The following is a 47,405-nucleotide window of genomic DNA, read 5'->3' as shown; positions in this document are numbered from 1 at the left end:
TCACAATCTAATGGTGATGCTGGAATGCGACATCACAGGTAAGCACGCTATCATCAATCACAAAGAAATCCGCCGCTGTGAAAAACGCGATACCCGGGCCCGGCAGGAATGTAAGCAACAGAACAGGCCGTACTCCCCGCTGCTCTTTAGCAATCCACGCAGACGCTCTCAGCTGACACTGAAATTTATACGTTGGCTGCGACATCACCTCAGAGTCGGCAGCTTCATCAGCCAAGCCCTGCAGTCGCTCAGGCAAATCTACGCTGCATTTTGAGCCGGATTACTTGGACACCGTTCATGGAGAGCTTGACGATGAGAGGGTTTTGCTTAGATTGGGGATATGTCACGGTTTCCCTTAGGGCGGCAGATGCTGGATGTGTTTTTTCCGCGTAGTTGTGTGCATTGTGGCGATGCGGTGGAGGATTCGGACTATCAGTTTCTTTGCCGGGATTGTAGCCGGGAGCTCTTTCTCTCTAAGCCGCCGACTTGCACGACTTGTGGCTACCCTTTCTTTGGCATGCTGGCGGGGCCACGGACTTGTCCGCATTGTGTGGAGTTGAACCCGCTGTTTGAACAGGGGAAGACTTTGTTTTTGGCGAAGGGGCCGGCGCGCTCACTGATTCATGAACTTAAATATAAGTCTGGTTTTTATGTGCTGCAGGATGTGCAGACGATGATCGCGTCCGCGCCTTACTATCGGGACTACTTTAAGGGGGCGATCTTGGTCCCAGTGCCCTTGCACGCTACGAAAGAACGGGAGCGGGGCTTTAATCAGAGTCGTGTGATTGCGGAGGCTTTGTGGCAGGCGACGGAGGCGCTTGAGGTGCAAAATATGTTGCTCCGAAGGCTCTATACTCAGACGCAAACGCGCCTGAGTCGGAGTGACCGTCACCAAAATGTAAAAAATGCCTTTGCTTTGGTAACCGATGCGGTTGTAATTCCGAATCAAACATATATTCTGATCGATGACGTGTTCACTACGGGGTCGACGCTTAATGCTTGTGCCGCCGTCCTTCGCGGGGCAGGTGTTGATTCAATCAAAGTCGCGACTCTCGGACACGGATAGTCTATTTACTAACTCTTAATTCTTAATTTTTAACTCCTACTTCTCTTATGGCACTCTTTGGAAAACCTCAGTACTCGACCGTCACCGTTAAGAAAAAGGACATCCCTAAGGATCTTTGGACGAAATGCCCGAAGACGGGCGAGATCATTTACAACCGTGTATTGAAGGAAAATTTGATGGTGGTGCCAAGCAGTGGCTACCACTTCCCACTTAAAGCACGTGATCGTATCGCTTCTATGCTGGATGAGGGGACTTTCGAAGAGATGGACATGGGGGTGCATTCGCTGGATCCTTTGGAATTTAACGCGACTTCTTCGTATCCTGAAAAGTTGAAACAGAATCAGGATAAGACCAAGGAGACGGATACGGTCATTTCTGGCATGGGCACAATGGGGGGCATGCCGGTGAGTATCGCGGTGATGGATTTCCGCTTTATGGCGGCTAGCTTGGGTTCGGCAGCGGGTGAGAAAATCACGCGTGCGATTGAGCGTGGCGTGGAAAAGAAGTGTCCTGTCATTATCGTTTCCGCTTCGGGGGGCGCTCGTATGCAGGAGGGGATTTTAAGTTTAATGCAATTGGCAAAGACCAGTGCTGCGCTTGCGAAGTTAAGTGAGGCGGGACTTCCTTATTTCTCAATTTTGACGAATCCGACGATGGCGGGTGTGATGGCTAGTTACGCATCGTTGGGGGATGTGATTATCGCGGAACCCGAAGCGTTGATCGGCTTTGCGGGTCCGCGTGTGATCAAGGAAACCACGCAGCAGGATTTGCCGGCTGGCTTTCAAACATCTGAGTTTTTACTTGAGCATGGTTTGGTCGATTTGATCATTCCTCGTGGTGAAATGCGCGACCGTATGATTAATTTAATTAAGGCGCTCTACGGCTCTAAGAAGTCGGCGTAGGGTTTGTCGGGGCGTGATTAGTCACGCCCGCCGAGCAACAGCAGCTTTTAGACGCGGGCGTGACAAGTCGCGCTCCTACGTTTTATGTCTCAATACACCAACACCCTCGACTATCTCTATGCGCTGAAGAATCGTGGTTCTAAGTATGGAATTGATCGGATGCGGCTTTTGGTGGAGGCGCTGGGCCACCCGGAGCGGCAATTCCCGGTGATTCATGTTGCGGGGACCAATGGTAAGGGCTCGGTGTGTGCGATGCTGGAGGCGCTTTATCGGGATAATGGTTATCGCACGGGTTTTTTTAGTTCGCCGCACTTGGTGCATTTGGGCGAGCGGGCGCAGGTGAATCGGCAGATTCTTTCGGAGGCTGAAATTGTGCGCTATACGGAGCAGTTAAAGCCGATCGCTGCGGAACTGGGGCGGGATGACCCGGAGCTACATCCGACTTTTTTTGAATTTGTGGCGGCGATGGCTTTTCAGCGTTTTGCGACGGAAGCTGTGGACATTGGGATCATTGAGACGGGCCTCGGTGGTCGTTTGGACGCTACAAATGTGGTGGATCCTGCACTGTCGATTATCACAACGATCAGCTTGGACCATACAGAAATGTTGGGCGATACGCTGGCGGCGATTGCGGGTGAAAAGGCGGGCATTATTAAGGCCGGCAAGCCGGTGTTGATGGGCAAATTACCTGCGGAGGCGGAAGCTGTCGTTCGTCAGGTGGCTGAAGAGCGTGGTTGTCCGTTTTATGCATTGACGGATCGTTTCCCGGAGGGATCTACCCTGCCCTTTACCAATCTTGCGGGCAGTTTTCAGCGTTGGAATGCGGCCTTGGCGGTCTATGCGACGGAGATCCTGGCGGAACAGTTTCCGCTACAATCGACGCAGGCGCTCTCGCATGTAGATTGGGCGGGGCGCTGGCAGGTGCTCGAGGTGGATGGGCGGCAATTGATCCTAGATGCCTCACATAACCCTGAAGGCGTGGCTGCGCTGGAGGAAAACTTGGCTAAGTTGGTCAAGGCTGAGGGGCGCGAACCGATTATGATCGCTGGGACATTGGGCGAAGATCGTGCCCGCAGTTTAATGTCAGTGGTCGGCCGTTATGCGGATGAATTGTATTTGGTGGCAGCTCAACAAGAACGGGCGACGCCTACTGCTTTTTTAAAGAGCTGTCTTGAGCGCGATGCGGTGGAAACGGACCTTACGGCCCTTTTCCCTACTCCGGGGCGTTGTGCCATTGGAGAGCCGGGCGACACAGTGGTGTTGACGGGCTCGTTGTATTTGATCGGAGAAGTGCTGGAGCGTATCCAGGGCCGGGCGAAACTAGCTGGGAGCGGGCTGCAGGATAAGGTTTAGTGTGGGGGATGTCTTTGTACGGCTCGTTCTTTTCTGGCTTGTCGTGACTGCGTAGGATCTGTGCCTGTAAATCGGCGGGCGTGACAAGTCGCGCCCCTAGCTTAACCAATACTAGAAAGTCGCGTCGTAGAGTGTTTCTACTGGGGCTCCGTCAATATCTATGGTTTGGACTTTGAGCAGTTTCATGCCGGGGAGTGGCTCGTGTAGCAGGCTGTTGAGGTGCTTTAGGTCGGTGGCGTTTTGTTCGCTGGTTTGGCCTTTTTCTGTCCAAGTGATCTGGTAGGCGACCTCATCTGGATTGAGGCGGCGAGGTTTGAATGCGACTTGCTTGGCTTTGCTCTTCTTGGGCTTGGCGGCCTTTTTCTTGATACTTGAGGGCAAGGTGACGCTGGGGGCTTCGAAGGGGTAGTTTTCGCCTAGCAGTTCGTTGATGCGGCTCTCTGTGATGTGCACACGCGCAAGCTCAGCTTCCCGTTGTATCAGGAGGCTGTTGATGGCGATGAGCTCTTCGGGAGAGGCCGACATGCAGGCGAACGCTTACGCGTCGTCGGTCTTTGACTCGTCTTCCTTGGCGCTGGCTGCGTCGTCGGATTTGTCGGATGTGTCAGACTTAGCTGCGTCGTCTGCAGGCTTTGGAGCTTCCTCTTCCTTTTTCACGACAGGCGCTGGCTTGGGAGCCGCCTTTTTCTTTACGGGCGAAGCGGATGCAGTAAAGGTGGCGACGGGCATGGGTGGCTCTGGGAATGGGAAGACGCCGTCTTCGCCGACGATTTCGCAGACTTGAGTTTCGAGTTCGGCGATGCGTTGGTAGGCGGCCTCGCGTTCTTCCAGCAGTGTATCAATCTGGATGCGGGCTTCGAGTGCCTGGCGGATCGTTTCAGCGTCGCCGCGGAGAATGATCTCTGTCATCGTCAAGGGGATGAGCTTTTGTGGTTTTTTAGCCATAATTTGATTGGTTGAAATTAGTCGTTAAAGAAATTGGCGATTTTATTAAAGAGGGCTCCTTTACGTGGGCGCTCTGCTTTGGAAGTTGTTTGTTCGGGCTTAAGCTCAGGTTGTGGGGCGTCTGTTTGTGTTTGTTCGCGTTGTTGCTTGCGGATGCGCTGGGCAAAGTTTTCTTCGGCGGCAAAAACTACTTTGCGGTCCGAGTCGTTGAAAAGGCTGCGCAGTAGGTGTTCACTTAGGCTGGGGTTACTGGCGAGTTGACGGCGAACTTGCGGGCTGGGGTCCTTGCTGAGTGTATTTTTGAGTGCTTCGTTGAGTTGAGCCGAACGAGCCACGAAGGCCCGCACACTGGGTGCGGGGTGTATGGCGAGTTGTTGTGCGACTTTTTCGCTGAAACGATCGTAGTTGATTTCTTGATAGGCGAGGTGCTCGGCTACGGCCAGTGACTCTCGATGGTTGATGAGCAGATCGTAGTGATCGCTGGCCAAGTCATCGCGATAAGCAACCAGCAGGGCAATGTCGTCGTCGGGGTGTTGGCAGAGCTCGCTGAGGGTGGCATCGCTGGTCGCGCGGTTTTTCGCCAGAGTGCGTATCGCGTTGAGATCGTTGGAGGCAGCGATATGGAGTGCGATCGCCTCATGGATGGCGTGGTTGCCAGCTAAGCGACGGCGCACGCGCGGCGAAGTGTCTTGTGCAAGCAGGCGTTGAATGCTGGCTGGTAGGTCCGCTTGTTCTGCGAGAAAGATGCGATCCCGGGTATCTTCTGATTCGGCGAGATAGAGCATTTCGGGGCCGGATAGTTCGCTGCCTTTGAGCGCGGTGCGAGATACGAATGCGTGGGGCGAGGTGCGTAAGGCTGCGCTAACGGGTGCTGGTAGCGCTTTATTACGTCGTAGCAGGAGCAATTGTTGGTGTTGTTTATTTTGATCGGCCCAGAGCTGGAGTAGTTCTTCGTCGGATGAGAAGTTGAGGATGGTGGCAGCGCTGACTAGGCTGTCGTCGCTATTGGCAAGGTGCACGGCCACATCGGTATCGAGGTTTTTACGTTCACTCAGAGCGATGCGTACAGCGCTGGAAGCGTCGTCCGCCAGTAAGAATTGCAAAGGATTGGGCAGAGCCGAGTTTTGCGCGAGTGTGGCGCGGACGAACTCGTTTTCGTCGGTGACCAGCGTTTGAAATTCCTTAGGCGTGAGGTTGGGGTTCGCGGCGAGGGCGTGGCGGACGGCGACTTGTGGGTGTTGGGTCAGGCGTTGCAGTGATTGCTGCGGACACCGCGGATTGCCGGCCAAGCCAATCGCGATGTCGACCTTCTCTGGATCCAAGCTGCTGGCGATCTGCTCAGCCAGATCGGAGGGAATCAGTGGATAGTGCGCGAGAAAGCTGAGGTAGCGGTCTTGATCGTGATAGAGATCGTAGAGGTCGCGCAAGATACGCGTGAGCAAGGGCGGCTTGCGATGCGCCCGCACGGTCGCCTCGACGCCAAGCTCATCAATTTGCGCCACCAAATCCTCGCAGGTTTCTATTTCTTGCACCATTCGACCTCCTCAGGGGTGATAAAGACCTCACGCGGCGTGGAGCCATTTTGTGGGCCGACATGCATGCGGTCTTCCAGCTCTTCCATTAGGAGCGCGGCGCGGTTGTAGCCGATACGCAGGCGACGTTGTAGGAAGCTGGTGCTGGCCTTTTGGCTTTCGGCCACGGTGAGCATGGCTTTCTTTAGGAGCGCTTCGTCGTCTTCGCCCTCGATACTTTCGATGCCCATTTGGGTGCCGCCTTGATCAACCGGGGCGACCGTGCTGAGGTCGACGCGGAATTCCGGCAGGCGTTGACCCGAAATGTGCTCCACCACTTGAATGATTTCATGATCTTCCACCATCGGGCTTTGGATACGAATCAGCCGCGCAATGCCCGGCGGATTGAAGAGGAAGTCACCACGACCTAAGAGGCTTTCGGCGCCCTTGCAGTCCAGAATGGTGCGCGAGTCCACATTGGAGGAGACTTGGAAAGCGATACGTGTGGGGAAATTGGCTTTAATAATACCCGTAATGACGTTCACACTTGGGCGCTGGGTGGCCACGATGGTATGGATGCCGACGGCGCGTGAGAGCTGAGCGATCCGAGCCAGTGCGCCTTCGGCATCACCCTTGGAAGTCATCATCAGGTCGGCCAACTCGTCGATAATCACGACGGTAAAGGGCATCTTCTTAAAGCCTTCGGCTGCGGCTTTTTCATTATAACCGGCAATATTACGCACCTGCTTTTCGGCCAGCACTTCGTAGCGGCGTTCCATTTCGGCCACCACCCACTTGAGCACTTGCACGGCGGGCTTGGCATCGGCCACGACGGAGTGGATCAGGTGCGGCACTTGGCGGAAGAGGCCAAATTCCACCCGCTTAGGGTCGATCAAGACCAGTTCCAGCTCATCCGGTTTGAATTTATAGAGCATACTGAGGATCAGCGTGCTCATACAGACCGATTTACCACTACCTGTGGCACCTGCGATTAACAAGTGGGGAGCTTTGGCTAGGTCGGTAATGATTGGCTTGCCTTGGATATCGAGGCCCATGACCAGCGGAATCTCGTAGTCACAATCACGCCAGGCCTTGGACTGTAGCAGGGTGCGCAGGGCAATCGGCACAGAATTGCTATTACCAATTTCGATACCAACAAAAGGTTCGCCCGGGATCGGGGCTTGCATGCGGATATTGGTGGTGGCTAGAGCCAGTGCGATATTCTTTTGTAGGGCGACGATCGACTCAACCCGCACGCCCATACCAGGTTGCACGCGGAATTGAGTAATGCGCGGGCCAATTAGGGCGTCATAGACGTGAGCATCGACAGCGAAGCTATCAATCGCATCTTGTAGCGCATTTTTCTGAGCTTCCAGCGCTTCCGGTGTGACCAAAGTGACCGAGCTAATATTCGGCTTGTCCAAGAGTTCAATGGTCGGCACCTGGTATTCGGAAAGATCAACCGGTTGTACGATCGGTTCCGGCTCAGGTGCGGCTTCGGCGGCTAAGGCGTCCTCGGCAGCCACTTTAGCCGCTTCTTCGGCGATTTCACGCGAGCGTGGATCTTCGCCAGCCAGTTGGGCACGGGTGTTTGCGAGCATGCGCTGAAAGCGAGCTTCGCTATCGCTTAGGTAGGTTTTAAAATATGCGCTGCGTTCTTCGCGGTCTTTGAGTAGTGCGTCGAGCTCCGTGCGCCATGTGGCCAGTTCAGCCGCTTCGGCCGCCATGACCGCTTGTTCCTTTTCCGCTTCGCTGACGATGGTGTCAGGCAAGGCATCGTCCTCATCTTCTTCGAAGGTTTGGTCAGCTCCGTCTTCGTCAATTTCGTCAGAATCTACCAGATCTTCAGCGAGGACTTCGTCGTCTTCCAGCACATGGTTGTCGTCAACCTCATACTCCACCCACTCGTATTCGATTTCTTCTTCTTCTTCGTCAGCGCCCGCAACGCTCTCCTTCATCGCTTCGATGGTATCCACCAAGCGACTAATCCCCGCCTTCATCAGGCGGAGGGAGCTTTTTTTTCTGGAGAAAGGGAGAGCCATGTAAGTGGAGCAAAAGGCCCTGCGAATAGTGCGTCACAGGGAAACGCGCTACGCTGAAATAACTCTGCAAGGGTTCAAGGCTGAATTTTCTGGAGCATGCGAAATCTTTCTGACAGAAATCGGCCGCTTTGCTTATAATCGGGGGCCCACTCCGCCAAGTTTTCGACGACTGACAAGCCAGCCTGCTGCTAAGCCTAACAGCAAGGTTGCGTGGGCAGGTTCTGGCACCACTGAAAATTGTAACTCTGGCCCAGTGACCGCTGGTATATCATTGTTAGGATCACCGTCGTTATTCAGTGCTTCTGCGATCTGGATGTTTTCACTCGATGCGAATTTCAGGTTGGAATCTCCGGGTGAACTGGTCGTCAGGATCAAGGTAATGGTAGAATCACCCGAATTCGTATACGTGCTCAAATTGCTAAATTCAAAGGAGTAAATCGTTCCGACATTAGACGTGGGGCCGCTAGATTGCGTGGTAAATGATCCAAGAAAGCTTGTATCGCTTGAATCAGTTGAAGTGTAACTGCTGTCATTACCTGGAGCGTTGTTGAAAGTCAGCAGCTCATCTGACCAGTCCCTTCCCAATTCCCCTTCACTCGCAGTGAAATTTGCGTTCAGCGCGTATACATTCACAGAGTGACTGCTCGGGCTCGAGGGATCATAGACTGGATCTGATATTTTTAGGTTCAAAGTCGCACCAGTGTCCGCTGCAAGAGTGAATTCCGATAGGTCAAATTTGATCCATATCTTACGACTGACACTACCATTGTTTCGCTCACGTTTCACCAGCAGCTGCTCATCATTAAAAACCGTATTTGGATCCGCGGCCAAAACATACGCATCTTCGATTGCAGTTGCCAAAGCAACGCCCGCATTTAATGAAGAAACGATAGCCAGTGAAGGAAATAGTATTATCGCTGTTAATCTCATTGTGTGGTTTTTTACTACTTTCACCCATAAGATATACAAGCCCATTCATCTTGCTGCGTTGATTCGCACTGAATTAACTTAAATTTGGCAGTGGTCCGGCTCTTAGGCTCGGCGGGCGTCACAAGTGAAGCCCCTACATTTTCTACCTATGAAATCTAACTCTTCTTCCTATTTGCGCTTTACCTTAGACAAAATTAAAGTCAGAGTTTAATAATGTCTAAAATAATACGAAGGACATTAACAGATGAACTGTTGTTGAGTGCTTCTGAGTATCCCGTAGTCACGGTGATTGGGCCTCGGCAATCGGGGAAGACAACTCTAGTGCGCTCGGAATTTCCTGAGCATGTTTATGTAAACTTAGAGAACCCCGAGTGGCGGGAACTTGCGCAAAGGGATCCAAAAGCTTTTTTAGCCCGTTTTCCCGCTCCAGTTATATTCGATGAAATACAACGTGTAACAATGTAGAATTAGAGCGAGATCCTTTAGTGGGAGGATTATTTGAGAATTTAGTGGTGCTTGAAGCGCTGAAATCCAGGACCCACAGGGGGCATGATCCGAGTCTATATTTCTTCCGAGACCATAATGGACGTGAGGTTGATTTACTCTATCCCGATGGAAATCAGGTAATCCCGATTGAGATCAAATCAGCTCAAACTTTTGATGCTAGTTTCGCAAAGGGTGTTCATTATTTTCAGAAATTATCTAACTCGGATCACAGGGGCTGGATCATTTATGCCGGCGACAGTGAATTCGTAACTGATCAGTATGAAGTGAGTAATTTTAAGTCGGCGTTTGATGTGTGATGGCGAAGAATGGGCCGACTACAGTTCGAGCGGGCAAGTCTGAACATAGATAAATCATAAGGCCGCAGTTGTTGACGATTAGGTTTTATTGCGGAAGATGTCGGCGCATTCTACCTATGAAAACTAACTCTTCTCAAGCGCTCCCCAAGACCTTTTGGTGGCATAACCTCACGCAGTTTGGTGGGGCGATGAATGATAATATTTTCAAGCTGCTGATGGTCTATGCCCTGATTGCTTGGAAGGGGGAGGCTTCCTCGGCGGGTATCCTGGCCTCGGTGGGACTGGTGTTTGCCCTGCCCTTTTTGCTGATCGTGCCGATTGCGGGCAACTTTGCGGATAAATTTAGTAAGCGTAAGCTGATCGTGATTCTGAAGCTGGTGGAACTGGTGGTGATGGGCTTTGGGATTGGTGCGCTTTCGCTTCAAAGTCCCGCGATGTTGTATGTCACGATGTTCTTGATGTCGGCGCAGAGTGCTTTCTTCGGGCCTTGTAAATATGGCATCTTGCCGGAGCAGGTGGATTCTGAGCAGCTCTCGAAAGCGAATGGTTCGTTGCAGTTGTTTACCTTTCTCGCGATTATTTGTGGCACCGTGCTGGCGCCGGAGTTGAGCTTGCTCAGCAAGGGCAATTTCAGTTTGGCGGCATGTGTGTGTCTCGTGATCGCCGGGCTGGGCTTGTTGGCGTCTTGGCAGATTGCGCCCACGCCGGCGCATCCGATTCGTCGGTTGAGCCTAAATGGCTTTGGCTCGGTCTTTCGCACAAGTTTGGAAATTCGTAAGGACGGCTTTCTGACACTGGCGGTCTTGGCCTTGGCGGTCTTCTCTTTGGCGGCTGCATTTATTCAGCTGAATGTGCTGGATTACGGGGAGCAGCACTTGGGGCTGACGCCTGAGGCGGCGACGCGCTTGTTTCTGCTGACCGCGATCGGGATCGGTGTGGGCTCGACCACGGCGGGCTGGTTGAGTGGGCGCGGGATCGAGTTTGGCATCGTGCCGGTGGGCGCGCTGCTGATGAGTTTAAGTCTCGGCACCTTGGGTTTGATGGCAGAGGGTAATGTTTGGCTCTCGGCCATCAGTATGGCAGTGCTCGGCTTTGCGGCTGGGCTGTTCATCGTGCCGCTGCAGGCCTTCATTCAATACCGCAGCCCCGAGGATCGTGTCGGGGCGATTCAAGCGACGAATTCCTTTATGAGCTGGTTGGGCATCCTGTTGGCGAGTGGCTTGATCTATTTGAACGGGGCCGTGTTGGGCGGCAGCGCGCAGAATGGCTTTTTGTTGTTGGCTTGTTTGATTCTCGGCTTGGCGATTTTCAGTTTATGGGTGCTGCCGGACTTTTTTATTAAGTTCATTGTGATGCTGATTACGCATGCCTGTTATCGCTTTCAGGTGCGTGGGCTGCATAATTTGCCAGCAAATGGCCCAGGATTGTTGGTCTGTAATCATGTCAGTTTGATGGATGCAGTGCTGGTGATGAGCAGTCAACAGCGACGCATTCGCATGCTGATGTCGCGTGAGCAATACGAGGGCTACGGGCGATTGACGCGCAAAGTGATCGATCTGGCGCAGGTGATTCTAATACATAGCCAGGACAATCCCAAGAAACTGCTGCAATCGCTCAAGACCGCCCGGCAGGCACTCGATGATGGTTATCTCGTTTGTATCTTTGCCGAAGGTTCGCTGACCCGCACCGGCATGATGCGTCCCTTTAAGCAGGGCTTCGAACGTATCGTCAAAGGAACGGACTACCCCATCATCCCCGTCTATATCGGTGGCGCCTGGGGCAGTGTGTCCAGTTTCTATCAAGGCATGCCCAAAATCCGCCTGAGTGAGGATTTTCGCTATCCCGTCAGTGTGCATTATGGGGAGCCCCTGCCGACCCGCTCCAGCGCTTTCGAGGTGCAGCAGGCCGTGAGTGAGCTCTCGGTGGAGTCCTTCGAACTGGTCAAAGAGCGCCGCAAGAGTCTCGGGCATGAGTTGGTGGCCTCCGTGCGTCGCAACTGGAACAAGCTCGCCAGTGCCGATACCACGGGGCGCGAGATGAAATTTGGCGAACTACTGATTGCCAGTTTACTACTGCGAGATCGCTTGCGGGCCCAGACCGATCCCTCCGAGCGCAGTCTTGGCATTTTACTGCCGACCGGCACCGCTGCCACATTGGCCAATCTCGCTACAACCCTTGATCGACGCATTAGCGTGAATCTCAATTACACCGCGCCCGCCGCCAGTGTCGCTTCCGCGCAAGCTCAATGCGAGATCCGTACTGTGCTGACCTCGCGTAAATTTCTGGAACGCCTACCAGAGTTACCGATGGGTGACAATTTGCTTTATTTGGAAGACTTACTCGCCGACCTGAGTGGCCCAGCCAAATTACTCGCCTTCGTAAAGGCCCGATTGTGGCCCGCCCGTATGTTGATCGCCGGTATCTCGCCGGTGCAGCCCGACGAGGTGGCGACGATACTCTTTTCCAGTGGCTCCACCGCCGAGCCCAAGGGCGTGATGCTCAGCCATCATAATTTACTGTCCAACATCGAGTCCTTTCGCTCCGTCGTGACGCCCAAGCGAGAAGACGTCATGCTGGCCACCCTGCCCTTCTTCCATTCTTTCGGCTATACCGTGACGCTTTGGTTTCCTTTACTTTCCGGCATCACCACCGCCTGCCACAGCAATCCACTCGAAGGCGAAACGATCGGCCAACTCGCCGAGAAATACCGAGCCTCGATTCTGTTGACCACGCCCAGCTTCTTGCTCGCCTATGTGCGCAAGATCAAGCCCGAGCAGTTGCAGCATTTGCGCTACACCTTCACCGGAGCCGAAAAACTACAGCCACGCGTGGCACAGATGTTTGAAAAGCGCTTCGGCGTGCAACCGCTCGAAGGCTATGGGGCGACCGAGCTCTCGCCCGTGTGTGCGCTCAGCCTGCCCAATGTGACGGTCGATAATCTCGAAGAGACCGGCAATCGCGAGGGACGCCTCGGCCGCGTATTGCCCGGCATGGCGATGAAGATCGTGCATCCCGAGAGCAAGGCCACACTCGGGCCCGGCGAAGAAGGCCTGATTTATGTCAAAGGCCCCAACGTCATGTTAGGCTATTTAAACAAGGAAGCGCTGACCGCATCGGTGCTGCAGGACGGCTGGTACGACACCGGCGACATCGGCCTGATGGATGTGGACGGCTTTTTTGCCATCACCGGGCGACTCTCACGTTTCAGCAAGCTCGGGGGCGAGATGATCTCGCACGGCGCAGTGGAAGAGGCCCTGCAAGGCGCCTTCGGGCTCAGCTCCGATGCCCTGGTAGTCGTCGCGATCGAGGATGCTCGCAAGGGCGAGAAGCTCTGTGTCTTCCACACCGAAGCCGCCTTGAGCGAGGACAGCATTCGCGAGCAGCTCAAAGCACTCGACATTCCCAATCTTTGGAAGCCCAACCCAAAGGACTGGCAGTATTTGGAGGCCTTACCCTTGCTCGGCACTGGTAAGCTGGATTATCGTGAGTTGAAGGCACTGGCAGTAAGGTAGGATCGACACTTTGTCTGTCCTATTGCCTCCGCCGATCCGCTACACACGCAGAAGCTTCATCAGCTTTTGTGAAGCGCCTCGTGAAAATTTGCCTATGCATGCCAGGGCTAAATCAGTCCGAGCGCGACCATTGCTTTAGCGACTTTGATGAAGCCGGCGATGTTGGCGCCGTTGACGTAGTTGCCAGGGGTGCCGAATTCCTCCGCGGTTTCGTAACAGCGTTGGTGGATGCCAGTCATGATTTCGGATAAGCGTTTATCGGTGAATTCGAAGCTCCATACGTCGCGGCTGGCATTTTGTTGCATTTCCAGCGCGGATGTGGCGACCCCGCCCGCATTGGCGGCCTTGCCCGGACCGTAGGCGATACCAGTATTTAGAAAAGCGTCCACTGCTTCGGGAGTGGAGGGCATATTGGCACCTTCAGCGACAGCGATGCAGCCGTTTTTAATGAGCTCCTGGGCGTCCTTGCCATTCAGTTCATTTTGCGTCGCGCATGGGAGTGCAATGTCACAAGGGACCGACCAGATGCGCCCTTTAGCTAGGTAGCGAGCACCATTCTTTTGCTTGGCGTATTCTTTGATACGTCGGCGTTCGACTTCTTTAATTTGTTTGACCAGTGCTAGGTCGAGGCCGTCGGGGTCATGAATAAAGCCATTGGAGTCGGAGCAGGCGACCACCTTGGCGCCCAGTTCCTGAAGCTTGGAAATCGCATAGATTGCCACATTGCCCGAGCCAGAAACGATACAAGTCTTGCCTTCGAGTGCATCACCGCGTGCTTTAAGCATTTCGTTTAGGAAGTAGACCGTACCATAGCCAGTCGCTTCTGTGCGTGCCAGAGCGCCGCCCCAGTCGAGGCCTTTTCCAGTGAGCACGCCCGATTCGTAGCGGTTAGTGATGCGCTTGTATTGGCCAAAGAGATAGCCCACTTCGCGGGTGCCTACGCCGATATCACCTGCAGGGACGTCGGTGTATTCGCCAGTATGGCGTTGCAGTTCGGTCATGAAGCTTTGGCAGAAACGCATGATTTCGTTTTCTGACTTCCCCTTCGGGTCGAAGTCAGAGCCACCCTTAGCACCGCCGATCGGCATGCCTGTGAGTCCATTTTTAAAGATCTGTTCGAAGCCGAGGAACTTGACCACGCCCAGATAAACTGAGGGATGAAAGCGAATGCCGCCCTTGTAGGGGCCGAGTGCGCTATTGAACTGCACGCGGAAGCCCCGGTTGATTTGAACCTCGTTGTTGTCATCCATCCAGGGAACACGAAAAATGATTTGCCGCTCCGGCTCGCAGATACGTTCGATGATTTTGTGGCGTCCAAATTCCGGGTATTTGACTAGCACTGGTCCGAGTGATTCTAGCACTTCGTGGACCGCTTGGTGAAATTCGGCTTCGCCTGGATTGCGGTTGATGACCGTTTGGTAAAGTGGCTCTAGTTTCTCATCAAGTGTATTACTCATATTCATGCTCCGTTAAAAATAGATTAAACATAATAATCTATTCAGATTTTTGTATTATCCAATCTTTTTTGGTAAACTAGCTTCAGAATTGCTACAGTGGGTAGATCACCTACGATTCAGTACGCATGCACGCCTCCGAACTCACACTTTTGCTCAACCTTGGCTTCATAGTCATTACGGCGGCGGTGTTTGCCTTCTTGGGCAAGCTGGTGAAGATGCCCTCGATTGTGGCCTACATTCTAGCGGGCATGGTGCTGGGGCCCGGCTTGGGGATTGTGCAGCTGGACCATTCTTTAGAACTAATTTCGGAGTTAGGCATCGCGCTACTGCTGTTTCTGGTGGGGCTGGAACTGAGCTTGCAGAAGATCAAAGACCTCGGGCGAGTGGCTCTTATTTTGGGCGGCTTACAGGTTGTATTCACTGCCTCGGGCGGATTTTTGATCTCGCTGCTGATGGGCTTTGGGCTGATGGAAGCCGTCTTTCTGGCGGCGACCGTGACCTTTAGTAGCACGGTGGTGGTGATCAAGCTGTTGGATCAGAAGGGGGCCACTGGGCGCCTCTTTGGGCGGATCGCGATCTCGCTGTTTTTGGCGCAGGACATCGTGGTGATTATTGGGCTGACCATATTGAGTGGTCTGGGCTCGGGCGAATCGATCGAGTTGTTAGAATTGGCCAAGGGGTTAGGCGTGGCTTTTGGAGGCATGATCGTGCTGTTGTTGGCCACGCTACTGGCTTCGCGCTATGTATTGCCCAAGCCCTTTGCCTGGGCTTCGCGTTCGCCGGACACGGTCTTTATCTGGGCATTGTGTTGGTGCTTTTTGGTGGTGCTGCTGGCGCATCAGTTTCATTTGTCCGTGGAGATCGGGGCCTTCTTGGCGGGCATCGCGATTGCGCAGCTGCCGATTCATGAGGATTTGCATCGTCGCTTGCATCCTTTGATGACGTTTTTTGTGGCGGTGTTTTTAGTGACGCTCGGAGTGAAGATGGATCTATCAGTGCTGGGGGAGATTTGGGGCTATGCTTTGGGGCTGAGCGCTTTTGTGATCGTAGCCAAGCCGCTGATTGTTTTTCTCATTTTGAGCCGTCTCCGTTACAGTGAATACACCGCTTTCCAGACGGCCATTGCGAGTGGTCAGGTCAGTGAATTTGCTTTTATCCTGCTCGGGCTCGGGGCGGGGGCGGGCTTGATCGAGGGGGTGGTGGTTTCCTTAGGCGGACTGGTGGGGATATTGACCATCGCGATTTCTTCTTACCTGATCATCTATAGTGAGCCGCTCTACACGGTGACTAAGCGTTTGCATTTGTTGCATTTCTTAGGTGCGAAACAAGCGCCCGATGTGGATGAGTTACACTCGCATGTGGGGCATGTCATTGTGGTCGGGATGAATGCACTGGGGCGCGAAGTGGTGAAAAAGCTGTCGGATCGCGGTGAAACCGTGCTGGCGATCGATACAGATCCACGCAAGCTTGAGGGCTTGGGGGCGGCCTTAACTTTGATTGGGAATGTGGAGTATGAATCCGTGGTGGAAGAGATCGGCCTGCGGCACGCGCGCTTGGTTGTTTCGGCACTGCAGATCGAAGACACCAATCACTTATTGGCATATCGCTGTCGATCGGCTGACGTTCCTTGTGCCATCCATGCATTCGATATTTCGGTGGTGGATGATCTATTGGAATTGGATACCAATTATATGTTTATGCCCGCGGTCGATGGTGTGCGCGAGCAAGTTGCTTTATTTGAGCAGGTAAATGGCCGAGCGCGTGGTGAGGAGGTGCATTCGACATGACAGCACTGGCTATTTTACTGTTGGCGGCGGCGATCGCCTTCGGACTTTCGAAGTTTCTGCGCTTGCCCGCGATTCCCTTATTGATGCTTTCCGGGGCCGCTCTGAGTGCGCTGGCCAGCCATCGTGCGATCGAAGTGCCGCAGGAGTTGATCAGCGAAATGATTCAGCTTGGGCTGGCGGTGCTGGTCTTTACCGCTGGGGTAGAGCTCAGTCCGCGTCGCATGCGCGGGCGCACGCGCGCGATCACCATATTGGCGATCACACAATTTGTAACTCTAGGCCTATGTGGGGTCGTCACCGCTCTCTTGCTCGGCTATAGTGGGACAACTGCACTCTATTTGGGCTGTGCCCTGTCTGCCAGTTCGACGCTGGTAGTGGTGCGTCACTTGCAGCAACGGCGACAGATGTTTGAGCCCTACGGACGCCTCGTGCTGGGCGTACTGTTGCTGCAGGACATCTTTATTGTGTTAATCATGGTGGCGCTGTTGAAGGGGCCAGAGGGCTGGTTGGTGGTCTGTAATGCCGTGGCCAATGCCATTGCCCTGGGAATTTTGGCGGCTGCCTTCCATCGTTGGGTGGTGCCCTTTGTGGTGAAGCGTTTCAAGCTGGACGATGAGGAGTTGATGTTGGGCGCGTTGGCGGTGCTGTTCGCATTTTCCACCATGGCGTATCTTTTACACCTGCCCTATTTGGTCGGGGCGTTTTTTGCAGGTTTTGCGATCTCCGCTTTTCCAATGAACGGCTTAGTGCGTGGTATGTTGGGCTCGCTTTCGGGCTTTTTCCTGGCGCTGTTTTTTATCAGTGCCGGCGCATTTTTGACGATGCCCGATCTCACTATGTTGCAGCATAGCCTCGTTTTTATTGTGGTCTTGATCACAGTGACGGTGCTGCTGGTGGCGATCGTGGCCGAGGTGGTCGGCTACTCCAGTCGCGCGGCGGTGGAGACCGGCTTGTTGCTCTCGCAGACCAGTGAGTTTTCACTGCTACTGGCACTGACAGGAGTCGCTTCCGGGCAGATTAGCGATGAACTTTTTTCCATGATCGCCCTGATTACTGTGAGCACCATGACGTTGACGCCGCTACTCTCGCGCGAGAGCGTTGCCTTGCGATTGGTGAAATGGCATCCACGCTACCGAAGCGGTGAATCAGCTTGCGAAGTCATGAGTGGGCATGTCGTGCTATTAGGCTATGGCCGCGCGGGGCCGCGGACTGTGCATGCCCTCAAAGAGCGCGGTATCGAAATGGTGGTCGTGGATGAGGATGCCGGTGTGATTCGGCAATTGATCGCGCAGGGAATCCCCTGTGTGCAAGGAGATGGTTCCGACGAGCAGACACTCGCTCGAGCGCATTGCCGTGAAGCGAAGGTCGTGTTTTGCTCCATGCGCCGCACACGGGATGCTCAGTTGGCCTTGAGCTATTTACAGGATTGGCCGGTTGAAGTGATTGTGCGGGTATTTGAGACCTTTGAAGAAGAGGCCGTACGCGCCGCCGGGGGGCATCCCGTGCAGACGGCGTATGCGGCGGCTGCGCAGTTCTTGGAATGGACGGATGTGAATTTACCGCGCGAAAACGCGGAGTGAGCTGGCTTTTTTACTGTGCGAAGAAGAAGCGAGGGCGGCCGCTGAGGTCTTCGATGCTTTGGCCTTGGAGGCCGGCTAATTGGGCCATTTCACTGAGCGCTTCGCTTTGAGCGATGCCGGTTTCCATTGCCAGTAAGCCTCCGGTAGCAAGAAACTTTGGGGCCCCTTCGAGTAGGACACGGAAATCGTCGAGTCCGTCGGCTCCGGCAACCAGGGCGCTGTGTGGTTCGTGTTGGATGACTTCCGGCTCCGCGGTCTGCATTTCAGCTTCAGTCAGGTACGGAGGGTTGGAGACGATGAGATCAAAAGGACTTTCGGACATCACCGGGGTCCACCAACTACCCGCTAGAAACTGAACGCGCTCGTTGAGCTCCAGCGCGCTGGCATTTTCGCGGGCGAGCTCCAGAGCTGCTGTGCTTTGGTCGACGGCGACGACCAGGGCTTCCGGATATTGGGTGGCCAGCGCGAGGGCAAGTGCCCCGCTGCCGGTGCCCAAATCCAGGATACGCTGCGGTGCGGTCTCGATCCGTTCGACGATCAGCTCGATCAGTTCTTCGGTTTCGTGGCGCGGAATGAGCGCGCGTCGATCCACTTTGAGCTGCAGACCATAAAAGTCGGTATTGCCGACAATATACTGTAGCGGTTCGCGATTGGCGCGTCGCTTGACCAGTGGGCGCAGTGCGGACAGCTGCGCTTCGGTCAGCGGGCGATCGAGATCGAGATAGAGCTCCAGGCGCTTCATTCCGAGCGAGTGTGCGATCAGAATGTCGGTATCCAGCTTCGCGTTGGGCACGCCCTTTTCTTTAAAAAAGGTTTCCGTGCGTGCTTTGATTTCTCGAATGCTCAGCATATTAATTCGTTTCCCAAGCGGCGGGTTTATGCCATTTGTTTTTCGAGCAAGTTCTGAATGCGCGCTTCGTAATCGTAGTTTTGCAATGCGTCGATCAGGTCGTCGAGATCGCCATCCACCACTGTGGGTAGAGATAGGCTGAGGCCGATGCGGTGGTCGGTGAGGCGTCCTTGTGGGTAATTGTAGGTGCGAATGCGCTCGGAACGGTCGCCGGTTCCGATCTGGCCCTTACGCTCGGCGGCGTATTTGGCATGCTCTTCTTCCTCCTTCGCCTTGAGCAGGCGGGAACGCATGACTGTTAAGGCCTTGGCACGGTTCTTAATTTGAGAGCGTTCATCCGCGCAGTAGACGGTGACACCGGTGGGCTTGTGCACCATCATGACCGCAGAGTCGGTGGTGTTCACGTGTTGGCCCCCTGCTCCGCTGGCGCGCATGGTGGAGATGTCGAGATCATTCATATTGAGTTCGACGTCCACCTCTTGGGCTTCCGGCAGCACGGCCACCGTTGCGGTGGAGGTGTGGATGCGCCCCTGGGTTTCGGTGGCGGGCACGCGTTGCACGCGATGCACCCCACTTTCGAATTTGAGATATTTGTAAGCTTCCTCACCAGTCATCATGAAGATGATTTCTTTGAAGCCCCCGACATCTGCGGGGCTGGAGCTCATGACTTCGACGCGCCAGCCGCGTGTTTCGGCGTAGCGGCTATACATGCGGAAGAGATCGCCCGCAAAGATGTTGGCTTCGTCGCCTCCAGCGCCCCCGCGGATTTCCATCACCGAGTTACGGCTGTCGGTGGCATCGGGCGGAATCATAAAGCGGAGCACGTCGTTGGCTAGCTTGTCGCGTTCGGCGGCTAGGCTTTCAAGCTCTTCACGCGCCATTTCGCGGAGTTCTTCGTCGACGGACTCATCCTCGGCCATGGCTTCATTTTCTTCGAGCTGTTGCACGGTGTTATGCCATGCTTCGAATTTTTCGACCAAGGTGCTCAGGCGCATTTGCTCGCGCGAGACGTCAGCGGCGCGTCGCTGGTCGGAATAGAAGTCGGGATCCGCCATTTGGTCGTTCAACTCGTTGAGCTTCTTGCGGAAAGGTGCGATATCAGGAATTTTGTGCATAGGAAAAATGGAAACTGCGTTTGAATTATGCGTTGCAGTGAATGACATAGCTCATAACACTTGAGTTCTACCTGCAATGACGAAAAAGAACCTTCATCGCCAAAACATTGTCGCCTGCATCTGGGATTTCGATAAGACACTGATTCCGGGCTATATGCAGGCTCCCATTTTTGAAACTTTCGGCATTGATGAAGAGCAATTTTGGAAAGAGGTGAATGCGCTGCCGGAGATTTATGCGCAACGTGGCACCCGAGTTTCTCAGGACACCATTTACCTAAATCATTTGATCAGCTTTGTGAAGAATGGCTGTTTAAAGGGATTAACCAATCAGCGCTTACGCGAGCTGGGTAAAGAATTGGTCTTCTACCCTGGCTTACCCGACCTGTTCACGCAATTGCAGGCAGTGGTCGAGTCGCGTCCTGAATATAAGAAGCACAACATTAAGCTGGAGCACTACATTATCAGCACTGGTTTGGCGGAGATGATCAAGGGCAGCATGATTGCGCCCTATGTCGACGGGATTTTCGGTTGTGAATTTATTGAAGCCCCCCTGCCCCCCAACTATTCGACTCAAAATGAGCTACCACTGCACATGGAGTTTGAGATTAGTCAGATTGGTACGATCGTGGATAATACCATAAAGACACGTTACATTTTTGAGATTAACAAGGGCTGCAACAAGAACCCGCAGATTGACGTCAATGCGTCGATGGATCGCGTGGATCGGCGGGTGCCGATTGATCGTATGATTTACACGGCGGACGGCCCCAGTGATGTGCCTGTTTTTTCCGTGGTCAAGAGTAATGGAGGAAAGGCCTTCGCGGTCTTTAATCCTGAGAGCGAGGGGGAATTTGCGCAGAATGATGCCTTGCTGAGTGCGGGACGGATTCATGCGTATGGGCCTGCTGATTATACGGAGAAAAGCACGACTTCAAAGTGGTTGCGGCTGCACGTGCGCTCGATCTGTGACGGTATCGTGGCAGAGTGTGAGGCCAGTTTGAATGAAAAGGTCAGGCGTGCACCACGGCATTTACATGATGAGGACGCCCGCGGGAGCGATTCGCGCGATAAAGTCGCGACACAAGAAGAGCTGTTCTAGAGGTGACCTGTTGCGGAGTGTGTATTGCCCGGGCGCTCAGCCTCGGTTCTATCTGCCTTTGGCCTTCGCTCCGAGTGTGACGCAGAAGCGGGTCTAAAGAGCCCCGCTACTTTACGCGCTTATTCACGAGCCTAATTTGACATAAGTGAGTGTGCTTATATTGTTAAGCATAGCTTATGGATATTCAAACAGCCCTCATTCTCGGTGCGATTTGTGGTTTGATCGCTGCTTTTGTTATGAACTTATTTATGCGTGCGGTGGGGCGCTGCTTCGATCGGCGAGCGGATATGGTGCGTGCGCTCGGGAGCTTTTTTACTGGCAAGCTAGAGAACGCTGCTGCGGTGGGCACCGCAATTCATGCCTGTGCCGGCGTGGTCTTCGGCATCATTTATTTCGTGATTATGCAAAGTATGGGCGCGCTGGCATTTCCGCAGGCGATCTTCCTTGGTCTTGGTTTTGGTTTCTTCCATGGGCTCATCACCAGCTATGCGCTGATGTATTACGCCAGTGAACGGCACCCTCTGGAAGATTACCGCAAGGCAACCATGCAGGAGGGTGTGTTGCACCTGTTAGGGCACATGATCTTTGGCCTAGTGGCAGGTTTGTTGGGTGCTTTGATCACCCTCGGATTCTAGCCCGCCTCGCCTAGGATGAGGCGCACCGCATCTAAGCGCAGGTGCGCTTTAGCGATGTGCTTGGTGACGTCTGCGATCACGTTTTCTGCGATCCTGATTTCCTCCTGTCGCACATTAGGGTTCACCTTCTGCAGTTCTTTCAGGCGCGTTGCTTCGCCGTCTAGGCGTTCGTGTGCTTGGTGCATGGCATTCTGTAATAGCTCGGACTTTTGCGTGCGCGCATGTTCTTTGGCAGCGCGCAGCATTTGCGGCACCAGTGCTTGTAGGAGTGTAGGATCTTGCTTGAGGCGGAAGGCCTCTTCGTCGCCGCAATACTTGTTGATGTATTCGTGGCTGTATTCTTCGCTACAATCCTTGCCACTCAGATCGATTAATACTCGAACAGGTGTGGGGGGCAGGAAGCGATCGACGTGTAAATGCGGCGGAGCGACGCTTTCCAGCACATAGATTGCCTCGATTAGAATTGGCGGCGCTTGAATGCTGGGGTCCTGCCAGACCACGATGGAGCTATTTCCTTTTTCGGAGCTGAGTGTCAGGTCAATTGCTCCGCGCACCATGGGGTGATCCCAGGTGAGAAAGCTGATGTCTTCGCGCCCCAGTGCCTTCGTGCGATCGCAGGTGACGGTGATGCCTTCGTCTGGCAGTTCAGGGAAGGAATCGGTAAAGAGCTGGCCTGGTTCCAGGCGGAAGGTGCGGGTATCGATATCCTCTACATTGACCCCAAAATGATCGAATATTCGATTCATAAACTGGTCCAAAGTGCGATCCGCATCTTGGGTGCGGATACTATCGACCAGCTTGGCGGAGGCTTCTTCGTGAAAAGAATTGAGCGCAATCAAGCGGTCTTGCCCCTGACTAAGGCGTTCTTCCAGCTCTTGGCGAAAGTGAGCGCTCTCTTGGATCAATCGGTCAGCTTCTTCCAGCGTATCGCTGTTAGCGATATGATAGCGTGGCCCCAGCGAGCGGACCGCCTCACCAAACTTCTTAATGTAGGCGTAGCCACCTTTGAGTGAGTGCTCCACTCCGTCCAGTCCCTCGTGATGCCAGCGCATAAGTAGCTCCGTCCAGCTATGTTTGAGGTAGGGCATGTGGATTTGAATCGTCTTAGTCTGTCCGATCCGATCCAGGCGTCCGATCCGTTGCTCCAGTAGCTCCGGATTGAGTGGCAGGTCAAAGAGCACCAAGTGATTGGCGAATTGGAAGTTGCGTCCCTCACTGCCGATTTCAGAGCAGAGCAAGATTTTTGCGCCGTCGGTCTCAGCAAACCAAGCCGCATTGCGATCGCGTTGGAGCAGTGTGAGTTCCTCGTGGAAGAGCGCCGCTTTGACGTTAATTTCTTCCAACAAGGCGTCGTGGATGGCTTGAACTTTTTCGCGGGTGCGGCAGATGAGCAATACTTTCTCATTGTCGCCGAGTTCCTTGAGCAGGTTCGATAGCCACAAGATGCGAGGCCCATGGCGGAAGTCGTAGCTTTCGGGCTCGCCGTCGCTGGAAGCAGACACACTTGCTTCCAGGTCGAATTCCCGCAGCAGGCGCTGCTGCAGCTCTTCCTTGGACAACTTAGCGCGTGGCTCCAGCTGGCAAGGGTGGCCCTCGCGCTCCGGAAATCCAGTCAAGGTATCGCGCGAATTACGGAAAATCACCCGGCCGGTGCCATGGCGATCCACTAACTCTTGAAGTAGGATATCAGGTTGTTGTAAATGCTGCTGCAGCGCCTCCTCGCTGTGCTCTTCAAAGACTTCACGCAGATAGTTGATGTCCTCTTCGCTCAATGCCTCGCGTGCCACAATTTTGTTGGCCACTGTGGCCACTTGGGAGTAGCCCGCCTGTTCCTTTTGGAACTTCTCTAAATCTGGATAGCGCTCCGGGTCGAGCAGACGCAAGCGCGCGAAGTGTCCTTCGGCACCCAATTGTTCTGGCGTAGCGGTCAAGAGCAGTAAGCCATGGCTCTTTTGAGTTAAGCTTTCGACTAGTTTATATTCAGGGCTGACAAGATTGGGAGTCCATTCCAGGTGGTGCGCCTCGTCGACAACCAGCATATCCCAGCGAGCCTTGAGTGCGCATTCACGCCAGCGCGCTTGCTCGGTTAAGGTCTTAAGACTGCAAATGACCAGTTGCTTTTCATTGAAAGGATTTGTATCCGGGTCCACTGCTGTGACGGCTTCACAATGTTCCGTATCGATGAGAGTGAACCACATATTAAAGCGGCGCAGCAATTCGATGAACCACTGGTGCACTAGAGACTCTGGGAGCACGATCAGAATGCGTTCCGCACGCCCGGTCAGATGTAAGCGGTGTAAGATCAGGCAGGCTTCGATGGTTTTACCTAGCCCCACCTCGTCCGCCAGCAAGACGCGTGGCATGTAGCGATTGGCCACTTCGGATGCGATATAGAGCTGGTGAGGGATCAAGTCGATGCGTCCGCCGGTGAAGCCGGCGACCTCCGATTGCTTCGCATGTGCGAGGCGTGTTATGGCCTCGTAGCGCAGGTTAAAGGCGGCCGATTGATCAATTTGTCCCCCGATTAAGCGATCCTCAGGCTTGCTGAAGCTAATGCTGTCAGCCAGTTCCATTTCTGGCACTTCGACACCGCCGCCAACATAGGTCAGGATGCCCGCCTCTTCTTTGACTTCCTCGATCACGATTGTCTGGCCTTGTTGTGAGTGGATACTGTCGCCCACGTGGAACTCTACCCGCTTAATGGGTGCATTGGCCGTTGCGTAGATGCGCGCCTCATTGGCCGCTGAAAAAACGATGCGCACTTGGCGCCGATCGACCTCTTCTAAAATGCCGAGCCCGAGCTCCGGTTCTGTTTCGCTGATCCAGCGTTGTCCAATCGTAAAATTTGCCATCGCGGGATGCTCAGTGTCGCTCTGTTTAATGTCAAGTTTAGCAAGCTTGGCTTGCACCGGTATGCTCGCAGCGACAGAAATAGTCCCCTATGGCACAGCAAGTAGATCTTTTTATACCTGACAATGTATGTGCGCCTGAGGCGCAGGCGCGCACTTCGCACTTGGCGATCGGGGCGCATCAGGACGACCTCGAATTCATGGCTTTTCATGGTATTTCCACCTGTTACGAGCAAGCCAGTGCCTGGTTTAGTGGCATCACTTGCACCGATGGTGCGGGCAGTGCCCGGGCGGGTGCTTTTGCGGATACGACGGATGCGGAGATGCAGCAAATACGCCTGCAAGAGCAACGTCGTGCGGCAGAATTGGGCCAGTATAGTTTTATGGCGCAGCTCGGCTTCTCCAGCGCGCAGGTCAAAGATCCGGCTACGCGCGGTGACTTGGTGGATCAGCTCGAGCGCTATTTGTTGATGACGCAGCCCGACGTGCTCTATACGCACAACCCTGCAGATAAGCATGCCTGTCATGTGGCCGTGTTTCATGCGGTGATTGAGGCGCTGCTGCGGGTGCCGCCCTACTCTCGTCCTAAGAAGGTTTATGGCTGTGAAGTGTGGCGTGATTTAGACTGGTTGTCGCCCGAAGACAAGGTGGCACTGGATGTGAGTGGTCACCCAGAATTGGCCAAAAAGTTGAATGCCTGCTTCGAATCTCAGATCGCGGGTGGTAAGGATTATGGTCAAGCCGTGTTGGGACGTCGCCGCGCGAATGCGACTTTCTATGATGCGTTCACTGTGGATACGGTCGATCAGCTGTGGTTTGCCATGGATCTGACACCATTGATTGAAGAAGACGCACCGACAGTTAAAGAGTTTGTGGATGCCAAGTTGGACCGATTTCGGGAGTCAGTCAGAGAGCTGCTGTAATTTATTCTGTAGGGGCGCCACTTGTGACGCCCGCAGAGCCACAGCGCACAGCATGAGGCGGGTGTGCACCCAAGGGCATTAAAAACAAGTCGCGCCCCTGCGATTGAGTCGACGCATACTCACTCTTGACCCAGCGGCGGATTCAGTGAATTTAGCGGGTATTATGCCTGCCAATGATACTATTGTCGCCCTCTCCTCGCCTGCGGGTGAATCTGCGATTGCCTTGATCCGTTTGAGTGGTCCCGCGTGTGCGGAACTCGCGCTTGCGATTACGCAGCGTTCCAAGCCTTTGAAGAAGCGCTTTGCGCACTTTGCCAATTACACCGACCAGCAAGGAGTGCAGGTCGATGAGTGTGTCTTTACCTTTTTCGCTGAGGGGCAGTCGTTTACTGGCGAGGCGATGCTAGAGATCGCCCCGCATGGGAATCCCTTGATCGTTCAAAAGATTTTGACCGACCTGATGGCGCGCGGTTGCCGGCCCGCGGAACCGGGTGAATTTACCCGCACCGCCTTTATGAATGGGCGTATGGATCTGAGCCAGGCAGAAGCCGTTTCGGATTTAATTCGTGCGCGTTCCGATCGCAGTCTTGAGGTGGCGCAGCGTCAGTTGCACGGCTCTGTAGGGCGTAAAATGAGCGAGTTGACGGAGCGCTTGCTGAGTGTGATGGCGCATTTGGAGGCCTATATCGACTTCCCGGAAGAAGACCTGCCCGGTGAAGATCAGGCGGGCCCGGCGTCCGAGTTGCGTCAGTTGATCGTGGAAATTCGTGATTTGATCGAGACCCAGCGCTACTCCGCCCTACTCCACGAAGGCATTAAGACTTTGATTATCGGGGAGCCCAATGTCGGCAAAAGCAGTTTGATCAACGCGCTGACGGGGGCCGATCGCTCGATTGTGAGCGATATTCCCGGCACCACCCGCGACTATATTTCCGCCTTTATGATGGTCGGACCTTGGCGTATTGAAATCCTGGATACCGCTGGTTTGCACGAAGCCGGCGATAAAATTGAACAGCTTGGCATCGATCATACCATCGAGCAGGCTGAGACCGCTGATTTCTTTTTACTGGTGCTGGATGCCACCGCGCCCTGCCCTACTCTACCGGAATCGCTGCTGGAGCGCTTGACGCCGGCCAATACCATAGTGATCGAAAATAAGACCGACTTAGCTGGGGCCGCCGAGCGCGGTGACTTTTTGCCCGGATTGCAGCATGTGCGCACGTCGCTGCTGGAGCGCAAAGGGCTCGCTGAACTGCGTGAGGTGTGGTTGCAGTCGATTGACGCCAGTTTGACCCAACCACAGGGCGACGGCGTGGTGGTGAATGCGCGTCATGCCGCCTCGTTGGGCGAAGCCTTGACCGCTTTGGAACTGGCATTGACGAAGTTGCGTGACGGCGAACTTTCGGAGTTGATTGCGGCGGATCTGCGTGATGCGGTGGAATATATCGGTCAGGTGGTCGGGCGCGTCGATAATGAGCGTATGCTCGACAGTTTGTTTAAACAGTTTTGTATTGGGAAATGAGTTCGGGACTAAAATTTGGTAAGCATCAGCCCTATGATGTGATTGTATGTGGTGCAGGTCACGCTGGCTGTGAGGCCGCCCTCGCCTCGGCGCGTTTGGGTGCAGACACCCTGATGCTGACCGGCAACTTGGATACCATCGCGCAGATGAGTTGTAATCCCGCGATTGGCGGTCAGGCCAAGGGGCACATGGTGCGTGAAATTGATGCGCTCGGCGGTGAAATGGCGATCAATACCGACACCACTGCGATACAGTTTCGGCTGCTTAACGCCTCCAAGGGGCCAGCTGTGCAGGCGCCACGCGCGCAATGCGATAAAAAAGCCTATCAATATCGCATGAAGCACGTGCTGGAGTTGCAGGAAAATCTGGATCTTTTCCAGGCAATGGTGCAAGGGCTCATTTTTGAGGGCGATAAAGTTGTCGGCGTGCGCACCAATCTCGAGGTCGATTTTTACGCTAAAACTGTGATTGTGACTACGGGCACGTTTTTGCGCGGCCTCATGCACGTGGGCAAGAACACCAATAAGGGAGGTCGCATGGGCGACTTTTCCGCGGAGGGGCTCTCCGGTTCTTTTCTGGAAGCAGGCATTGAGCTCGAGCGGCTCAAAACAGGCACCCCCGCGCGTATCCTAGGCAGTAGTATTGATTTCAGTCAGCTGGAGGAACAGAAGGGCGATGCGGACCCCACATTGTTTGCGTTTTACGATACCCGTGGAATCGATAATGTGTTCCACGTGGAACAATCGCAGCGTGGAGCAGAAGAGTCCGAGAGCGGAACGTTCCACGTGGAACAATCAAGTTCCACGGCTGAAAATGCCGAGCACCCACTGTTCCACGTGGAACATGCGGGACAGCGAAAGCTGGGTTGGCTGCCGGGGGCGGATCAGGTTTCGTGTTGGATGACGTATACGGGTCCAGCCACGCGTCAGGTAGTGACAGATAATTTGCACATGTCGCCGATGTATTCGGGCCAAATTGAAGGCACGGGGCCGCGTTACTGTCCGAGTATCGAGGATAAGTTTGTGCGCTTCGCAGATAAGGAGCGCCATATGTTGTTCCTGGAGCCGGAGGGACGAAATACCAATGAGTGGTATATTAATGGGCTTTCGACGAGTTTGCCTTTTGAAGTGCAGTTGGACATGCTGCGCAGTATTGATGGACTCGAGAATGTGCACATGCTGCGGCCGGCCTATGCGGTGGAGTATGATTTCGCGCCGCCGACACAGTTGTATCCTTCCTTAGAGTCTAAAAAGGTCGAAAACTTGTTCTTTGCGGGGCAAATTAACGGCACCTCGGGCTACGAGGAAGCTGCAGGGCAAGGCTTAATTGCCGGTGTGAATGCAGTTCAAAAGATTCGCGGGCAGGAGCCGTTGGTCTTGCAGCGGCATGAGGCCTATTTGGGCGTGCTAATTGATGATTTGGTGACAAAGGGCACTAAGGAGCCGTACCGTATGTTCTCGAGTCGTGCGGAGCATCGTCTATTGTTTAATCACCCCAGCGCGGAGCTGCGCTTATTGGATTCGGTGAATCGTTTGCAACTAGTGGATCGTCAGCGTTTGGCTCGTATGAAAGAAAAGGCGGCCAAGGTTGCGGAGTGGACGCAGCGCTTAGAAGTGGAGCGTCGGGCGGGGGAGACCTATGCTTTGCATTTACGTCGTTCCCACTCGCAGCAGGACTTTCCAGCAGAGCTCTTGCAGGAAAGCAAAGAGGTGCGTGAGGAGGTACACTATCGAGTTGTATTTAAAGGCTATTTGGAACGTGAGCAAAAGCAGATCGAGAAGATGAAGCACATTGATAAGATCAAGTTGCCAGAGGGCTTTGATTTTACTGAAGTGAAAGGCTTGCGCAGTGAGAGTGCACAGAAGTTAATCGAGATTGCGCCGCGGACACTCGGTCAGGCCAGTCGTATCAGCGGGGTGAACCCCGCGGATATTAGTATTTTGATGGTGCACCTGGAGGCGCGCAGTGGGAGGCGAGTATAAGCGTTGGGATTTACTGCATTTGTTACGGTTGTGAAACGCTGATGTTTCATTGCTGTGAAAAACGAGTCGTGTTTGGGCTGGGATCGCTTTAAGCGTTGACCTGTAATTAGATGTAATAGGTCTTGATCGATGTTACAGAGAACCGAGACTCTCTTGGAAACCGCATAAACACACTGGCTGTTGAGCCACACAAATCCTATGAGCGCCCCGAAAGTGCACCGAATTTTAGTTTTAGACGATGAGCCTGACGTCACAGAGTTGCTGGAGTATAAACTTGAGCAAGAGGGCTATCGTGTTGAGGTTTTGAATGATCCTTTGGTGTTTGTTGCCAAGGTGCGTGATTTCGTGCCAGATTTGATGATTTTAGACATCATGATGCCCGAGTTGAACGGCTTGCAACTGTGCCGCATCGCGCGTTCGGACCCTTCTATGAAGGACATTCCGATCATTTTTCTAAGTGCCCGCGGCGAGGCGGAAGACCGTGTCAAAGGCTTGGAAACCGGAGCCGACGATTACCTTTCGAAGCCATTTAATGCGAAGGAGTTGCTATTGCGCATTAGTAATATGCTCAACCGCTCAGGCAGTCCGGTTGATGCCCCGACGCAGTCGCGCATTGAGATTGCGGGGGTCGTGATCGATGAGGATTTACATGAATTGACTGTGGATGGGGTGCCCGTGGTGCTGACTGCGACTGAGTTCCGCTTGTTGAAGTTGTTGATGGAGCGCAAAGGGCGTGTGCAATCGCGTGAGCACTTATTAGTCAATGTATGGCACTATGACACTGATATTGAGACACGGACCGTGGACACGCACGTGCGTCGTGTGCGCGAGAAACTGGGTACTTACGCGCACTTAATAGAGACAGTGCGTGGCGTTGGTTATCGTGCAGTGGATGTCTAGCGAGAGTCGGCTCTCGCTGTCTATTGCCTATCGTTATTGTTCGCGTGTGGCGTGAGCTTAGTTGCTTGTGATTGTCTGTTGGAGGCGTAGTAATTTCGTCAATCAATGACGCTTCATCGAGGCCCCAATTCTATATCTACTTCTTTATCATGCTCTGGATTATTACGTTCGTATTGTCAGTTTTGTCGCTGGTGTTATTTGTTCGGGGCTTGCGGATGCGACGTTTATTGCGGGAGTTGGAGGGCGCGGTGCGTTCTCGTCGTCGCATGTTGCCAGAAGATTCGTCGGATGTTTTAGAGCGAATTGGGGCTTTAGGGCTCGTCGATTCCTTGAATGGCTTGATTGATTCACACAACCACGCCTCCGCGCAGAAGAGCGGCTACTCCAGTCAAGTTGAGGCGATGCTTGGGGCGGTGCAGGAGGTGGTGATTGTATTTGATGCGGATCGAGTGGTGGAATATGCTAATCGCTCCGCAGAGAAACTTTTTCGTGGCGGGCAATCGATTCACGGCCTGCGCTTGGAAGGCGTCTTTCGCTCCTTGACCCTGCTGGAGTTATTGGATGCGGCTGCTAAGGTGGATCGCACAGAGCCGACGCAAATCCGGATTGAGCAGGGGAATGAAACACTTTGGTTTGAAGCTTCGTGCGCAAAGGTGACTGGCTTGGAGCCTGCGGACTCGCAGTCGACCTTGTTAGTGCTGCATGATATCACCCAATTGAAGGCTTTAGAAGTTATGCGGCGGGAGTTTGTGGCGAATGTCTCCCATGAGTTGCGCACGCCTTTGACGATTATTAAGGGCTTTGCGGAGACCTTGATTGATGATGAAGCAACCATCAATCCCAAGGCGCGTCTGCGCTTTACTTCTAAGATTCTAAACAATGCAGAGCGTCTGCATGTGTTGGTGGAGGATTTGTTAACGATCTCTCGTTTGGAATCACGCCCTGATCAGATCGAGCCAGTGGATCAGCCCTTGCGTCCATTGCTAGATGAAGTTGCGGAGAATTACCGTGCCCGCATGAATTCGGAGACTCAGGCGATCGTGGTCAGCGTAGAGGAGGGGATCGACAGCTTGCCCTTTGATCGCTATCGAATTCACCAGGTCTTGGATAATTTTATTGAAAACGTATTTCGTTATGCGCCTGAGTTTAAACGCATACAGCTGGAGGCCACGCTCGATTCTGATTCGGGGCATGTGCGCTGCGCTGTTGTGGATGATGGACCAGGCATACCTGCTAAGGACTTACCGCATCTCTTTGAGCGCTTCTATCGTGTCGATAAGGGGCGTTCACGTGAAACTGGAGGCACAGGCCTCGGCTTGAGTATTGTGAAGCATATCGTGCAATTACACGGCGGCAGTGTGCTAGCTGAAAGCAAGCTGGGTGAGGGGACGCGTATGTCGTTTACTTTACCGCGTGGATAGCGTGGTCGATGAGTCTTTGGTTGCCGGTTGCTGGGCGAGACGTGAACGGGGTCTAAAGAGCCCCGCTACGAAGTGAATGGTGGGTCAGTCGTAGCCGAGTGCTTTAGCCTCGGTTTCGGTGTGTCTTTGGCTGTCGGTTGCTTGGCGGGACGCGGAACGGGGTCTAAAGAGCCCCGCTACTTGCTTTGTCTTACGAGAGAGTGCGGCTGACCTGAAAGACGCTGGTGACAATCCCCAGGGCGATCAGGGCGACTAAAATAAAGGCACAAATCAGGGCACCAGTGGATACCAGTGTGGTTAATTTGCTAAGACGGGCAGTCAGCTCGTTTCGGAAGCTGCGGGTGATTTCGTTCATGCTGTGAGCTAAATTTCCCGTGTTTTCACCGACGGTTAAAATGTCGACTGCGAGCTCCGGCATGAAGCGGTTGCGTTGAAAGGCCTGTGCAATTGATAGACCCTCGTTGACTTGGCCGCGGGCAGTATTAAAGCGTTCTTTGAGCTCTGAGTTTTTGACGGTGCGCTCGGTAAGTCTGAGTGTTTCCGTGGTATTGATGCCACTCTCGAGTAAGGTGGTGATCAAGTTACCGACTTGAAATAGGTCACCATAGAGGAAAATCTTTCCGAGCAGTGGCAATTTCAGGAGCCATGAATCGGAGCGGCGTAGGCCTTTTTCACTGCGTCGCCATTGTTGGAAGGCGAGGGCGCCTACGATGCCCGCAATGAGTATAAAAGGACCCGCTTTGGCGATTAGTGATGAGCCGTCGATTAAGATACGTGCGCTCCAAGTCATTTCGCCCCCGAGACGATCCAGCATGCCTTGAATCTGAGGCAGTAACACAGTCATAAAGAGCACCACCACGGCGATGGCGACTGTGCAGATGAATGTAGGATACATCATGCTGGCGATCATCTTCTTGCGGATCGCTTCCTTTTCTTCGAGGTAGTCAATGACTTTACGTAGGATTGGCGCGAGATTACCGGTGGCCTCACCGGCCTCGATGACATAGCTGATAGAGTTCGGGAAATAGCGTGGTTGGCGCGACATAGCTCCGGCAAGGGTGGAACCTTCGCTTAAGTCTCGCCACAGAGTTTGGACGATTCCCCGTTGCTCTTTATCGCTGAGGCGCTGACTGAGAATACGAATCGAATCCCCGATTGGAAGGCCAGAGCTATGTAGCTCCATGAGGCGCTTCAACACGGTGAGTCCGATGTGTTCACGTTTTGAGCCACGCTGTTTGACGGGTATGTTGGACTGGTCTGTAGAGCTACCAGTATTGCGTAGAGATTTGCTGCGTTCTCCCAGTTTGGCAAAAATCGACGGTGCGCTTGTGCTGCCTTCTTTGAGTGCCATTGGACTGAGCCCTTGCGCTTGTAGGCGCTGCATGGCCAGTCGACGCTCTGCAGCCTCGATCGAACCGCTGGTAATCGTTCCGTCTGCCTGTCGCGCTTTGTAGTTAAAAACTGCCATAATACGATTGTGATGAGTGTCTCTTCGAGGGCGGTAAGTCCACCATTTTCGTTGTTGAATATAGGATCGTATTAAGTCGAGGATGGTTGCGAATTACTGGAACAAATAATCTAGCCGATAGACCTATTCTATTTACTCTTAGACATCCATGATTTTACAGCGACACCTTTTTTGTATTTTAGGAGCCCTCGGAATGTGTGCGGCTAATATATCTGTGATGGCCGACGAAGCTTCCGTTACAGATAACGTGCTGCAGATACCTGCAGATGAAACTAAAGCCATGCTGCAGACTGTGGCCATGCCTGAATTGGGAGAGGGACAATTGGCTCGGATCATTCAGCGTTATTATCAGGAGGGCCTAGGAGGTGAGGAGCAGTGGGAACAAATTTCTAGTTTAAAGATTTTGGGCACTTTGAAAATAGAGAGTGGAGAGTTCGAGCTTAAGGCCTATCAGAAGAAGCCAAATCTCATAAAGTTAAGCATTGGTGACAATCAACGTGCTATGCTTTTAGGCTATGATGGTGAGGTTGCTTGGCAAAAGCTGGGGGAGCGTGATGCACTCTCGGCGCCTATGTCAGAAATGGAGGCGCGACGTTTCATACATAATTCGACTTTCGGTAGCCATTTGCTGTATCCTTTTGCTGATGAAAAGAGAATTGAGTACATTGATACAGTGCCGACAGACGGAAATATTTGTCATCAGATACGAGTGAAACTCGCGAATGATTATCAAGTGGATTATTTTATAGATATACGTACGCATCTTGAAGTTAAATCAGTGAGTCAGGATCTATTGAATGGTACGGTGAACAGTGTCGTCTATCGCGATTATGTTCGAGATTATGGCATGCCGATCGCTAGGCAGGTGGAAAGTTATCAAGACGGGGAATGGGTGAGCACACTCAAGATTGAGGAGGTAAAAGTGAACTCGGGCGTAATTCCTTGGATGTTTGCTATGCCCGATTAGGGTATTCTCCTTATATTTCATATTTTCTTAACGAAAATGAGCATTCTTATGCTCGATCAAAGGAGTGGATTTGGACTAAGTTTCATGCATTCCTACCCCATTTATTTTATGTTTCAATGATCATGCCCGTTACTGATATCTTTGATGTCGTCGACGACGACGATAATGTTCTCCGTCAGGAGCCACGTTCGGTGGTGCACCGCGAAAAGCTACTGCACCGAGCTGTGCACGTGTTTGTATTCAATCAAGCGGGGCAGCTGTACTTACAACGTCGTTCTTTAAGCAAAGACACTGCGCCTGGTAAGTGGGTCAGTTCTTGTTCGGGGCATGTGGACACCGGAGAGGATTACGATGATGCGGCCCCGCGGGAGTTGGCCGAAGAAATCGGTCTTCACGATCCGCATCAGCTGAAACGTGTGTTCAAGGAGGCGCCTTGTAAGCAGACGGGCTATGAGTTTGTGTGGGTCTACACTTGCGAGTCGGAGGGGCCTTTTGTGCTGGATTCGACTGAAGTGATGGAGGGGCAATGGATTGATGTGAAACACCTCAACCATTGGCTCAAAGAACGCCCAAGAGATTTCGCGTGGTCATTCAGCCACTTGTGGGCCAAGTTTCGGGCATTGTCTGGCAGGCGCTGAGAATTTTGCTGAGGCTTGGCTCTAACTATTATTCTGCAGATTCACTTAAGAATCGCACATCCAGGTCGACGGAACCCGTTAAAACAGGTGGGAAGAAGATCATCAGGTAGCGGTGATTGGGAGTAAAGCTGTATGTTTTAACCAGTGCTGGCAGGAGTTTTTCTCCGTCGAAACTGCGTGCCCATAAATTGATTGGGAGGCTTTCTTGTACTCGGTATGTGCCTGATTCGCCTACGCCTAGGCTGACTCGCTTATCTTCAAGTAAACCATCGAGTGCGTTTCCTGAGATATTTAGAAAAATCAGGCCGTCGGCAGGTAAGTGCGAAGGGCTATCGTTAAAGGGATAAACGAGGTACCTGAGTTGCCCATTCGGGTCACTTTTGTAGCGAGGATTCTTGAGGAATATGAGTAACCATTTATCGCTATCGGGCGGTATGGTGACTTTTGCTACAAGCTCTTGATTCTTTGCGTTATAGAACTCGATCGGTTCAATGCCCTTATAAGTGTAGGGCCCCATGCGTGCGAGCGAATGCGTCTTGATCGCGACGGGGGCGGGGGGCTCTTCACCTAATTGAATCGAGCTCTCTCCGATCGGTCGGTATTCGATATTTCGAACAGGGTATTGGCCATAGACGTTAAATTCAATTTCACGTACTGCTGGCTGTGCTCCCGCGCTGATTGTGGTGATTAGGAGCAGTATGAAGGCGTGGATATGATTGTGTAGCTGCATTATACTTCTTTCTCCGATAGCCAACGTAGTGAAATTAGGATGAAACGGCGATCATTGGATTCGGTTGGATTGGCCGTGGAATCGACGGTTTCTGGGGTGCGTTGAAAAGTAGCTTCTAAATAAGCACTCGCTTCGCTTTGGCCCTCGAGGTTGATGCTATCGCCGCGGGTGCGAATAGTAAATGTATCTGAGCGGGGAGCCAACATGGGGCCGATGGCGGATAGCACATCCGCTTGGGTGAGAAATCCTGGTGAGAAATGATCGATTTCGATGATATCAGCATTATTGCCGCGCACGCCTGTGGTCTCCCATTGATGGTCCCATTCTTGACGACCACTAGGGGCAAAGACGGCAGCTATGGCTTTTTCCAATAGACTTTCTTCTTCGCCGCTAGCTGCCGAAATGAAGGATTCCATGGTTGCGAAGGGACTGGCACGTTCCTTGATCAGACGAACGATCTCTTCTGCGAAGGCTTCAAATTCGTCGTCGTCGAAGCGCCGTGCGCCGTGGCGATAGAATGCGGAGGGGGCGATGGACTCGCCATTATCGAAAGCTGGAGTCTCGGGGGCTTCGTAGGTCTCCTCCAGAGAGTGAGAAAAACGAGCAAAGCTGCCGATGCGACTTTGTTGGTTGATCGTGAGTGTAGAGAGGTCGGAGGTGTCTTGTTCGGGGTAGTCTAAGTATTCGAAATTATCGAGACGCAAGGAACTCAGTACGGCCTTCCATGCGGCGACAGAGGTGGAATTGACATTAAAACGGTTGGCGACCATCAGGAGTTCAGCTGGGTTCTTGGCGGCCTCTGTATCGGAGGCCGTGTTTGCTTGCCAGTCATTGAGTTCATTGGCGAAGTCGTTGGGGTGATAAAAGACTAGGCTCGGGTTTGTCGGTCCTGTAGTTGTGTCGAATGAGTTGGGATTATCACTGCGGCTAAAACCAGAGAAGTAGTAGCGGTCAAACCATGCAGAGGTATTGGTGGCACCGTCGCTGCCCCAGCTATTACCGACTTGGAATGGACGCTCATTGTGGAAGTAGAGGTGTTGAAGGGAAGCGAGTGAAAGGATACGTTCGCGTGGCAGTTCAAATAGCGGTGCATTTTGCCAAAGCGTATTGTAATGTTGTCCGTTGATTCCTGAGCTTCGGTCCATTATGCGTCTGAAAACAATGGTATTAATGGTGTCAGGATCAAAGATTTCGGCTGGTGCGGGGGTTAGCAGGGTACTAATCCCATCTTTTATGGGTACGTAGGCGCTGCCGCTGGGAACGTCGGGGTCGTTGTCTAGATTCCAATCCGGATTAAACTCCGGCGCTGGGTTTCTCGGGTCGTGGTCGTAGAGCCAGCGTCCTCTGTAGTATTCGGAGTCATTGGCGCTTAGGTGGGGTCCACGCAATATGAAGTGGTAGCCAAATTTAGATCCACTGTGTGTGTTACTGTAGCCGCTCGGGCGTGTGGAGACGGGTTGATACTCCAGGCTGTCGATGGTCGAGAGCAATTCACGCTCATTGGTGGCGTCGTTGACTAAGTAAACTTTTACAGTGATGTTGTTGTTGCCAGTGCTTTCATGTCGAAGGTCGGATGTGAGGCGCGGTTCGAATGTGTCGATCCCGGTCGCTCCTCCCAGGTTATGATCTGGGTCATTCCAGGATTTTCCATCATTTTGAATGGAGTAATAAGGTGAGGCACCCGTTGCACGAGTGGCATCCACTCCTGTCCAATTCTTAGATTGTCCTGGCAGCCAATCCTGAGATGTATCATTTACCAAGCGTATCACCATCGAGTTATCAGGATGGCTGGGTTGACCCGTTAAACTTTGAATATCAATGGGGGCGCTATGAGCCAGAGTGCCTGTGGTCTTATGGACAGTGACTTCGGGCAGTCCGTTTATTTCTAGTTCCAATTCTAAATTGTTGTTCGCCTCATCTTGCATACTTAAGGCATTTGTGTAGGGGTTCCAAAACTCACAAAAGAAGCGCATGCGCAGGTAGAAGTTTGGGTTACTGGCGACGGGGGACTCGGAGCGGATGGTAAAGGCCATCATGAAATTCGAAAGGATCGGGGCAATTGGAGTGGCGATATCGCCATCGTTAAGTGGGCCGATGGCTTCGAGGCCTTGGATTTGACTGAACAGTCGCTTGCTCGCCACTGCGTCACTGAGCAGGTTTTGAGCGTCTGCATGTGCCTCGCCGAGTTGGAGGTATTCAGCGAGCTCAGTGCCTAGCATTTGGGGGAAGAGTGAAAGATCTCTAAGTAAGCCACCGTCGCTACCGCTGAGTGTATTCGAGAGCACGCCTAGGCTAAAGGGGGCAATCGAGTGGTAGCCCGCTTCGTTGGAGAAGTCTGCATCGGCTTCAAGGAAGTCGGATTGTGCGAGTAACTGTTTATAAGAAAAAACACGGTCTAAGTGCTTGGCGTCACTTGAGCTAAATCGATCATAGTTTGGAAAAATACTTTCCAGCCCTTGACTGGAGGCCACTAGCAGATCAAGGGCATCAAAGGATTCAGTTGTTAGGAAATTTGAGGTCGCCCTTAGCTGCCTCGGGCGGTTGCCAGCGCTAGCTTTGACGCCGTCGTCACTGACCCACCAAGCGATTTTGGAATTATTGGAGCTGTTATTGCCGATGACATGGATGACTGGAGCATTCACATAGTTGCTACTGAGTGCTCCTGCTGCTCCAGAGCCGAGGAGTTGCAATGTATCAGTGGGCGGTATTTGCGAACTCTGATCCTGCCAAGAGACCATCCAATGTGGATTTGAGCTCATGTTGTTGCTATCCCAGGCCCCCGTCCAGTATGGATGGTCACTAGCTAGATCGCTATTTAAAATTTCTGCTCGTGCTGTCACCCGTTGATCGGGGCCGGCGTAGCGTTGAAGATCGCCGAGTGCCATCATTAGGGCGAGGCGGGCGCTTTCTTTTGCCCGGAGTTGTGAGAGTGTGGCTTGGCTACTGACAGTTTCTACGTTGATCATCAACGTCATGGAAACTAGAAGCACAAGGACGAAGCCCATTAGCGTGAGCGCAAGTACGAGCGCAAAGCCGCCTTGGGCTTGCGTGTTTGGTAGTCTGTTGCGCGGTTTCATGGCTCCTTAATAGAAAGAATTGTGCCGAAACTGCGATTATGTAGCGATCTCTTTTCTATTCGAGACATTTGACTGTTAAATTCATGCAAATCGACCACGTCCGTCCTGGCATGTGAATGCCCTAGTAGCCGGGGAAAATAGCCTGTTAACTACAGTCTCTGCGGGCGCTTATGTGGGCCGGTAGGCGGCGCTGTTTTTATTGTCTTCCTCGATTTCAACTTCTGTGATCCAGGCGCGATTGTCGCTTTGTGCGCGCACCATGGGGTTGAAGGTATGATAGATATGCTCGGCGAGTCCTTCGCAGGAGCAGGTCGGGAGCGTATAAGCTTTGAATAGGTGGCCAAATTGTTTCAGTAGGGCCTCTTTCTCGGGATCGCTCTCATTAAAGAGGCAGGCGTGGTCGAGATTCTCGTCGATCCACTTTTTAAGATACTTTACTTTTCCGAAGTCCAATACGAAGCCATTTTCGTCGGTCTCGTTGCAGGCGAAGGTGAGTGTGATCGTCCAGTTGTGCCCATGTATGAGGGCGCAGTGCCCACTGTGGTGGTGTTGGCGGTGGGCGAACGGGATGTCGCGATAGGATTTCTTGCAAGTGAGCACGGCGGGAGAATTAGGACGTAGCGCGTGAGCGCGAAGATGGTGAACTGGAACGGTTTGCCCGAAGGGCTGACTGAAGTGGGGGCCCTTAGGGCGGCTGAAGGAACAATTAGGAATTAAATTGGATGTGCAATCACTGGGAACTCGGAAGCAGTCTTCTTTAGAGACGCCAGCCATTGGCGCGGAGGCTTTCGAGGCTGGGAGCATCGTCGGCGTAGGTTGTGGGATCTTCGACTTTAGCGAGATCGAAGGCTTCGCGGCGCTCGATGCAGGTGCCGCAGCGGCCGCAGTGGACTTCGCCCCCTTTATAGCAAGACCAAGTCTTTTCGAAGGGGACGCCGAGTACGGCGCCACGGCGCACGATGTCGGCCTTGCTCCAATCCACGAAGGGGCGGCTAAGCTTAACCTGCTCCCAGTCGGCAAGTTCGATGGCGGCGGCCATGGCGTCCGCAAATTCGTTGCGGCAGTCGGGATAGATGGCGTGGTCACCCGAGTGCGCGGCGTAGGCGATCTGGCCGGCTTGGATGGAAAGCGCGTGGCCGGTGGCGATCGCCAAAAAGATCATATTTCGATTCGGGACGACGGTGGTTTTCATGCTCTCCTCCGTATAGTGGCCTTCCGCGACTTCAATCTCCGGAGACGTCAGGCTATTGCCAGCCAGCAGCGGCTGGATGGCGGAGAGGTCGGCCATAGGCTGTGGAATCTCGAGCTCGGCGCAAATCGCGGCTGCACGATCGAGTTCGCAACGATGGCGTTGCCCATAGTCGATGGAGAGTGCGTGCAAATCGTGCCCTGCGTCGCGCAAGTGGTAGAGCAGTACGGTGGAATCGAGTCCCCCGGAGTATACGATGACAGTTTTCATGAATTCAGTGGTTCTGTGCCGGAATGGCGTTGCCCTGGGAATTCAGCGAGCAGGGCGGCTGTTGGGGCGGAAAATGCGCAGACGCGGTCTCGACGCAAGTATAAAGCAGGGACGAGTGACTCAGCTCAAACCCTTTACAAGGTACCTTGACAAGCACTAAGGGCCCTCTAATGTGCCGGATTCACTTTTAAACCCAGCAACACTTTAAAAGCGGGCATAGCCTGCTTTTTTTATTTTTAGCACCCAAATGAGCCACGAGATACTATCAGTTTTAGAATACATGGAGAAAGAGAAGGGGATCAGTCGTCCAGACATGATCGAAGCCATCTCTGGTGCCATCGCGAGCGCAGCCCAAAAGGGCATTAGCGCGGGGCAAGACATCCGTGTGGTGATCAACCCTAAAACAGGTGCGCTTAAGGCATGGAGTCAGTTGCAAGTCGTTGACTCTGTTGGAGATGCTGATGTTGAAATTCACATCGAAAAGGCACGCCAAATCGATCCTAATGCGCAAATCGGCGATAGTATTGAAAAGGAAGTCGACCCTGCGTATCTCGGCCGTATTGCCGCGCAAACTGCGCGTCAGGCGATCATGCAGCGCATTCGCCAATTTGAGAAGGATCGCATTTACGATGATTACAAAGACACAGTCGGCGACATCGTGACAGGCACGGTGCGCCGTCGCGAGCGCGGTGATTTGATTGTCGATCTTGGCAAAGCCGAAGCGATCCTGCCACCACGCGAACGTGTGCAAGGCGAAGATTACGCGCCTGGTGAGAGCATTCGTTGCTTGTTGCTCAAAATCGAGCAGACCAACCGCGGCCCGGACATCATTCTGTCCCGCTCAAATTTGAATTTCGTGCGTCGGCTTTTCGAGCTCGAAGTGACGGAGATCGCAGACGGCACCGTCACCATCGAAGCGATGGCACGTGAGGCTGGCTACCGCACCAAGATCGCTGTGAACAGTAGCGATCCTAAGGTAGACCCTGTCGGAGCGTGCGTCGGTGCACGTGGTGCGCGTGTCAAAACCATCGTCCGCGAGCTCGGTGGTGAAAAGATCGACATCATCCGCTATTTCCCGGATCCGCTGCAATTATTGGAGGAGGCGCTCAAGCCTGCAGTGCCTAAGAACATCAAGGTCAACGAAAGTGATCGCCGCATTCATTTCGAAGTGGCGGAAGACGATCTTTCGATTGCAATTGGTCGCCGTGGCTTCAATGCCAAGCTCACTTCACGACTTCTTGGGTGGAAGCTCGATATCGCGAAGGAAGAGAAGGAAGCCGTAGGATTCGACGAGAAGGTAGCTAAGGCCGTGCAAGGGCTCAACGCGATCGACGGACTCGACCCCGATGTTGCTTCCCGCTTGGTGGCGATCGGATTTGCCAGCCCAGAAGTCTTTGAAGGCGTCACTGCCGATGACCTTGTCGATGCTGGTTTCAGCAGCGAAGAGGCCGCCGATGTGATCTCCAAGGTCGCCGCATTTTTTCAGCAAAACGGTTAGTCGCTTGCGCGCCGTTCCAACCAACAACCAGACTTAATAATATTACTCATTTATGAGTGTACGTATACACCAACTTTCCAAAGATATCGGAATGGAGAACAAGGAGCTCATCGCGCTCCTGAAAAGTCGTGGCTTCGAGGTGAAGAGCGCTTCCAGCACGATTGATAATATCTCTGCCGACGCCCTTCGCGAAGAATACGCTACCGAAGCTCCTGAGCCGGAAGCGCCAAAAACCGAGGAGGCGTCTGCTCCTGCCGAACCCGATGCGCCTGCTGCACCGAAGTTGCCCGAGGGCGTCTTCGTGAAGTCAGTCGCGGACATCGAGCGTGAGCATGAAGAAAAGGCGGCGAAAGCTGAGGCTGAAAAAGCAGCCAAAGCCGAAGCCGAAAAAGCAGCTCAAGCGGCAAAGGCTCCAAAGCCTGCCGAGCCAGTCAAAGCAGTGACACCTCCGCCCGCACCGAAGCCAGTGAGCCCAGCGGGACCACCTAAGCCACCAGCCGGCGGCCCTCCTAAACCACCAGCTGGCGGTCCACCACGTCCACCGGTGGGCGGCCCACCAAAGGCACCCAAGCCATCGACTGCAGCTGTTGGCACAAAACCGCCCGCCGCGGCGATTCCGCCTCAAGCAGTTGTGGGTGTGAAGCCTGCTTCGACACCACCAGCAGCAGCAATTCCTGCTAAAGCAGTTGTGGCGCCTAAGTCTGTCGAAACACCTGCAGCTTCCAAGCCGCCTGTGGCTCCGAAACCAGCGGCTGCGAAGCCTCCGGTAACACCCCCGACACCGCCTGCTCCAAAACCTGCAGGTCCACCGAAGCCTCCGGCAGCACCTACACCTGCGGGGCCGCCCAAGCCTCCGGCAGCGGCTAAGCCCGTTGAAAAAGAGGCCGCACCAGCGGCCGATACTGCGTTGCCAGAAGGTGAAACAGCTGAAGCACCTGAGAGTGGACTTAAGAAGATTCATATCAAACCACCGATCGTTGTTCGCGACTTCGCTGGTGAGATTGGTCTCAAGCCTTTCAAATTGATTTCTGAGCTAATGGAGCTCGGCATTTTCGCTTCGATGAATCAAACCATCGAAGAAAATGTCGCCGTTCAAATTGCGACGCGTCACGGCTGTGAGCTAGAAATTCATCATCGCGGCGAGCAAAACGAGCAAACTGGTTCTGCGAAGCCGAAGGTTGAGAAGCCCGACGACGACGATCCTAAATTCCTCAAGCCGCGCCCACCAGTTGTGTGTATCCTCGGACACGTCGACCATGGTAAGACGACCTTGCTCGACACCATTCGTAAGGCCAATGTGGTTAGCGGCGAAGCGGGTGGTATCACCCAGCACATCGGTGCGTATCAGATCGAGCACAATGGCCAGAAGATTTCGTTTATCGATACGCCTGGTCACGCCGCTTTCTCCATGATGCGTGAGCGTGGTGCCAATGTGACCGATGTCTCGATCCTTGTGGTCGCGGCGGACGACGCCTTCAAACCACAGACAGACGAAGCACTGAAATTTGCCAAGGAGGCCAACAACGCCATTATCGTTGCGATCAATAAGATCGACGCGAAGGGCGCCAACGTCGACCGCGTGAAGCAGCAGATGCAGGAAAAGGGCATCGCACCCGAAGATTGGGGCGGTGAAACGATTGCAGTCGAGGTTTCCGCGCTCAAGGGCACGAACATTGACGATCTGCTCGACATGATTCTGCTGCAAGCAGAAGTGCTCGAGTTACAAGCGAACCCTAGCTGCCCTGCTTCTGGCACCATTATCGAATCTCAAGTAGAGCAAGGTCGTGGCGCGACCGCGACCGTGATCGTCGAGCGTGGCACGCTGAAGCGTGGTGATGCCTTGCTATGCGGCGAAGTTTACTGCCGTGTGAAAACGATGACCGATGCCGACGGTAAGGTCCTCAAGGCCGCACCGCCCGCCACACCTGTTAAGGTCACCGGCTGGTCCGATGTGCCAGCTTCGGGCACGAAGTTTAACACCGAGAAGAACGAGAAGACTGCCAAGCGCAACGCAGAGGAGAACATGCAGGTTCGCAAGCTCCACGACGCCGCTCGTGCCCAGCAGAAGAATTCTGAAGGAGGCGCCGCGACTATTGACGACTTGTTTGCTGCCATCGAAAACCAGCAGAAGAAGTGCCTGCGCGTCATCGTTAAGTCCGACGTGCACGGCTCTACCGAAGCATTGGTTCAGGCGCTCAAGGAAATCGAAAGCACCAAGGTGGACCTCGAAGTGATCAGTAAGGGCGTTGGCCACATTACTAAGAACGATATCACGCTCGCCAGTGCGGGGGGTGCCATGGTCGTTGGTTTCAACGTTAAGCTCGATAACGGTGTGCAAAGCCTCGCGAAGCATCACGACATTCGTATTGTGCAACACGCGATTATCTATGAGCTCATCGACCAAGTCGAAGAGGCCATGGCGGATCTACTCGACGCCGAATACACCGAGAAGAAGACTGGTGCTGCTGAAGTTCGCCAAGTGTTCTCGGTGGGCAAAACGCGCAACGTCGCGGGTTGTATGGTGACCGAAGGTTCGATCAAGCGCAACTGCATCGCACGTCTGATGCGTGGTGGTCAGCTCATTCATGAGAGCAAGATTGATACGCTCAAGCGCTTTAAGGACGACGTTAAGGAAGTTCGCGCCGGTTACGAATGTGGTATCAACGTGGCAGGCTACGACGACTATCAAGAGGGCGACCACATCGAGTGTTTCGCTGTCGAAGAGCAGCGTCCGTCGCTTTAAGTTTTTGCTGGAGGGGAATGTGTCCCGTGCGTTGCAAGTCTAGCTGGTGAGAGCCAATAGATCGCAGCGGCGCCGCATTCCCCTCCGCTTAGTCTTTATTTATTAGTCATCATACATAAGCCGCTCGCGGCGTTTCGCCATGTCTCAACGCATCACACGTATCAACGCACTCCTTCGCCGTGAAGTGAGTGAGCAAATGCGCCGCTATTATCGCGCCGATACGGCCGCTATCACTATTAGCGATGTCGATTGCTCGGCCGATTTACGCAACGCACGTATCTATTACTCTGTCCTTGGCGAGGAAGAGGACATTGCTGCCAGCCAGAAGCTCTTCCGCCGGATCGGCAAAGATATCCGTCAGCGCGTAAGCCGCGAGATTACGCTCAAATATTTTCCTACCTTCTATTTCATCTACGACCCATCACTGGAGCGCGGTGCTGAAATCAACGATATACTCGACCAACTCGATCAAGAACAGAATGCCGGACAATAAATTCTACCCAGAAGACAGCGCACGTTTTGCGGCTGCCATCGAATCACTTAAGGGCCAAAAAGTGGCAGTGCTTGGGCACCAGCGTCCGGATGGAGACTGCATTGGCTCCACCGTTGCCGTAGTGCGCGTATTAAAAAGCCTCGGCATTGAGGCGATTGGTCTCAACCGCGACGCCACACCCAACACCTTGGAAGCCTTTGTCGGCGATACGCCCATGGCCTTGGCCGAAGATTTCACACCAGATGGTCACATCGCAATTTCAGTCGATTGTGCAGATTTCAAGCGCGTAGGGGATCGCCTCAACGAGCTTTTTCCCGAAGTCGCACTCAACGTAGACCACCACATTTCTAACAAGCTGTATGGTGCTGAGAATCTAGTGATCGCCACTGCATGTGCGACTGCCGAGATCTTGGCTGGTTTCTATTTGGACAATGGCTACGAGATCGATGCTGTGACCGCTCAAGCGCTTTATGTCGGCATTGCTACTGACACCGGACAATTCCGCTTCCCTTCCACCACTCCAGCTACATTTGAGATTGCGCGTCGTCTCTGTGAGTGTGGTGCCAACCCCTCTGCCGCCGCGCATGAGCTTTATGAGCGCGAGAGTTTTGCAAAGATTAAGTTGCTACAGCATTTCCTGGATTCCCTCACTATGGAGTTCGATAATCGCGTATGTGTCGGTTTGATTCAAGATGGTGTTTATGCTGCAACCGGGTCTACTATTGACGACTCCGAAGGGCTTGTCGACTACGCCCGTTCCATCGAAGGTGTGGATATCGGTGTGCTCATTGAAGACTGCGCAGGTGCGCTTAAAGGCAGCCTACGTGCCAAAGATCCCAAATATCGTGTCGACCAGATCGCTAAGCAATTTAGCGGGGGCGGTCATGCATGTGCTGCAGGTTTAAACGTCGCCGACAGTTCGATCCAAGAGTTTTATCCGCAATTGATGGCTGCCATTGGCGCGCATCTCGATACGATCGATTAAGACACAGAGTATACAGTATCTATCATGTCTCAACTCACCAATGACGCGCCGGAAGGCATTTTACTAGTTGATAAGCCACAGGGCATCACTTCGCACGATGTTGTGGGGAAGATGCGACGCGTCTTTCACATGAAGAAAGTGGGCCACGCAGGCACACTGGATCCGATGGCAACAGGTATGTTGTTGATCCTCATTGGCAAGGCCACCAAGGCTTCGCAATATCTGATGAGCATGGATAAGGAATACACCGGACGTGTGAAACTCGGTGTCATTACCGATTCTCAGGACGCTGACGGTGAGATCACCGAAGAGCGCCCCGTGCCCGAGCTGACTGAAGAGCAAGTCAAGGCCGAGATGAAAACCTTCATCGGCGATCAATACCAGACGCCTCCTATGTTTTCTGCTAAGAAGATTAACGGTCAAAAACTCTATAAACTGGCCCGCCAAGGTAAGACCGTCGAGCGCGAGCCGCGCGTGATTCACATCAGCCGCTTCGACATTACCAAGTTTGCACTGCCTGAGGTATCCTTTATCGTCGGCACTAGCAAGGGCGCCTATGTTCGCACCATCGCGCACGATCTGGGCGAACGTTTCGGTTGCGGCGGCCATCTTAATGAACTGCGCCGCACTGCTGTCGGGCAGTTTCGTATCGAAAACGCTTCCACTATCGAAGAGTTGGAGAATATGTCGCCTTCCACTCTACGCAAACAATTGATCCCCGTGATCCAAGCCGTGCCGAGTCACGCGCTTTAAAAGCGTGCGGATTCGCCTTGAGGCGTTTTTTAATTAACTATGAACTTTCCGGCTGCGGTTGAAGATTTCGAGGCTCTCTCCGAGATGAAGGGAGAATTACACCTAGCGATCGGTGTATTCGATGGGGTGCATCTGGGGCACAAGGCGGTGATTGAGTCGGCCGTATTCTCTGCGCGCCGTTCTGGTGGAATTTGCGGTGTGCTGACCTTCGATCCACACCCGAGCCGTCTTTTTCGTCCAGAAGATCCGACTCAACTGATCATGCCGATCGAGACTAAGACTAAGATGTTGCACGAAGTCGGTGTGGATTGCGTCATTCGTAAGCATTTTGACCGTGCCTTCGCATCAATCCCCGCCGATCAGTTTTTGCAGCAACTGCAGCAAGCCCTGCCAGCCTTGAAATCAATTTATGTCGGCGAAAATTTTCGTTTCGGCCAAAAGCGCTCAGGTGATGTCGCGACCTTGATTGCGACGGGCCGTGAGCTAGGGCTGGGTGTTTTTAGTGCCGACCGCATTAAGCACAACGGTCAACCAATCAGTAGTACTCGGATCCGTAAAGAGTTACAAGCGGGCGAGATGGAGGCCGTAAATGATTTGCTTGGTTATAACTACACTGCGACAGGCGAGATCGTGAGTGGTGCACAATTGGGCCGCACCATTGGTTTTCCAACACTGAATTTGCCCTGGGAGCCCGAGTGTCAGCCCTGTTTCGGAGTGTACTACGTGCGCTTTCGTCAGAGCGGCAGTCACGCATGGCAGGCCGGTGTGGCGAATTACGGCGTCAAACCCACGGTGGCTGCAGAGGACCCAGTGCCTGCGCTCGAAGTGCACGGTCTGGAGACGACTGACTTAGGCTGCGGCGCGTCACTCGAGGTCGAGTGGCTCCGGTTCATTCGTCCCGAGCAAAAGTTTGCGTCCTTGGACGAACTTAAAGCGCAGATCACGAAAGATTGCGAAACAGCGCGAGAGCTGGCTAAATAATATTAATGTCTGATCGAATCATAGAATTTACGGTGCCTGCGGGTGCCAAAGCTGGACGCGCAGATAAGATCTTCGCCTCTGAGTTTGACGACATTAGCCGTGCTCGCTTGCAGCGAGCCTTCGATGCGGGGCAAGTGACCTTCGATGGAGTGACCATTGATAAGCGTTTTAAAGTCAACCGCGAGGGCGTCCTGCGAGCCGTTCTAGAAGAGCCCACTTTTGATGCCTCACCTGTCGCGGTCGATTTACCGCTCGATATTATCTACGAGGACGAATCGATTCTAGTGGTCAATAAAGCTCCTGGTATGATCGTGCATCCAGGCAGCGGCACGGGAGACAATACCCTCGTCCATGCCCTGCTTCACCACTGCGGAGAGAATTTGAGTACGATCGGTGCGCCGAATCGCCCTGGCATTGTGCACCGATTGG

The 47,405-nt window shown here is 53.4% G+C and carries 39 protein-coding genes (1 of these 39 only partly in view); 25 read left to right on the top strand and 14 right to left on the bottom strand.

Translation table 11 applies throughout. The annotated features are described in order from the left end of the window. The 4 genes from QEH52_RS06955 to QEH52_RS06940 form a co-directional block, all read left to right on the top strand. Positions 1 to 274, top strand: a 274-nt coding sequence (locus QEH52_RS06955; RefSeq protein WP_308949375.1) for a hypothetical protein, incomplete at its 5' end; no start/stop codon positions are given. Between the two features lie 66 nt (positions 275 to 340). Then, positions 341 to 1,066, top strand: coding sequence for a double zinc ribbon domain-containing protein (locus QEH52_RS06950; protein WP_308949374.1), 726 nt, complete (start codon positions 341 to 343; stop codon positions 1,064 to 1,066). Positions 1,067 to 1,113: 47 nt separating this feature from the next. Next, a complete protein-coding gene (gene accD, locus QEH52_RS06945) occupies positions 1,114 to 1,968 on the top strand; it encodes an acetyl-CoA carboxylase, carboxyltransferase subunit beta (RefSeq protein WP_308949373.1) in 855 nt (284 codons plus the stop codon). An 84-nt stretch (positions 1,969 to 2,052) separates the two neighbouring features. Beyond that, positions 2,053 to 3,321, top strand: a complete 1,269-nt coding sequence (locus QEH52_RS06940) for a bifunctional folylpolyglutamate synthase/dihydrofolate synthase (protein WP_308949372.1) — start codon at positions 2,053 to 2,055, stop codon at positions 3,319 to 3,321. Positions 3,322 to 3,432: 111 nt separating this feature from the next. Here the strand turns inward: QEH52_RS06940 and QEH52_RS06935 are convergent, their stop codons facing one another. From QEH52_RS06935 to QEH52_RS06915, 5 genes are all read right to left on the bottom strand, one after another. After that, positions 3,433 to 3,846 carry a hypothetical protein gene (locus QEH52_RS06935; RefSeq protein ID WP_308949371.1) on the bottom strand — a complete coding sequence of 138 codons (414 nt, stop codon included), beginning with the start codon at positions 3,844 to 3,846 and terminating at the stop codon, positions 3,433 to 3,435. Between the two features lie 12 nt (positions 3,847 to 3,858). Then, positions 3,859 to 4,266, bottom strand: coding sequence for a hypothetical protein (locus QEH52_RS06930; RefSeq protein WP_308949370.1), 408 nt, complete (start codon positions 4,264 to 4,266; stop codon positions 3,859 to 3,861). A 17-nt stretch (positions 4,267 to 4,283) separates the two neighbouring features. Further along, complete coding sequence (locus tag QEH52_RS06925) at positions 4,284 to 5,801, bottom strand: hypothetical protein (RefSeq protein ID WP_308949369.1); 1,518 nt, start codon at positions 5,799 to 5,801, stop codon at positions 4,284 to 4,286. Further along, on the bottom strand, positions 5,786 to 7,819 hold the full coding sequence (locus QEH52_RS06920; RefSeq protein WP_308949368.1) for a DNA translocase FtsK: 2,034 nt from the start codon (positions 7,817 to 7,819) through the stop codon (positions 5,786 to 5,788). The genes QEH52_RS06925 and QEH52_RS06920 overlap by 16 nt, the downstream gene beginning before the upstream one ends. A 132-nt stretch (positions 7,820 to 7,951) precedes the next feature. Continuing rightward, positions 7,952 to 8,773 (bottom strand): DNRLRE domain-containing protein, encoded by an 822-nt coding sequence (locus QEH52_RS06915; RefSeq protein WP_308949367.1) that lies wholly within the window; start codon positions 8,771 to 8,773, stop codon positions 7,952 to 7,954. Between the two features lie 189 nt (positions 8,774 to 8,962). Between QEH52_RS06915 and QEH52_RS20525 the strand changes: the two genes are divergently transcribed. The 3 genes from QEH52_RS20525 to QEH52_RS06905 all read left to right on the top strand — a co-directional run bounded on the left by QEH52_RS20525 (position 8,963) and on the right by QEH52_RS06905 (position 13,064). Further along, on the top strand, positions 8,963 to 9,214 hold the full coding sequence (locus QEH52_RS20525; protein WP_345785452.1) for an AAA family ATPase: 252 nt from the start codon (positions 8,963 to 8,965) through the stop codon (positions 9,212 to 9,214). A 20-nt stretch (positions 9,215 to 9,234) separates the two neighbouring features. Further along, positions 9,235 to 9,552 (top strand): DUF4143 domain-containing protein, encoded by a 318-nt coding sequence (locus QEH52_RS06910; RefSeq protein ID WP_345785451.1) that lies wholly within the window; start codon positions 9,235 to 9,237, stop codon positions 9,550 to 9,552. A 116-nt stretch (positions 9,553 to 9,668) separates the two neighbouring features. Beyond that, entirely contained in the window at positions 9,669 to 13,064 is a 3,396-nt protein-coding gene (locus QEH52_RS06905) for an acyl-[ACP]--phospholipid O-acyltransferase (protein ID WP_308949366.1), read from the top strand. 107 nt (positions 13,065 to 13,171) lie between these two features. Here the strand turns inward: QEH52_RS06905 and gdhA are convergent, their stop codons facing one another. Then, a complete protein-coding gene (gene gdhA, locus QEH52_RS06900; protein ID WP_308949365.1) occupies positions 13,172 to 14,521 on the bottom strand; it encodes an NADP-specific glutamate dehydrogenase in 1,350 nt (449 codons plus the stop codon). 125 nt (positions 14,522 to 14,646) lie between these two features. Here gdhA and QEH52_RS06895 point away from each other — a divergent pair, with 125 nt between their 5' ends. Both QEH52_RS06895 and QEH52_RS06890 read left to right on the top strand, forming a co-directional pair. Continuing rightward, a complete protein-coding gene (locus QEH52_RS06895) occupies positions 14,647 to 16,308 on the top strand; it encodes a cation:proton antiporter domain-containing protein (RefSeq protein WP_308949364.1) in 1,662 nt (553 codons plus the stop codon). Further along, positions 16,305 to 17,888 (top strand): cation:proton antiporter domain-containing protein, encoded by a 1,584-nt coding sequence (locus tag QEH52_RS06890; protein WP_308949363.1) that lies wholly within the window; start codon positions 16,305 to 16,307, stop codon positions 17,886 to 17,888. The genes QEH52_RS06895 and QEH52_RS06890 overlap by 4 nt, the downstream gene beginning before the upstream one ends. Before the next feature lie 10 nt (positions 17,889 to 17,898). Here QEH52_RS06890 and prmC read toward each other — a convergent pair whose 3' ends face one another. After that, positions 17,899 to 18,738 carry a peptide chain release factor N(5)-glutamine methyltransferase gene (prmC, locus tag QEH52_RS06885; RefSeq protein WP_308949362.1) on the bottom strand — a complete coding sequence of 280 codons (840 nt, stop codon included), beginning with the start codon at positions 18,736 to 18,738 and terminating at the stop codon, positions 17,899 to 17,901. A 26-nt stretch (positions 18,739 to 18,764) separates the two neighbouring features. After that, positions 18,765 to 19,853, bottom strand: coding sequence for a peptide chain release factor 1 (gene prfA / locus QEH52_RS06880; RefSeq protein WP_308949361.1), 1,089 nt, complete (start codon positions 19,851 to 19,853; stop codon positions 18,765 to 18,767). Between the two features lie 76 nt (positions 19,854 to 19,929). Here prfA and QEH52_RS06875 point away from each other — a divergent pair, with 76 nt between their 5' ends. Together QEH52_RS06875 and QEH52_RS06870 are read left to right on the top strand one after the other, a co-directional pair. Then, positions 19,930 to 20,952: an HAD family hydrolase gene (locus tag QEH52_RS06875; RefSeq protein WP_308949360.1), complete on the top strand. Its 1,023-nt coding sequence runs from the start codon at positions 19,930 to 19,932 to the stop codon at positions 20,950 to 20,952. A gap of 176 nt (positions 20,953 to 21,128) precedes the next feature. Beyond that, entirely contained in the window at positions 21,129 to 21,587 is a 459-nt protein-coding gene (locus tag QEH52_RS06870) for a hypothetical protein (RefSeq protein WP_308949359.1), read from the top strand. On the opposite strand, the gene rapA is transcribed toward QEH52_RS06870, so the two are convergent. Then, positions 21,584 to 24,439 carry an RNA polymerase-associated protein RapA gene (gene rapA, locus QEH52_RS06865; RefSeq protein WP_308949358.1) on the bottom strand — a complete coding sequence of 952 codons (2,856 nt, stop codon included), beginning with the start codon at positions 24,437 to 24,439 and terminating at the stop codon, positions 21,584 to 21,586. The two genes, QEH52_RS06870 and rapA, sit on opposite strands and share 4 nt — an antisense overlap. Positions 24,440 to 24,528: 89 nt before the next feature. On the opposite strand from rapA, the gene QEH52_RS06860 reads away from it, so the two are divergent. The 5 genes from QEH52_RS06860 (at position 24,529) to QEH52_RS06840 (ending at position 31,184) form a co-directional block, all read left to right on the top strand. Continuing rightward, entirely contained in the window at positions 24,529 to 25,359 is an 831-nt protein-coding gene (locus QEH52_RS06860) for a PIG-L deacetylase family protein (RefSeq protein ID WP_308949357.1), read from the top strand. 163 nt (positions 25,360 to 25,522) lie between these two features. Next, positions 25,523 to 26,881, top strand: a complete 1,359-nt coding sequence (gene mnmE, locus QEH52_RS06855) for a tRNA uridine-5-carboxymethylaminomethyl(34) synthesis GTPase MnmE (protein ID WP_308949356.1) — start codon at positions 25,523 to 25,525, stop codon at positions 26,879 to 26,881. Continuing rightward, positions 26,878 to 28,863, top strand: coding sequence for a tRNA uridine-5-carboxymethylaminomethyl modification enzyme MnmG/GidA (locus tag QEH52_RS06850; protein WP_308949355.1), 1,986 nt, complete (start codon positions 26,878 to 26,880; stop codon positions 28,861 to 28,863). The genes mnmE and QEH52_RS06850 overlap by 4 nt, the downstream gene beginning before the upstream one ends. Positions 28,864 to 29,061: 198 nt before the next feature. After that, positions 29,062 to 29,763, top strand: a complete 702-nt coding sequence (locus QEH52_RS06845; RefSeq protein WP_308949354.1) for a response regulator — start codon at positions 29,062 to 29,064, stop codon at positions 29,761 to 29,763. 149 nt (positions 29,764 to 29,912) lie between these two features. Next, complete coding sequence (locus QEH52_RS06840; protein WP_308949353.1) at positions 29,913 to 31,184, top strand: sensor histidine kinase; 1,272 nt, start codon at positions 29,913 to 29,915, stop codon at positions 31,182 to 31,184. A 190-nt stretch (positions 31,185 to 31,374) separates the two neighbouring features. On the opposite strand, the gene QEH52_RS06835 is transcribed toward QEH52_RS06840, so the two are convergent. After that, complete coding sequence (locus tag QEH52_RS06835) at positions 31,375 to 32,652, bottom strand: type II secretion system F family protein (RefSeq protein WP_308949352.1); 1,278 nt, start codon at positions 32,650 to 32,652, stop codon at positions 31,375 to 31,377. Between the two features lie 217 nt (positions 32,653 to 32,869). Here QEH52_RS06835 and QEH52_RS06830 point away from each other — a divergent pair, with 217 nt between their 5' ends. Next, positions 32,870 to 33,619, top strand: a complete 750-nt coding sequence (locus tag QEH52_RS06830) for a hypothetical protein (RefSeq protein WP_308949351.1) — start codon at positions 32,870 to 32,872, stop codon at positions 33,617 to 33,619. A 122-nt stretch (positions 33,620 to 33,741) separates the two neighbouring features. Continuing rightward, positions 33,742 to 34,257: an NUDIX hydrolase gene (locus tag QEH52_RS06825; RefSeq protein WP_308949350.1), complete on the top strand. Its 516-nt coding sequence runs from the start codon at positions 33,742 to 33,744 to the stop codon at positions 34,255 to 34,257. Positions 34,258 to 34,285: 28 nt separating this feature from the next. Here QEH52_RS06825 and QEH52_RS06820 read toward each other — a convergent pair whose 3' ends face one another. From QEH52_RS06820 to queC, 4 genes are all read right to left on the bottom strand, one after another. Continuing rightward, a complete protein-coding gene (locus QEH52_RS06820) occupies positions 34,286 to 34,987 on the bottom strand; it encodes a hypothetical protein (RefSeq protein WP_308949349.1) in 702 nt (233 codons plus the stop codon). Continuing rightward, positions 34,987 to 38,064, bottom strand: a complete 3,078-nt coding sequence (locus tag QEH52_RS06815) for a hypothetical protein (protein WP_308949348.1) — start codon at positions 38,062 to 38,064, stop codon at positions 34,987 to 34,989. The genes QEH52_RS06820 and QEH52_RS06815 overlap by 1 nt, the downstream gene beginning before the upstream one ends. 168 nt (positions 38,065 to 38,232) lie before the next feature. Next, positions 38,233 to 38,664, bottom strand: coding sequence for a 6-pyruvoyl trahydropterin synthase family protein (locus QEH52_RS06810; RefSeq protein ID WP_308949347.1), 432 nt, complete (start codon positions 38,662 to 38,664; stop codon positions 38,233 to 38,235). Positions 38,665 to 38,821: 157 nt separating this feature from the next. Continuing rightward, positions 38,822 to 39,523, bottom strand: a complete 702-nt coding sequence (gene queC / locus QEH52_RS06805) for a 7-cyano-7-deazaguanine synthase QueC (protein WP_308949346.1) — start codon at positions 39,521 to 39,523, stop codon at positions 38,822 to 38,824. 247 nt (positions 39,524 to 39,770) lie between these two features. Here queC and nusA point away from each other — a divergent pair, with 247 nt between their 5' ends. The 7 genes from nusA to QEH52_RS06770 form a co-directional block, all read left to right on the top strand. Continuing rightward, on the top strand, positions 39,771 to 41,021 hold the full coding sequence (nusA, locus tag QEH52_RS06800; RefSeq protein WP_308949345.1) for a transcription termination factor NusA: 1,251 nt from the start codon (positions 39,771 to 39,773) through the stop codon (positions 41,019 to 41,021). A gap of 52 nt (positions 41,022 to 41,073) precedes the next feature. Further along, positions 41,074 to 43,764 carry a translation initiation factor IF-2 gene (gene infB, locus QEH52_RS06795; RefSeq protein WP_308949344.1) on the top strand — a complete coding sequence of 897 codons (2,691 nt, stop codon included), beginning with the start codon at positions 41,074 to 41,076 and terminating at the stop codon, positions 43,762 to 43,764. A 139-nt stretch (positions 43,765 to 43,903) separates the two neighbouring features. Next, positions 43,904 to 44,257, top strand: a complete 354-nt coding sequence (gene rbfA, locus QEH52_RS06790) for a 30S ribosome-binding factor RbfA (protein WP_308949343.1) — start codon at positions 43,904 to 43,906, stop codon at positions 44,255 to 44,257. After that, complete coding sequence (locus tag QEH52_RS06785) at positions 44,244 to 45,242, top strand: DHH family phosphoesterase (protein ID WP_308949342.1); 999 nt, start codon at positions 44,244 to 44,246, stop codon at positions 45,240 to 45,242. Before rbfA ends, QEH52_RS06785 begins: the two co-directional genes overlap by 14 nt. Positions 45,243 to 45,266: 24 nt before the next feature. Further along, complete coding sequence (gene truB, locus QEH52_RS06780) at positions 45,267 to 45,995, top strand: tRNA pseudouridine(55) synthase TruB (RefSeq protein ID WP_308949341.1); 729 nt, start codon at positions 45,267 to 45,269, stop codon at positions 45,993 to 45,995. A 39-nt stretch (positions 45,996 to 46,034) separates the two neighbouring features. Continuing rightward, positions 46,035 to 46,976 (top strand): riboflavin biosynthesis protein RibF, encoded by a 942-nt coding sequence (ribF, locus tag QEH52_RS06775; RefSeq protein ID WP_308949340.1) that lies wholly within the window; start codon positions 46,035 to 46,037, stop codon positions 46,974 to 46,976. Between the two features lie 5 nt (positions 46,977 to 46,981). Beyond that, on the top strand, positions 46,982 to 47,405 hold the 5' end (the start) of the coding sequence (locus QEH52_RS06770; RefSeq protein WP_308949339.1) for an RluA family pseudouridine synthase. The gene runs 506 nt beyond the window's last position; the window shows 424 of its 930 coding nt (coding positions 1-424); its start codon is at positions 46,982 to 46,984; the stop codon falls past the right edge of the window.

This window comes from Thalassobacterium maritimum (assembly GCF_031127805.1).
Lineage (GTDB): Bacteria > Verrucomicrobiota > Verrucomicrobiia > Opitutales > Coraliomargaritaceae > Thalassobacterium > Thalassobacterium maritimum.
Note: the sequence above shows the minus strand (reverse complement) of the source record. Positions and strands in the feature narration are given on the sequence as shown.

Bases quoted from the DNA above. Each gene is read 5' to 3' on its own strand.
- QEH52_RS06950 (WP_308949374.1), top strand. From the start codon at position 341: ATGTCACGGTTTCCCTTAGGGCGGCAGATGCTGGATGTGTTTTTTCCG.
- accD (WP_308949373.1), top strand. From the start codon at position 1,114: ATGGCACTCTTTGGAAAACCTCAGTACTCGACCGTCACCGTTAAGAAA.
- QEH52_RS06940 (WP_308949372.1), top strand. From the start codon at position 2,053: ATGTCTCAATACACCAACACCCTCGACTATCTCTATGCGCTGAAGAAT.
- QEH52_RS06935 (WP_308949371.1), bottom strand. From the start codon at position 3,846: ATGTCGGCCTCTCCCGAAGAGCTCATCGCCATCAACAGCCTCCTGATA.
- QEH52_RS06930 (WP_308949370.1), bottom strand. From the start codon at position 4,266: ATGGCTAAAAAACCACAAAAGCTCATCCCCTTGACGATGACAGAGATC.
- QEH52_RS06925 (WP_308949369.1), bottom strand. From the start codon at position 5,801: ATGGTGCAAGAAATAGAAACCTGCGAGGATTTGGTGGCGCAAATTGAT.
- QEH52_RS06920 (WP_308949368.1), bottom strand. From the start codon at position 7,819: ATGGCTCTCCCTTTCTCCAGAAAAAAAAGCTCCCTCCGCCTGATGAAG.
- QEH52_RS20525 (WP_345785452.1), top strand. From the start codon at position 8,963: ATGTCTAAAATAATACGAAGGACATTAACAGATGAACTGTTGTTGAGT.
- QEH52_RS06905 (WP_308949366.1), top strand. From the start codon at position 9,669: ATGAAAACTAACTCTTCTCAAGCGCTCCCCAAGACCTTTTGGTGGCAT.
- gdhA (WP_308949365.1), bottom strand. From the start codon at position 14,521: ATGAGTAATACACTTGATGAGAAACTAGAGCCACTTTACCAAACGGTC.
- QEH52_RS06895 (WP_308949364.1), top strand. From the start codon at position 14,647: ATGCACGCCTCCGAACTCACACTTTTGCTCAACCTTGGCTTCATAGTC.
- QEH52_RS06890 (WP_308949363.1), top strand. From the start codon at position 16,305: ATGACAGCACTGGCTATTTTACTGTTGGCGGCGGCGATCGCCTTCGGA.
- prmC (WP_308949362.1), bottom strand. From the start codon at position 18,738: ATGCTGAGCATTCGAGAAATCAAAGCACGCACGGAAACCTTTTTTAAA.
- prfA (WP_308949361.1), bottom strand. From the start codon at position 19,853: ATGCACAAAATTCCTGATATCGCACCTTTCCGCAAGAAGCTCAACGAG.
- QEH52_RS06875 (WP_308949360.1), top strand. From the start codon at position 19,930: ATGACGAAAAAGAACCTTCATCGCCAAAACATTGTCGCCTGCATCTGG.
- QEH52_RS06870 (WP_308949359.1), top strand. From the start codon at position 21,129: ATGGATATTCAAACAGCCCTCATTCTCGGTGCGATTTGTGGTTTGATC.
- rapA (WP_308949358.1), bottom strand. From the start codon at position 24,439: ATGGCAAATTTTACGATTGGACAACGCTGGATCAGCGAAACAGAACCG.
- QEH52_RS06860 (WP_308949357.1), top strand. From the start codon at position 24,529: ATGGCACAGCAAGTAGATCTTTTTATACCTGACAATGTATGTGCGCCT.
- mnmE (WP_308949356.1), top strand. From the start codon at position 25,523: ATGCCTGCCAATGATACTATTGTCGCCCTCTCCTCGCCTGCGGGTGAA.
- QEH52_RS06850 (WP_308949355.1), top strand. From the start codon at position 26,878: ATGAGTTCGGGACTAAAATTTGGTAAGCATCAGCCCTATGATGTGATT.
- QEH52_RS06845 (WP_308949354.1), top strand. From the start codon at position 29,062: ATGAGCGCCCCGAAAGTGCACCGAATTTTAGTTTTAGACGATGAGCCT.
- QEH52_RS06840 (WP_308949353.1), top strand. From the start codon at position 29,913: ATGCTCTGGATTATTACGTTCGTATTGTCAGTTTTGTCGCTGGTGTTA.
- QEH52_RS06835 (WP_308949352.1), bottom strand. From the start codon at position 32,652: ATGGCAGTTTTTAACTACAAAGCGCGACAGGCAGACGGAACGATTACC.
- QEH52_RS06830 (WP_308949351.1), top strand. From the start codon at position 32,870: ATGGCCGACGAAGCTTCCGTTACAGATAACGTGCTGCAGATACCTGCA.
- QEH52_RS06825 (WP_308949350.1), top strand. From the start codon at position 33,742: ATGCCCGTTACTGATATCTTTGATGTCGTCGACGACGACGATAATGTT.
- QEH52_RS06820 (WP_308949349.1), bottom strand. From the start codon at position 34,987: ATGCAGCTACACAATCATATCCACGCCTTCATACTGCTCCTAATCACC.
- QEH52_RS06815 (WP_308949348.1), bottom strand. From the start codon at position 38,064: ATGAAACCGCGCAACAGACTACCAAACACGCAAGCCCAAGGCGGCTTT.
- queC (WP_308949346.1), bottom strand. From the start codon at position 39,523: ATGAAAACTGTCATCGTATACTCCGGGGGACTCGATTCCACCGTACTG.
- nusA (WP_308949345.1), top strand. From the start codon at position 39,771: ATGAGCCACGAGATACTATCAGTTTTAGAATACATGGAGAAAGAGAAG.
- infB (WP_308949344.1), top strand. From the start codon at position 41,074: ATGAGTGTACGTATACACCAACTTTCCAAAGATATCGGAATGGAGAAC.
- rbfA (WP_308949343.1), top strand. From the start codon at position 43,904: ATGTCTCAACGCATCACACGTATCAACGCACTCCTTCGCCGTGAAGTG.
- QEH52_RS06785 (WP_308949342.1), top strand. From the start codon at position 44,244: ATGCCGGACAATAAATTCTACCCAGAAGACAGCGCACGTTTTGCGGCT.
- truB (WP_308949341.1), top strand. From the start codon at position 45,267: ATGTCTCAACTCACCAATGACGCGCCGGAAGGCATTTTACTAGTTGAT.
- ribF (WP_308949340.1), top strand. From the start codon at position 46,035: ATGAACTTTCCGGCTGCGGTTGAAGATTTCGAGGCTCTCTCCGAGATG.